54 protein-coding genes and 2 tRNA genes (2 of these 56 running past the window's edge) are annotated in these 57,671 nt (G+C 44.0%); 29 read left to right on the top strand and 27 right to left on the bottom strand.

From position 1 onward, the window contains the following. A protein-coding gene (locus tag BM090_RS08450; RefSeq protein WP_091510798.1) for a type I restriction endonuclease subunit R crosses the window boundary here: on the bottom strand, window positions 1-241 show its 5' end (the start). Its footprint begins 2,741 nt before the window's first position; only the first 241 of its 2,982 coding nucleotides appear in the window; it begins with the start codon at window positions 239-241; its stop codon lies off the left edge, out of view. Window positions 242-853: 612 nt separating this feature from the next. On the opposite strand from BM090_RS08450, the gene BM090_RS08440 reads away from it, so the two are divergent. From BM090_RS08440 to BM090_RS08425, 4 genes are all read left to right on the top strand, one after another. After that, complete coding sequence (locus BM090_RS08440; RefSeq protein WP_091510790.1) at window positions 854-3,196, top strand: type I restriction-modification system subunit M; 2,343 nt, start codon at window positions 854-856, stop codon at window positions 3,194-3,196. A 12-nt stretch (window positions 3,197-3,208) separates the two neighbouring features. Beyond that, window positions 3,209-4,504 carry a restriction endonuclease subunit S gene (locus BM090_RS08435; protein ID WP_091510787.1) on the top strand — a complete coding sequence of 432 codons (1,296 nt, stop codon included), beginning with the start codon at window positions 3,209-3,211 and terminating at the stop codon, window positions 4,502-4,504. A gap of 117 nt (window positions 4,505-4,621) precedes the next feature. Next, window positions 4,622-4,942, top strand: coding sequence for a hypothetical protein (locus BM090_RS18345; protein ID WP_177199883.1), 321 nt, complete (start codon window positions 4,622-4,624; stop codon window positions 4,940-4,942). A 284-nt stretch (window positions 4,943-5,226) separates the two neighbouring features. Then, the gene (locus tag BM090_RS08425) at window positions 5,227-5,619 is read left to right on the top strand and encodes an endonuclease domain-containing protein (protein ID WP_091510784.1); all 393 of its coding nucleotides are present in this window, start codon (window positions 5,227-5,229) and stop codon (window positions 5,617-5,619) included. A 122-nt stretch (window positions 5,620-5,741) separates the two neighbouring features. On the opposite strand, the gene BM090_RS08420 is transcribed toward BM090_RS08425, so the two are convergent. The 4 genes from BM090_RS08420 to BM090_RS08405 form a co-directional block, all read right to left on the bottom strand. Then, the gene (locus BM090_RS08420) at window positions 5,742-6,383 is read right to left on the bottom strand and encodes a leucine-rich repeat domain-containing protein (protein WP_091510780.1); all 642 of its coding nucleotides are present in this window, start codon (window positions 6,381-6,383) and stop codon (window positions 5,742-5,744) included. Window positions 6,384-6,539: 156 nt separating this feature from the next. Then, window positions 6,540-7,325 carry a DUF1573 domain-containing protein gene (locus tag BM090_RS18340; RefSeq protein WP_177199882.1) on the bottom strand — a complete coding sequence of 262 codons (786 nt, stop codon included), beginning with the start codon at window positions 7,323-7,325 and terminating at the stop codon, window positions 6,540-6,542. A 75-nt stretch (window positions 7,326-7,400) separates the two neighbouring features. Next, window positions 7,401-8,147 (bottom strand): L,D-transpeptidase family protein, encoded by a 747-nt coding sequence (locus tag BM090_RS08410; protein WP_091510777.1) that lies wholly within the window; start codon window positions 8,145-8,147, stop codon window positions 7,401-7,403. 194 nt (window positions 8,148-8,341) lie between these two features. Then, the gene (locus tag BM090_RS08405) at window positions 8,342-9,322 is read right to left on the bottom strand and encodes a bifunctional heptose 7-phosphate kinase/heptose 1-phosphate adenyltransferase (protein ID WP_091510774.1); all 981 of its coding nucleotides are present in this window, start codon (window positions 9,320-9,322) and stop codon (window positions 8,342-8,344) included. Window positions 9,323-9,595: 273 nt separating this feature from the next. Between BM090_RS08405 and BM090_RS08400 the strand changes: the two genes are divergently transcribed. Then, window positions 9,596-11,452, top strand: a complete 1,857-nt coding sequence (locus BM090_RS08400) for a choice-of-anchor L domain-containing protein (RefSeq protein WP_091510770.1) — start codon at window positions 9,596-9,598, stop codon at window positions 11,450-11,452. Between the two features lie 565 nt (window positions 11,453-12,017). Beyond that, window positions 12,018-17,456, top strand: a complete 5,439-nt coding sequence (locus BM090_RS08395; RefSeq protein WP_091510765.1) for a beta-propeller fold lactonase family protein — start codon at window positions 12,018-12,020, stop codon at window positions 17,454-17,456. Here the strand turns inward: BM090_RS08395 and BM090_RS08390 are convergent. The 4 genes from BM090_RS08390 to BM090_RS08375 all read right to left on the bottom strand — a co-directional run bounded on the left by BM090_RS08390 (window position 17,453) and on the right by BM090_RS08375 (window position 19,981). Further along, window positions 17,453-17,827, bottom strand: a complete 375-nt coding sequence (locus BM090_RS08390) for a DMT family protein (RefSeq protein ID WP_091511293.1) — start codon at window positions 17,825-17,827, stop codon at window positions 17,453-17,455. The two genes, BM090_RS08395 and BM090_RS08390, sit on opposite strands and share 4 nt — an antisense overlap. A 64-nt stretch (window positions 17,828-17,891) precedes the next feature. Next, window positions 17,892-18,665, bottom strand: a complete 774-nt coding sequence (locus tag BM090_RS08385) for an enoyl-CoA hydratase-related protein (protein WP_091510761.1) — start codon at window positions 18,663-18,665, stop codon at window positions 17,892-17,894. Between the two features lie 102 nt (window positions 18,666-18,767). Beyond that, window positions 18,768-19,232 (bottom strand): Holliday junction resolvase RuvX, encoded by a 465-nt coding sequence (gene ruvX / locus BM090_RS08380; protein ID WP_091510756.1) that lies wholly within the window; start codon window positions 19,230-19,232, stop codon window positions 18,768-18,770. A gap of 5 nt (window positions 19,233-19,237) precedes the next feature. Further along, window positions 19,238-19,981, bottom strand: a complete 744-nt coding sequence (locus BM090_RS08375; RefSeq protein ID WP_091510753.1) for a hypothetical protein — start codon at window positions 19,979-19,981, stop codon at window positions 19,238-19,240. 162 nt (window positions 19,982-20,143) lie between these two features. Here BM090_RS08375 and BM090_RS08370 point away from each other — a divergent pair, with 162 nt between their 5' ends. Next, a complete protein-coding gene (locus tag BM090_RS08370) occupies window positions 20,144-20,668 on the top strand; it encodes a DinB family protein (RefSeq protein ID WP_091510749.1) in 525 nt (174 codons plus the stop codon). On the opposite strand, the gene BM090_RS08365 is transcribed toward BM090_RS08370, so the two are convergent. Then, the gene (locus tag BM090_RS08365; RefSeq protein ID WP_177199881.1) at window positions 20,663-20,917 is read right to left on the bottom strand and encodes a DUF2752 domain-containing protein; all 255 of its coding nucleotides are present in this window, start codon (window positions 20,915-20,917) and stop codon (window positions 20,663-20,665) included. The two genes, BM090_RS08370 and BM090_RS08365, sit on opposite strands and share 6 nt — an antisense overlap. Window positions 20,918-20,928: 11 nt before the next feature. Here BM090_RS08365 and BM090_RS18335 point away from each other — a divergent pair, with 11 nt between their 5' ends. The 7 genes from BM090_RS18335 (at window position 20,929) to BM090_RS08335 (ending at window position 26,306) form a co-directional block, all read left to right on the top strand. Further along, complete coding sequence (locus BM090_RS18335; RefSeq protein WP_177199880.1) at window positions 20,929-21,147, top strand: hypothetical protein; 219 nt, start codon at window positions 20,929-20,931, stop codon at window positions 21,145-21,147. Window positions 21,148-21,222: 75 nt separating this feature from the next. Then, window positions 21,223-21,672 carry a hypothetical protein gene (locus BM090_RS08360; protein WP_091510743.1) on the top strand — a complete coding sequence of 150 codons (450 nt, stop codon included), beginning with the start codon at window positions 21,223-21,225 and terminating at the stop codon, window positions 21,670-21,672. Between the two features lie 75 nt (window positions 21,673-21,747). Further along, window positions 21,748-22,380, top strand: coding sequence for a hypothetical protein (locus tag BM090_RS08355; protein ID WP_091510741.1), 633 nt, complete (start codon window positions 21,748-21,750; stop codon window positions 22,378-22,380). Window positions 22,381-22,467: 87 nt separating this feature from the next. Beyond that, the gene (locus BM090_RS08350; RefSeq protein WP_091510738.1) at window positions 22,468-24,129 is read left to right on the top strand and encodes a S41 family peptidase; all 1,662 of its coding nucleotides are present in this window, start codon (window positions 22,468-22,470) and stop codon (window positions 24,127-24,129) included. Between the two features lie 196 nt (window positions 24,130-24,325). Next, a complete protein-coding gene (locus tag BM090_RS08345; protein WP_091510735.1) occupies window positions 24,326-25,192 on the top strand; it encodes a PhnD/SsuA/transferrin family substrate-binding protein in 867 nt (288 codons plus the stop codon). Then, window positions 25,192-25,743 carry a CvpA family protein gene (locus BM090_RS08340; protein WP_091510732.1) on the top strand — a complete coding sequence of 184 codons (552 nt, stop codon included), beginning with the start codon at window positions 25,192-25,194 and terminating at the stop codon, window positions 25,741-25,743. The genes BM090_RS08345 and BM090_RS08340 overlap by 1 nt, the downstream gene beginning before the upstream one ends. Before the next feature lie 65 nt (window positions 25,744-25,808). Beyond that, complete coding sequence (locus tag BM090_RS08335) at window positions 25,809-26,306, top strand: nuclear transport factor 2 family protein (protein ID WP_091510729.1); 498 nt, start codon at window positions 25,809-25,811, stop codon at window positions 26,304-26,306. A gap of 14 nt (window positions 26,307-26,320) precedes the next feature. Here BM090_RS08335 and BM090_RS08330 read toward each other — a convergent pair whose 3' ends face one another. The 4 genes from BM090_RS08330 to BM090_RS08315 form a co-directional block, all read right to left on the bottom strand. Then, a complete protein-coding gene (locus tag BM090_RS08330; protein WP_143083921.1) occupies window positions 26,321-26,716 on the bottom strand; it encodes a hypothetical protein in 396 nt (131 codons plus the stop codon). 71 nt (window positions 26,717-26,787) lie between these two features. Beyond that, window positions 26,788-27,351 (bottom strand): Crp/Fnr family transcriptional regulator, encoded by a 564-nt coding sequence (locus BM090_RS08325; RefSeq protein WP_177199879.1) that lies wholly within the window; start codon window positions 27,349-27,351, stop codon window positions 26,788-26,790. A 51-nt stretch (window positions 27,352-27,402) separates the two neighbouring features. After that, window positions 27,403-27,981 carry an anthranilate synthase component II gene (locus BM090_RS08320; protein WP_091510718.1) on the bottom strand — a complete coding sequence of 193 codons (579 nt, stop codon included), beginning with the start codon at window positions 27,979-27,981 and terminating at the stop codon, window positions 27,403-27,405. Between the two features lie 149 nt (window positions 27,982-28,130). Continuing rightward, window positions 28,131-28,874 carry an energy transducer TonB gene (locus BM090_RS08315; RefSeq protein WP_091510714.1) on the bottom strand — a complete coding sequence of 248 codons (744 nt, stop codon included), beginning with the start codon at window positions 28,872-28,874 and terminating at the stop codon, window positions 28,131-28,133. 280 nt (window positions 28,875-29,154) lie between these two features. On the opposite strand from BM090_RS08315, the gene BM090_RS08310 reads away from it, so the two are divergent. Next, entirely contained in the window at window positions 29,155-30,078 is a 924-nt protein-coding gene (locus tag BM090_RS08310) for an aspartate carbamoyltransferase catalytic subunit (protein ID WP_091510710.1), read from the top strand. Window positions 30,079-30,124: 46 nt separating this feature from the next. Here the strand turns inward: BM090_RS08310 and BM090_RS08305 are convergent, their stop codons facing one another. The 3 genes from BM090_RS08305 to BM090_RS08295 all read right to left on the bottom strand — a co-directional run bounded on the left by BM090_RS08305 (window position 30,125) and on the right by BM090_RS08295 (window position 31,529). Beyond that, window positions 30,125-30,520, bottom strand: a complete 396-nt coding sequence (locus tag BM090_RS08305; RefSeq protein WP_091510673.1) for a hypothetical protein — start codon at window positions 30,518-30,520, stop codon at window positions 30,125-30,127. Between the two features lie 163 nt (window positions 30,521-30,683). Next, window positions 30,684-31,079: a hypothetical protein gene (locus tag BM090_RS08300; protein ID WP_091510664.1), complete on the bottom strand. Its 396-nt coding sequence runs from the start codon at window positions 31,077-31,079 to the stop codon at window positions 30,684-30,686. 51 nt (window positions 31,080-31,130) lie between these two features. Then, on the bottom strand, window positions 31,131-31,529 hold the full coding sequence (locus BM090_RS08295) for a hypothetical protein (RefSeq protein WP_091510662.1): 399 nt from the start codon (window positions 31,527-31,529) through the stop codon (window positions 31,131-31,133). Window positions 31,530-31,682: 153 nt separating this feature from the next. On the opposite strand from BM090_RS08295, the gene aroC reads away from it, so the two are divergent. Continuing rightward, window positions 31,683-32,765, top strand: coding sequence for a chorismate synthase (gene aroC, locus BM090_RS08290; protein ID WP_091511289.1), 1,083 nt, complete (start codon window positions 31,683-31,685; stop codon window positions 32,763-32,765). A 45-nt stretch (window positions 32,766-32,810) separates the two neighbouring features. Here aroC and BM090_RS08285 read toward each other — a convergent pair whose 3' ends face one another. Continuing rightward, window positions 32,811-35,384: a calcium-translocating P-type ATPase, PMCA-type gene (locus tag BM090_RS08285; RefSeq protein ID WP_091510659.1), complete on the bottom strand. Its 2,574-nt coding sequence runs from the start codon at window positions 35,382-35,384 to the stop codon at window positions 32,811-32,813. A 267-nt stretch (window positions 35,385-35,651) separates the two neighbouring features. Here BM090_RS08285 and BM090_RS08280 point away from each other — a divergent pair, with 267 nt between their 5' ends. Continuing rightward, on the top strand, window positions 35,652-37,286 hold the full coding sequence (locus tag BM090_RS08280; protein ID WP_091510656.1) for an acyl-CoA synthetase: 1,635 nt from the start codon (window positions 35,652-35,654) through the stop codon (window positions 37,284-37,286). A 91-nt stretch (window positions 37,287-37,377) separates the two neighbouring features. Here BM090_RS08280 and BM090_RS08275 read toward each other — a convergent pair whose 3' ends face one another. The 4 genes from BM090_RS08275 to BM090_RS08260 all read right to left on the bottom strand — a co-directional run bounded on the left by BM090_RS08275 (window position 37,378) and on the right by BM090_RS08260 (window position 40,798). Then, complete coding sequence (locus BM090_RS08275) at window positions 37,378-37,725, bottom strand: T9SS type A sorting domain-containing protein (protein ID WP_091510652.1); 348 nt, start codon at window positions 37,723-37,725, stop codon at window positions 37,378-37,380. A gap of 350 nt (window positions 37,726-38,075) precedes the next feature. Beyond that, window positions 38,076-38,741: a DUF6624 domain-containing protein gene (locus BM090_RS08270; protein WP_143083920.1), complete on the bottom strand. Its 666-nt coding sequence runs from the start codon at window positions 38,739-38,741 to the stop codon at window positions 38,076-38,078. Window positions 38,742-38,810: 69 nt separating this feature from the next. Then, window positions 38,811-39,620 carry an AraC family transcriptional regulator gene (locus tag BM090_RS08265; RefSeq protein ID WP_091510643.1) on the bottom strand — a complete coding sequence of 270 codons (810 nt, stop codon included), beginning with the start codon at window positions 39,618-39,620 and terminating at the stop codon, window positions 38,811-38,813. 74 nt (window positions 39,621-39,694) lie between these two features. Beyond that, window positions 39,695-40,798: an FAD-dependent oxidoreductase gene (locus BM090_RS08260; RefSeq protein ID WP_091510642.1), complete on the bottom strand. Its 1,104-nt coding sequence runs from the start codon at window positions 40,796-40,798 to the stop codon at window positions 39,695-39,697. Window positions 40,799-40,894: 96 nt separating this feature from the next. On the opposite strand from BM090_RS08260, the gene BM090_RS08255 reads away from it, so the two are divergent. Both BM090_RS08255 and BM090_RS08250 read left to right on the top strand, forming a co-directional pair. After that, window positions 40,895-41,848, top strand: coding sequence for a helix-turn-helix transcriptional regulator (locus BM090_RS08255; RefSeq protein WP_091510638.1), 954 nt, complete (start codon window positions 40,895-40,897; stop codon window positions 41,846-41,848). A gap of 105 nt (window positions 41,849-41,953) precedes the next feature. Then, the gene (locus BM090_RS08250) at window positions 41,954-43,009 is read left to right on the top strand and encodes a cadherin repeat domain-containing protein (protein WP_091510635.1); all 1,056 of its coding nucleotides are present in this window, start codon (window positions 41,954-41,956) and stop codon (window positions 43,007-43,009) included. A gap of 85 nt (window positions 43,010-43,094) precedes the next feature. Here BM090_RS08250 and BM090_RS08245 read toward each other — a convergent pair whose 3' ends face one another. From BM090_RS08245 to BM090_RS08230, 4 genes are all read right to left on the bottom strand, one after another. Continuing rightward, entirely contained in the window at window positions 43,095-44,258 is a 1,164-nt protein-coding gene (locus BM090_RS08245; RefSeq protein ID WP_245756702.1) for an MFS transporter, read from the bottom strand. 273 nt (window positions 44,259-44,531) lie between these two features. Then, a complete protein-coding gene (locus tag BM090_RS08240; protein ID WP_091511284.1) occupies window positions 44,532-45,113 on the bottom strand; it encodes a 7-carboxy-7-deazaguanine synthase QueE in 582 nt (193 codons plus the stop codon). Window positions 45,114-45,278: 165 nt separating this feature from the next. Continuing rightward, window positions 45,279-45,833 carry a DUF1599 domain-containing protein gene (locus BM090_RS08235; RefSeq protein ID WP_091510632.1) on the bottom strand — a complete coding sequence of 185 codons (555 nt, stop codon included), beginning with the start codon at window positions 45,831-45,833 and terminating at the stop codon, window positions 45,279-45,281. Between the two features lie 24 nt (window positions 45,834-45,857). Further along, complete coding sequence (locus tag BM090_RS08230; RefSeq protein ID WP_091510629.1) at window positions 45,858-46,721, bottom strand: cyanophycinase; 864 nt, start codon at window positions 46,719-46,721, stop codon at window positions 45,858-45,860. 491 nt (window positions 46,722-47,212) lie between these two features. On the opposite strand from BM090_RS08230, the gene BM090_RS08225 reads away from it, so the two are divergent. The 10 genes from BM090_RS08225 (at window position 47,213) to BM090_RS08180 (ending at window position 55,421) form a co-directional block, all read left to right on the top strand. Next, window positions 47,213-47,632: a hypothetical protein gene (locus tag BM090_RS08225; protein ID WP_091510627.1), complete on the top strand. Its 420-nt coding sequence runs from the start codon at window positions 47,213-47,215 to the stop codon at window positions 47,630-47,632. 13 nt (window positions 47,633-47,645) lie between these two features. Continuing rightward, on the top strand, window positions 47,646-48,035 hold the full coding sequence (locus BM090_RS08220; protein WP_091510624.1) for a thioesterase family protein: 390 nt from the start codon (window positions 47,646-47,648) through the stop codon (window positions 48,033-48,035). A gap of 415 nt (window positions 48,036-48,450) precedes the next feature. Continuing rightward, complete coding sequence (locus tag BM090_RS08215; protein ID WP_245756701.1) at window positions 48,451-49,827, top strand: porin; 1,377 nt, start codon at window positions 48,451-48,453, stop codon at window positions 49,825-49,827. Window positions 49,828-49,865: 38 nt separating this feature from the next. Then, a complete protein-coding gene (locus tag BM090_RS08210) occupies window positions 49,866-51,404 on the top strand; it encodes an MFS transporter (protein ID WP_091510620.1) in 1,539 nt (512 codons plus the stop codon). Window positions 51,405-51,422: 18 nt separating this feature from the next. Further along, window positions 51,423-51,644 (top strand): DUF6814 family protein, encoded by a 222-nt coding sequence (locus BM090_RS08205; RefSeq protein ID WP_091510617.1) that lies wholly within the window; start codon window positions 51,423-51,425, stop codon window positions 51,642-51,644. Between the two features lie 155 nt (window positions 51,645-51,799). Further along, the gene (locus tag BM090_RS08200; protein WP_091510613.1) at window positions 51,800-52,648 is read left to right on the top strand and encodes an alpha/beta hydrolase family protein; all 849 of its coding nucleotides are present in this window, start codon (window positions 51,800-51,802) and stop codon (window positions 52,646-52,648) included. An 8-nt stretch (window positions 52,649-52,656) separates the two neighbouring features. Further along, window positions 52,657-53,046 carry an SMU1112c/YaeR family gloxylase I-like metalloprotein gene (gloA2, locus tag BM090_RS08195; protein ID WP_091510609.1) on the top strand — a complete coding sequence of 130 codons (390 nt, stop codon included), beginning with the start codon at window positions 52,657-52,659 and terminating at the stop codon, window positions 53,044-53,046. An 88-nt stretch (window positions 53,047-53,134) separates the two neighbouring features. After that, window positions 53,135-55,045: a propionyl-CoA synthetase gene (locus BM090_RS08190; RefSeq protein ID WP_091510606.1), complete on the top strand. Its 1,911-nt coding sequence runs from the start codon at window positions 53,135-53,137 to the stop codon at window positions 55,043-55,045. A gap of 216 nt (window positions 55,046-55,261) precedes the next feature. Then, window positions 55,262-55,333: transfer RNA gene (locus tag BM090_RS08185), tRNA-Arg, on the top strand. 13 nt (window positions 55,334-55,346) lie between these two features. Further along, window positions 55,347-55,421 (top strand) — tRNA-Arg (locus tag BM090_RS08180). 47 nt (window positions 55,422-55,468) lie between these two features. On the opposite strand, the gene BM090_RS08175 is transcribed toward BM090_RS08180, so the two are convergent. Further along, window positions 55,469-57,671: the 3' portion of an ATP-binding protein gene (locus tag BM090_RS08175; RefSeq protein ID WP_091510602.1), read on the bottom strand. The gene runs 8 nt beyond the window's last position; the window shows 2,203 of its 2,211 coding nt (coding positions 9-2,211); its start codon lies beyond the right edge, outside the window — the gene reads right to left on this strand; it ends in the stop codon at window positions 55,469-55,471.

The following is a 57,671-nucleotide window of genomic DNA, read 5'->3' as shown; positions in this document are numbered from 1 at the left end:
GCCAATCTGGGGCGCGTTGCACTTTGGCCAGTTCTTTGGCTTGGGTTGTTTGCAAAAAATTCCAGAAGTGCGCCGTATCCAAGGCATATTTTTTGTCGAAATGGGCAGGCGAGCCGCTTGCAAATCCGTTGCCTATTTCGGTGGTAAGTGTTTGGCCTGTCTTGCGTTCTTCTGCCGAACTGCCTGTTAAAACTTTTTCGATGAGCGATTCAAGAGCTTGTTCTTTGTAGGTTGATAGCATAAATAAAATTAGTTATGTTACGAAATTAGTAAAAAGTTTGCAAAACCGCGCAAAACCCCACCTAAATCCTGCGGGTTCAAACGCCCCACCTAAATCCTCCCCAAAGGGAGGACTTCATCAATTTCCCCTCCCCACTGGGGAGGTCGGGTGGGGTTTGGAGGTTGGGAGGACTTCATCAATTTCCCCTCCCCACTGGGGAGGTCGGGTGGGGTTTGGAGGTTGGGAGGACTTCATCAATTTCCCCTCCCCCTTGGGGAGGTCGGGTGGGGTTTGGAGGTCGGGAGGACTTCATCAATTTCCCCTCCCCACTGGAGAGGTCGGGTGGGGTTTGGAGGTCGGGAGGACTTCATCAATTTCCCCTCCCCACTGGGGAGGTCGGGAGGGGTCTTGGAGGTTGGGAGGACTTCATCAATTTCCCCTCCCCCTTGGGGAGGTCGGGTGGGGTTTAATAACACAAGGTTGGGAGGACTTCAATTTCCCCTCCCCCTTGGGGAGGTCGGGTGGGGTCTTGGAGGTCGGGTGGGGTTTGGGTGGGGTTCTCTGGTGGATTTTAACGAGAATTGTCATAGCTTTGTAGCCTTTTTCATTTTGGACTCCGTAAACGTTTGACCAATGACACAACAGACTCATAATAAACTCATTAGCTTCATTTGGAGCATTGCCGACGACTGCCTCCGCGACGTGTATGTACGCGGAAAATACCGCGACGTAATTCTGCCTTTCGTGGTGCTGCGCCGCATAGATGCCTTGCTGGAAAGCAGCAAAGAGGCCGTATTGGAAGAAATTAAATTCCAAAAAGAGCAAATCAAAGTGGCTGACCTTGATGCCGATGGACTCAAAAAAGCCGCGGGTTTTGTCTTTTACAACACCTCCACTTGGACAATGGAGAAACTCAAAGGCACGGCCACCAATTCCCAACAAAAATTAGTCGCCAACTTCGAGGAATACCTCAATGGCTTTTCGGGCAATGTGCAGGAAATCATCGAAAAGTTTAACCTAAGAGCCCAAATCCGACACATGGCCGCCAAAGATGTGTTGTTGGACGTGCTCGAAAAGTTCACTTCCCCGCACATCAACCTCACGCCACACGAAAAAAACGACCCCGAAGGCCGCGCCTTGCTACCTTTGTCCAACTTGGGCATGGGCTATGTCTTTGAGGAACTTATCCGAAAATTTAACGAAGAAAACAACGAAGAAGCAGGAGAGCATTTTACCCCAAGAGAAGTAATTGAACTCATGACGCACATGGTTTTTGAGCCGCTACAAGGACAGTTGCCGCCCATTATTACCATTTACGACCCCGCTTGCGGCTCGGGCGGCATGCTCACCGAAAGCGAAAATTTCTTGACAGAACCCGAAAATAAATTTGGTTATCAAGGCGATGTGTATTTGTACGGAAAAGAAATTAACGACGAAACCTACGCCATTTGCAAATCCGACATGATGATTAAGGGCAAAGACCCCGAAAATATTCGCGTCGGCTCTACGCTTTCCACCAACGAGTTTTCGGGCTATAAGTTTGATTTTATGCTCTCCAATCCGCCTTACGGTAAGTCGTGGGCAAGCGAACAGAAATACATCAAAGACGGGAAAGACGTGATTGACACCCGCTTTATGGTCAGGCTGGCCGACTATTGGGGCAACATGGAAACCGTAGAAGCCGCCCCCCGCAGTTCGGATGGCCAACTGCTGTTTCTGATGGAAATGGCCGACAAAATGAAGGCTGCCGAGCACAACACTTTTGGTGCGCGCGTGGCTTCCGTGCACAACGGCAGTTCCTTGTTTACGGGCGATGCGGGCAGCGGCGAAAGCAATATCCGTCGCTATCTCATCGAAAATGATTGGCTCGACGCTATCGTACAGATGCCCAACAACTTGTTTTACAACACGGGCATTACTACCTACATTTGGTTGCTCAACAACCACAAACCCGAACACCGAAAAGGAAAAGTCCAGCTCATCGATGCCAACCAACTTTTCCGAAAATTGCGCAAAAACTTAGGCAACAAAAACGCCGAATTTGCCCCCGAACACATTGCCCAAATCGTGAAGGCTTACATGAGCTTTCAGGACAAACCCGCCACAGACGCGCCGCTCAACGCCAAAGTGTTCGACAACAAAGACTTTGGCTATTACAAAGTAAACATCGAACGCCCCAAACGACTACGCGCACAGTTTTCCCAAGAAGCCCTCGACACCTTGCGTTTCGATAAGGCCATGTACTTGCCCATGCAGGCGTTGTTCCAACGCTACGGGCAGGCCGTTTACCAAAATTTGGCTCCACACGCCGCCGACATTCAGAAATTGGCCGAGCAACAAGGCTGGGATTTGAACAAAAAACAAATTATCAAACTCCTTGAGCCTGCCACTTGGCAAAAACCAAAAGCCATTTACGAGGCCGCTTGTACGCTTTGGCGACACATTGGCAGTGAGCCACTTGCCGACCAAAACGCCCTGAGCGAACGCATTGACCAACTCAACAAAAAACATCAGTTGGGACTGGGCGGCACGGACAAAAAAGCCATTTTGCAGGCTATTTCTACTTACGATGCCGCCGCCGAAAAAGTAATCCGTAAAACCGAAAAACTCACAGGCGAAAAGCTACAACAACTCTTGGACCGACTCGGTTGCAAGGCCGAACAGCTTCCCGAATTTGGCTATTTCCCGACGGGGCTGCCACACGAGTACGTTTGTTATGAGACGGAAAGCGACCTGCGCGACGCCGAACAAATTCCGCTCTCCGAGTCCATTTACGACTACTTCTGCCGCGAGGTGAAACCACACGTGCCAGAGGCTTGGATCAACTTGGAAAGTGTCAAAATCGGGTACGAAATTTCTTTTAACAAATATTTCTATACCCATACGCCCTTGCCTGCCGCCCAAACGCTCAAAGAAAAATTGCTGGAGCTGGAACAACAAGCCGACGGTTTGCTACACGACATCCTGAACGCCTAAACCCCAACCCCTATGCAACCTTACGAAAAATATAAAAATAGCGGCATCGACTGGCTCGGCCAAATCCCCGAACATTGGGAAGTAAAGAAATTGAAGTATGTGATTTTAGGAAAATTAAAATATGGCGCAAATGAAAGTGGTTGGGAATATGATTCTAACTTACCTCGATATATTAGAATTTCTGATTTTGGATTAGAAGGGAAATTAAGTGAAGATAAAAAACTATCGCTACCATTTGAAATAGCAAATAATTATTTGTTGTCAGATGGTGATATTTTATTTGCGAGAAGTGGGGCAACAGTAGGTAAGTCTTATCAATTTAAAATCTCTTTAAGTACTGAAAAAAATTATTGTTTCGCAGGTTATCTTATAAAAGCACAGCCTGATACAAGTAAAATACTAAGTGATTTTTTGTATGCCTATACTCAATCGGGGGTTTTTGCATCTTGGAAAGATTTTATTTTCAATAAAGCTACAATTGAAAATATTGGGGCGGATAAATATTCTGAATTATTTATCCCTCTTCCACCCTTATCGGAGCAGGCGGCGATAGCGGCGTATTTGGACGATAAATGCGGGAAGATAGACCGCGCGATTGGGCTAAAAACCGAGCAAATCGAGCAGCTCAAAACCTTGCGGCAAGTGCGTATCCAGCAGGCGGTTACGCGCGGTCTGGACGCAGACGCGCCGCTCAAAGAGTCGGGCATCGACTGGATTGGCCAAATCCCCGAACACTGGGAAGTAAAAAGGCTGAAGTATGTGCTTGATGAAATCAACATTAGAACAACAACAGGAAGTGAGGAGTTGCTTTCTTTAAGTAAATATTTAGGAATAATTCCTAAATCTTCGTTAGAAGAAAGAGCGGGTGGGGCAGAGTCTCTTATTGGATATAAAAAAGTTTATTATAATAATATTGTAATAAATAAAATGCAAGCCGTAAATGGATTGATTGGTGTAGCTAAAATTGAGGGTATCACTAGTCCTGATTATTCTATATATAAATGCAAAATAGATAATGTTGATTATATAGGTAAACTATTATTGCTTCCGTTTTATTTAGAGCAATATAAAAAAGTTGTAACAGGAGTAATGGAAGGTTTTATAAGATTATATACAGATGATTTGTATCGTATAGAAGCGATACTTCCACCCTTATCGGAGCAGGAGGCGATCGTATCGTATTTGTCATCGGAGACCGAGCGCATAGACCGCGCCATCGCCCTCCAAAATGAGCAAATCGAGTATTTAAAATCCTACAAACAATCGCTTATCAATGAGGCCGTAACAGGCAAGTTCCGCACAAAGTGAAGTCCTCCGCAAAGTGAATTCCTCCGCAAAGTGAAGTCCTCCCCTTGGGGAGGATTTAGGAGGGGTCTTTTTTCAACGTAGGATTTAGGAGGGGTCTTTTGAAACCCCTCCCATGGTTTGTGTCTTCACAAACCACATATCCCACCTGCAATTCCTGTTATTGCTTTGTGGACTTCTGTTATTGCTTTGTGGACTTCTGTTATTGCTTTGTGGACTTCTGTTATTGCTTTGTGGACTTCTGTTATTGCTTTGTGGACTTCTGTTATTGCTTTGTGGACTTCTGTTATTGCTTTGTGGACTTCTGTTATTGCTTTGTGGACTTCTGTTATTGCTTTGTGGACTTCTGTTATTGCTTCGTGGACTTCTGTTATTGCTTCGTGGACTTCTGTTGTCTCACCTACAATTTCTGTTCAAGTCCTCCCCTTGGGGAGGATTTAGGCGGGGTCTTTTTTCAACGTAGGATTTAGGAGGGGTCTTTTGAACCCGTGTTTTAGAACCCCACCCAGCCTCCCCAAAGTAAAGTCCTCCGCAAAGTGAAGTCCTCCGCAAAGTGAAGTCCTCCCCTTGGGGAGGATTTAGGAGGGGTCTTTTTTCAACGTAGGATTTAGGAGGGGTTTTGGGGATCACATGATTTAGGAGGGGTCTTTTGAACCATAGGATTTAGGCTGGATTTTCTTGCAAATCCTAACAACAAATCATAACTTACCACAAACCAAATAGTTATGACACCACCAGACGAACCACTTTACAACTGGCAAAGCACCACGCCCGAACAATGGCGACACCTCAAAGATTTTGCCTACAGCAACCGCAAAAACCCTACATTGGCCGAAAAGACCTTGTGGGAACATTTGCGCAACCAACAGTTAGGCGTAAAGTTTCGCCGCCAACATGCCATAGATGCTTTTATCGCAGATTTTGTATGCTTGCCGCACAAACTGGTTATTGAGGTGGACGGTGGCGTCCATGACCAACAAAAAGAATATGACCAAATGCGTACTGAGCTACTCAATCAGTGCGGCTTTAGAGTGATACGCTTCACCAACGACCAAGTTTTGCAGGAAATAGACAGTGTTTTGAAAGAAATTCGGGCGGCATTGGATACCCACCCCTAACCCCGATCGCGCGAAAGAACCCCACCCAGCCTCCCCAGTGAGGAGGAGCATTTAAAGTCCTCCGCAAAGTGAAGTCCTCCCCTTGGGGAGGATTTAGGCGGGGTCTTTTGAACCAAAATCTTTTATTTTTTATAAATAATTTTGGCTTTGCTGTTGGCTTTTGCCTTCGCTTGATTGCCCTGAATCATCTTCTCGAAGTTGGCAGGAATAGAACTAGGTTTGCCGCTGTACGGGTTGCCTTTGTCTAAGAAACTGCGAAATTCGGTATTTTTACCAACCATTTCCGACAAGGCACTCGGAAACGCTGTGAACTGATTTTGAGTAATATCCAAGCTGAAAAGGTGCGTCATTGCGCCCCAACCTGTTGGCAAACTGCTCAATTTGTTGTTGCCGAGTGTGAGCAAACGCAAATCTGTAAGGCTGGTAAGGCTGGCGGGCAACTCTCGCAGTTGGTTGTTGCGCAGGTTCAGTACCGAGAGTTTTTGTAGCTTGGAAATCTCCGACGGAATGCTTTGCAGTTGGTTGTTATCCAAAATCAGTACCTTTAGGTCGGTGAGCTCGAACAATTCGGGCGGCAAAGACGTAAGATTCTGATTACGCAAATCCAAAGACCTAACCGCTACATTGTTTTTTTGCGCTGCCGTTGCTTCTTGCACTGACTTATACATACGTTTGTTGGTTGGCTTCACGGCTTGCGCCCAACCACCAGTAGAAGCGAGCATTAGGCCGCAGACTACCAAAACCGAATACAATATTTTTTTCATATCTTTTTTAGTAAAAATCAAAATAAATAAATGAGCTAACGCCCTGAGCCACAAGATACAGCAAACCTCGCAAAGCCCCAAAAATTTCTTGAAACAAAACTAAAAAGCGTAAGCTACTTTTATGCAACTTACGCTCAAAACCTTGTTTTTAAGTTTTTATTTGAAAGGAACAGCCATGCGATTTTCGCGCATAAGTCCTTGAGAAGCAAACGAATCTGTAAGGCTTGCTTTTAGTGTTACTTTGGTGCTTGGCGAGTTCAGGTCGTTGGAATAGATATAAACCGTTTCGCTTACGTCGCCTTTATTGCGTGGGGCAGTGTATTTGAGTTCGATGGTTGCCGACTCGCCTACTTTTACGGATTTGTCCGAAACCGTGTAAGTCACGCAGTTGCAAGCACTTTGTACATTGTTGATTTCCAGCGTAGAAGCTCCCGTATTTTTTACGGTTACGTGCGATACGGCCACTTGTCCACCTTCGAGTTTGCCCAAAGCAAACGTATTTTTGGTCAATTCGAGTTTTGGAGAAGTTTTGAGTTGTTCCGCCGTGTAGGTTGGGCGAGCGTCTTTGCCCGCTACCATGCCTTTGATGGAAAGCATAGACGGTGTGCCAATGTTGCTGTTTACCGTAATGGTTTTGTTGAAAGTACCAGGGCGGCCAGAGCTGTTGTAAGAGGCTTTGATACTGCCTTTTTTGCCAGGCATGATGGGTTCTTTCGTCCAAGACGGCGTAGTACAACCGCAAGAAGCGTTTACGCTTGAAAGGATAAGCGGCTGATTGCCAGTGTTTGTAAATTCAAATTCGTAAACGGCTTGTGTACCCTCTACGATTTCGCCGAAGTCGTGGCTTTCGGTCTTGAATTTGATAGCGGGCTGAGCTACGGCCATTTGTACGCTCAAAACGGCTACTGCTAAAGTTATTTTAGAAAAAAGTTTGCGCATCATCTTTAAATAAGTTTAAAACGAATGAGTTTAACAAAAAATCCAGCGAATATACGTGTTTTTAAGATTTGGTCAAGATTAGAAATAATACTTTCCGTTGCTGGCCACGCGTGGCCGAAGCTCTTGGCGCGTTTGCAGGAACAAATCATGACCCGTTTTGAGGTTTTTCCAAAAGGCCAACAATTCGGGTTGGTCGGCGTACTCTTCTGCAAACCGCTGCATATTGTTTTGGTTCATTCGGAACGGAAAAATATACATCGGAATCAGTTTTTGGCCGTTCTGACAGGCCTGAATCGCGTATAAATAAATTTCTTTGATTTTCTCGTCGGTCATGGGCAGGCAGCCTATCGTCACACATTGTCCGTGTACGAAAATGTCGCCGCCGAGCCGCTTGGCTTTGCTGCGAATGCGGTCGGCCTGATTGGGGTAATTTACGCCCAACGACAAATAATACGTGCTGGCAGGGTTGTAACGGTCTATGTAATAAAATCCTTCGGGTACTTGGCCGTCGCCTTCCTCGCTTTTTGGACCTAACTCACCCGACTGCTCGCATACACGATAATTTGCGATTTTGGTGTAAGTCTGGTCGGTTTTATTTTTGGCGTAAAGCTCCAAAATTTGCTCGTTTTTGTAGGCTACCAGCAAGATTTGCAGCGCATTTTCTTGTATTTGGTTGGTGCCCAAAACGCCCGAAATAAAATCTCCTTTTTCTTGGAAAGCCTGCCGTACACGCGGATATTTTTTTTGTTCGGAAAGAAAATCTTTGCGAGCCGTAGCCGACGAAAACACCACCAGAAATACAAGAAAAAAGAGATTGCGGGACATAGTGTTTTAGTTTATGATAAACGTTTGGGTGTGATGCAAAACCAAGATTTCAGGCCTACGGCCTTCGTGTCATGTTCACTATTTTTTACTACAAAGATAGCAAGCCTAAAGGCTTTCGGTTTTACCTCAAAAATCCGTTAGGATTGAAATCTTTGTAGTGTAGAATTATGAGGCAACTCTACACCACAAATCGTCTAAATCTCCAACTTTTCGGCTTCTTCTTTGAGGCGTGCTTTGTTGATGGGAACAACGCCCACGTGCTCGCACACGAGGCCACCGCCCAAATTGGCCAGCTCTACCACTTGGCGCGGCGGCAGCCTTAGGGCCATACACAACGCCGCGATGCTTACCACCGTATCGCCTGCGCCCGACACGTCCGAGATTTGGCGCAAATGTGCGGGTACGTGGTGTTTTTGGGCGTTCATGTCCAAGTACATACCGCGTTCGGAGAGCGTGAGTAATGCAGCTTCCACACCCAAACGCGCCTTGAGTTGCTCGACAGACTGCGCGATTTGCGCATCGTCGTTGATATCTACTTCTATTTTGAGGCCTTCGCGTAGCTCTTTCAGGTTGGGTTTGAATAGACTCGCGCCCGTGTAGTGCATAAAATTGCGTTTTTTGGGATCGACTACCGTCGGGATTTGGAGCTCTTGGGCGAGTTTGATGGTTTGTTGGATTACGTTTTCGCACAAAACGCCCTTGTCGTAGTCCTCGAAAATCACGACTTGGCAAGTAGGCAAAAGCGCGGCTATTTTCTGAAGTAATGCTTCTTGTTCGGCTGCTTTAATTACCGAATCGTCCTCAGAGTCAATGCGTAACAAATGGTGCGAACCCGAAATAACACGATGTTTTACGGTCGTGATGCGGTTGGCACTTTGCAAAATACCTTCGGTGGCAAGGCCGTTATCGGAAAGTATATCTAACATTTTTGTCCCGTCGGCATCGTCGCCGACCACCGCACAAAGCACTGGCGTTGCGCCCAAAGCCTGCACGTTGAGAGCCACGTTGGCCGCACCACCCAAGCGATATTCGCGGCGTTGCACGTTGAGCACAGGTACTGGAGCTTCTGGCGAAATACGTTCTACTTTGCCCCACAAATACGAATCTATCATAATGTCGCCGATAATCAGCGCACGTAGGTTGTTAAAGTCCTCAAATACGGTATTCACGTTCATTGCAATAAAAAAATCAAATTGAAGTGCTATTTACCAAGAATAATGTAAAAATCGAATCATTATTGGTCGCTATGATTTGTTTTTCTTGATTTTGTTCCGTGTATCTCTGATTATGAATGGATTGTTCTTATTTTTAAATAATTTTCTGTATTTTAATGGTAAAAACATTACATTTATACTTGATTTCCCCTTTTAATTTATTAGATTTGTTAAAGTAAATACTACTCTAATTGTATTGATAAAAAATATTTAAACTAAAACTGATTGTATTTTATGAAAAAAACATTATTTGCCTTAGGCACAATCTTGCTTTGTGGGGCATCTGTCTCTGCTCAAAGTGTCTCTGTAAAACCCGTGAACAGCACAACTTATCCTCTGATTGACTCTATTATTAATAAACTGGCTGGTTCGGGTGTCGTGATTAGCAATGTAAAAACCAATTTAGGTAGTGGTTCTACTTCCGTTACTTCTAATGCTTTAGGTTCTTTTAAAGCCAATGATGGCATTGTAGGGAAGTCTGGAGCAAGTATCAAGAATGGCGTGTTACTTACTACGGGCTTGGTATCTGGAGCTTCAGGTACATCAACCGTAAATTCATCCACCAGCAATGGATTAAGCAGCAATGGCAATAATAATGGTTTGAATGGCAATACATTATTGACTGGGATTTTACCTACCTCCACCACCTTAAATGATGTTTGTGTTGTGCAGTTTGACTTTATTCCTGTTTCAGACTCCATATCTTTTAATTATGTATTTGCTTCAGAGGAATATAATGCCTTTGTAGGAACTGATTTTAATGATGTATTTGGATTGTTTATCAAAGGGCCTGGTATCGTAACACAAGCAGGTTTGCCAGCCAACACCCGCAATATTGCAGTGCTGCCAAGTACGTCCACTAATTCTAATATAGTTTCTATCAATAACGTAAATGCAGGGAATGGAATGAATGCGTCAGCGTCTAATTCTTCTTATTACATCAACAATGATAATACAGAAGGAACTTATATTTCTTCGCCTGTAGATAATTCGCGTAGCAATAACTTGCGCTATGATGGCCTTACGAAAAAACTTACAGCCAAAGCGGCGGTATTTCCTTGCCAAACTTATACACTTACTTTCGCGATTGCAGATGTACAAGATGGTATCTTTGACTCAGGTGTTTTTATTGAAAATGGCAGTTTGAGTAGTTTTGGAAATATTATTGTGCCTATGATGCCAACCATTAGTAAACAAACGATTAATTGTAATCAAACGGTATTGAGTGTGGCTGCTGCTGATACGGCGTATTCTAATTTTGTATGGAGCAATGGCCAAACGGGTACAAGTATTACGGTCTCTGGTGCAGGAACATATAGCGTAGTAAGAAACTACCAACGTTGTCCCAATATACCAGCTATTGTTTTGCCGCCTGCATCGGTACAAGTAGGTATTCCATCTACACCACCAGCACCCGCTATTTCTCAGGATGCACTTCCTTGCTATGTTGGTTTATTTGTGATTCCAGACAGTACCCAAGCCGACTATATGTGGTATTATAACGGAAACATCGTACCTAATGTACATACTAACTGGTTGGATTCTGCCGAAGCAGGAACTTATACGGTACAATACATTAGTACAAGCGGTTGTACTTCGGAAGTTTCTGCTCCATTGGCTGTGCAAGTAGGAAACCCCAATGCAACGCTTACCGTTACGGGCACTACGTTGTCTGTACCTGCCGCCGCCAATACTACCTACCAATGGTACAAAGATGGAGAACTGATACAAGGAGCTACGCAAGCCTCTTATACGGCTCTCACGACGGGCGTTTATTCGGTACAAATCACGTCTTTGGGTTGTATGATTTCTACACAAGGCACACTCATCGAGATGGTGGGCGGCATCAAAGGCAAAGACATTGGCCATTTGGTAAAAGTGTATCCGAGTCCTGCTACCGACGGAAAAGTAAATGTGGAGGTTGATAATTTACACGATGCCCAACTAACCATTACCAATGAGTTAGGCCAAAGCATCAAACAAATGATTATCAATCAACAACATACAACATTTGCACTCAAGCAAGGCGTTTATTTCCTCAAAATCCAAAGCCGTGAGGGCGTTAGCATTCAAAAATTGGTAGTAGAATAATTTTTCTGAAAAAATAAAATTCATCAAAAGTACAGCTTCCGTCACAAGGGGCTGTACTTTTTGCGTTTATAAGGCTTTGTCAATGCTAAATCAGGGTTTTGGGGTAAATAATAATGCAAACGCATTATTGGCCGCCAACCGAATATTTCCCTATTTCCGCCTGTTAAAACAAACGTTGCCGCTTAGGCGTGTAAGTTCGCCCAATATTTGAGGCTAATATTTAGCCTAATAGTGTAATTTAAATGTTATTCTAAATTGCGAATGGCTTTAAATTAGAGTAATAAAAGGCATTGTACAACAAAAATGAATAGCTATTTAATTAGTAATAAAATATGTATTTGTATATGTGATTCTGTACTATTTTGTTAAATATTAAATTTTGCATTTGTATTAGGCTAACTACTTTTGTACATGGTATATTTCTATTATAAAATATACATCTTTGTAAAATAGAAATAGTTTATTGTATTGATAATCAGTATTAAACAAACCAATTTATACTCTACAAAACATTATTATCTTTAATTACACATTAAAAACTAACTACTGTAACTCCTTGATTATTATGAAACACATCAACCAAACAAAACAGACTACACGTGTGATTTGGTTTGCGCTTATGGGGTTGTTGTTGCAGATTACCAGCAGCTTGGCTCAACCATTGGGCATTTATGGCTTTGGTGGCAACACTAACGTTACCGATACGTGGCCAGTGAACGTGCAACCACTTAACGCGACATTTAGTCCATTTAGCAGAGGGCCAGGCATTCTCAAACCAGCTTCTGCAGGTACTAATGGTGCTTTCACGGCCAGCCGCTGGACGCTTGCGGCTACGCGCAACGACAGTGACTATTATCAGTTTTCGGTAAAACCGATTGTCGGCAAAAAAGTCCAGTTGGATAGTTTGATTCTGGACGAAGCTCGTTCGGCTTCGGGTATTACCAAATGGGCGGTTTATACCAGCCGCGATAATTACACGACAGCCGTGAAAGAATTTACTGTTCCCGATGTAACTACGTTCCGCAACAGCCAAAAAACGGTTTTTGTGGGGTCGTTGTTCAATGGCATTACCGACAGCGTAGGCATAAGGCTTTACGGCTATGGCGCGGAAGCCACTGGCGGAACTTGGCGCGTGGACAGCGTGCGTGTGTACGCTTCGGTAACTGATGCCAGCCAAACCACCACACCAAGCCTTACCGTAAATCCTACTTCTTTGACTTTCAATAACGTAGCGGTAGGCTCTTCGGCCATCAAAGGCGTGCTAATTGTTGGCCAAAATCTGTCGGGCAGTATTGGGGTTTCGGTCAGTGGCAGCGGCGTACAAATGTCTTTGGACAGTGCAAATTTTACGCCAGCAGGCACGATGAGTATTGTTCCTTCCAGTAGCGGCACGCGGGTTTATGTCAGGGTTTCGCCCACGGCAGCAGGCAGTTTTAGTGGAACACTTACGGCTGCGGCGGCGGGTGTGAGTCCTGCGGTGGTCAGTATTTCAGGTACGGCTATTTCGGGCGGAGCAGCTAATTTGTACCGCGAAATAGGTTCGTTGCGTGGCGTAAATGCAAGCGGCGTAGCCGACTCGTTAGGCAAAACCGTGATTGTGATGGGCACAGTACATAGCATTAATTTCCGCCCTGCTGGTCTGGAATTTGCAATTGCAGATTATACAGGTGGTATTAATATTTTTAAAAGTACAGCACTTAGCCCTATTTATACAGTAACCGAAGGCGATTCGTTGCGTGTGCGCGGCACGGTGGCTCAGTTCAGAGGCCTTGCGCAAATTACTCCTGATTCTATCAAAATATTGGCAACCAATCGCCCATTAAAAACACCGCAAGTGGTTACGGCTCTCAACGAAAGTACAGAAGGGCGTTTGGTCAAGCTCGATAATTTATATTTGACCAGCAACTCGCCTTGGGGCGGAACGGGCAGCTATACGGCCAAAGCCCTCAATGGCGGTACTGATACTATTTATATTCGTATAGATTCTGATGCTTTAATTACGGTGGCTCGCCCAACAGATGCGTTTAGTGTTATGGGTATTGGTTATCAATTTGCCCCAACAACTGCTGCGCCGTTTGTGGGTGGTTATCAGATTTATCCGCGCCGCAACAGCGACATTGCTCCAATGCCAGTAGGTTCTACGGTGTATGCGTATGTGGCCAATATCGGGAGCAGTACATTATCTGTAATCAATACGGCTACTAATATGGTGGTGGCTACTATTCCCGTTGGCTCTGCGCCTGGGGCAGTGGCCGTGAGTCCAGACGGAACGCGCATTTATACAGCCAATCAATCTACTACCAATATTTCGGTGGTGGATGCGGCAACGCGTACGGTTATTGCTTCAATTCCTGTAAGTTCTACGCCTTCGATGTTGGTGGTAAGTCCTGATGGTAGCCGCCTGTATGTGAGCCGTTTAGGTTTTTCTGGAATATCAGTAATTAACACAAGCACCAATACCGTAATTGCCAACATTGGACTTACGTCAGATGCTTTTAGCGTGGCGGTTTCTTCGGACGGAACAAAATTGTATGTTACTACTTCTGCGGGTGTATCGGTGATTAATACCACTACTCAAAGCGTCGTAACGAGCCTAACGGTAGGAGCAGGACCTTACGGCGTGGCTTTTAATCCAAGCAGTACGAGAGCTTACGTAGCGAATTATGGCGGAAATACCGTGTCTGTAATTAATGCCAGCACTAATACTGTGATAGGCAATATTACGGTAGGTTCGTCGCCTAACTCGGTGGCTGTAAGCCCCGACGGTAATAAATTATATGTTTCCAATACGGGTAGCGGTTCGGTTTCGGTGATTGATATTAATACCAATACCGTTTTGGCCACAGTAACGGGTGTGGGCATATCGCCTTTTGGTATTTCGGTTACGCCAGACGGCAGCTTGGTGTATGCTTCGGACGCTACCAATAATGCCGTGTATGTGATTAGCACCAGTACCAATACCATTATAAAAACTGTACCTGTTGGTACAAGTCCGTATTCTAACGGCAACATGATGCCGCTGTATTATACAATCGCTTGCCCTACGGTTTCGTTTTCGCCTGCCAGCCTTAGCAGTGCTACTGAAGGCGTAGCATACAGCCAAACCGTTACCCAAACAGGCCTTACTGCGCCTACGTTTAGTGTGTCGGCGGGGGCATTGCCTGCGGGTCTTACGTTGAGCAGCGCGGGTGTGCTTTCGGGTACGCCTACGGTAGTCGGAACGTACAATTTTACTGTAAAAGCTACCGCAGGCAATTGCTCAGGTACGCAATCGTATAGCCTTACGGTAAGTGCCAATCCGAACGCAGTTTATGCGTATGTTCCAAACGGATTTGCTAATACGGTTTCGGTGATTAATACCAGTACGAACGCGGTTACAGCGACTATTTCGGTCGGTTCTACGCCGCTTGGCGTTGCTGTCAATCCAGCAGGTACAAGGGCTTATATTAGCAACCAAAATTCCAATTCGCTTTCGGTGATAAATACCAGTACCAATACTGTGATGGCGACGGTTACGGTCGGCAGCACGCCACAAAATGTGGTGGTATCACCAGACGGCAATAAAGTATATGTGGTTAATTACTCAAGTGGTACTATTTCGGTGATAAATGCAACTACCAATACAGTAACGGCTACTATTTCCGTAACAGCCAATCCGAATGGTATTGCGGTGAGTGCGGACGGTAGCAAAGTATATGTATCTCACATTTTTAACGATATTATTTCGGTGATAAATACGGCAACCAACACTGTCGCGGCTACGTTTGCGTCGAGTGGAACACGTCCTTACGGTATGGCCGTGAACCCGACAGGTACGAGACTTTATGTTGCGAACGTGTTCAGTAATACGGTTTCTGTATTTAATACTTCTAACAATAGCCTCATTACTAATATTTCGGTGGGTGTTAATCCGCAATTTGTGGCCGTGTCCAGAGACGGAAATTCAGTTTATGTAACCAATTCAACCGACAATACGCTTTCTGTAATTAATGCCAATACTAATACCGTTGTTAGTACAGTGAGCACGGGCGTACTTCCGCAAGGTGTTTCTATTACCCCGAACGGAGCTAAAGTGTTAGTGGCTTGTGCCGACATGAATACCAGTGCAGTGCAAGTGCTAAGCACGGCCACCAATACCACGATTACCAACGTGGCGGTAGGTACTGCGCCTTATGCGTTCGGCAACATGATGCCTTTGTATTATAATCCTGCTTGCGCTTTAGCCACGCCAACGGCAAGCGGCAACACGTCCTTCTGTGCGGGCGGCTCTACGGTTCTTTCAGTTCAAAATCCAGTAGCCAATACTTCGTATTTGTGGAGTAATGGCACGACAGGCAACAGCATTACGGTAACCAATGCAGGTAGCTACACAGTACAAGCCATTTCAGGCGGCTGTACTTCGGCAGTATCGTCTGCGGTTGTGGTTTCGGTTACACCATTGCCAACCATGCCAACGGCAAGCGGCAACACGTCCTTCTGTGCGGGTGGTTCTACGGTTCTTTCGGTTCAAAACCCAGTGGCGAATACTTCTTATTTGTGGAACAATGGCGTTACAGGCAATAGCGTTACGGTAACCAATGCTGGCAGCTACACAGTACAAGCCATTTCAGGCGGCTGTACTTCGGCGGTTTCTGCGGCGGTAGTAGTTTCGGTTACGCCATTGCCAACCATGCCAACGGCGAGCGGCAACACGTCCTTCTGTGCGGGTGGTTCTACGGTTCTTTCTGTTCAAAACCCAGTGGCCAATACTTCGTATTTGTGGAATAATGGCGTTACGGGCAACACCATTACAGTAACGGCAGCAGGCAGCTATACGGTACAAGCCATCTCAAATGGCTGTACTTCGGCAGTATCGGCGGCGGTGGTAGTTTCTGTTACGCCTGTGCCAACCATGCCAACGGCGAGCGGCAACACGTCTTTCTGTGCGGGTGGTTCTACGGTTCTTTCTGTTCAAAACCCAGTGGCGAATACTTCGTATTTGTGGAACAATGGCACGACAAGTAACAGTATTACGGTAACCAATGCAGGCAGCTACACAGTACAAGCCATTTCAGGCGGCTGTACTTCGGCAATATCGGCGGCTGTTGTGGTTTCGGTTACACCATTGCCAACCATGCCAACGGCGAGCGGCAACACGTCCTTCTGTGCGGGCGGCTCTACGGTTCTTTCGGTTCAAAATCCTGTGGCGAATACTTCGTATTTGTGGAACAATGGTGTTACGGGCAACAGCATTACAGTAACGGCAGCAGGCAGCTATACGGTACAAGCCATTTCAGGCGGCTGTACTTCGGCAGTATCAGTGGCGGTTGTGGTGTCGGTTACACCTATGCCTGCCAAGCCAATCTTTAGCATAGAAGGTAGCCCTTGCGACCCAGTTTTGTTTATTATGCCGACAGGCTACGACAGCTTTATTTGGTGGTTTAATGGCAATATCGTTCCGAACGAAAACATGAATTATTTGGACTCGTTGGAAGATGGTACTTATATGCTGCAAGGCGTGGCGGCGGGTTGTACGTCGGTGGTTTCTGACCCCGTGCAAGTCATTGCGCCGCACCCAGATACAACGGTTACCGTTGTCGGCACTACGCTTTCTGTGCCTGCTGCGCCAAATACTTTTTATCAATGGTACAAAGATGGTGACCTGATTCCGAACGCAACGCAATCCAGCTATACGGCCACGGTGACGGGTGTTTACTCGGTATATGTTTCGGCGGCAGGTTGTACGCGTCCCTCGTCGGGTGTGTTGGTGGAAGTGATTGGCGTGGCTTCGCGCATCAATCATTTGGTGAAAGTTTACCCGAACCCAGCCACACAAGGCACGTTTACACTGGATTTGGAAAATCTGCACGAAGTGAAATTGACGATTGTAGATGAGTTGGGACGTGTGGTATCGGCTACCGATATTAACCAAAACCACAGCAGCCACCACATCGCGCAAGGCGTTTATTTCCTTAAAATCCAAAGCCGCGAAGGGGTAAGTGTTCAGAAATTAATAGCTGATTAGTTTTTCTTGAAAATGAAAAACACGGCCAGCACAATGAACCCGAACCCAACCAGATAATTCCAAGCCAATTTATCGCTTTTGAACACGTACACGGCAAAAAACATGAACACAATCAGCGAAATGGCTTCCTGAATGATTTTGAGTTGGAACAGCGAAAATGGCCCGCCATTGTCCTTAAAACCCAACCTATTGGCGGGCACTTGGAAAATATATTCAAAAAATGCCAATCCCCAACTCATCAAGATGACGCCTGCCAGCCCCAAGCCTTGTAGCCACGTTATTTTTTTGAGTTCCAAATGGCCGTACCAAGCCAACGTCATAAACACATTAGAAAGTAGCAATAGGGCTACCGTCAAAAATCCTTTTGTCATAGTTTCTTTTAAGTAAGTCAAAAAAAATGGGGCAAATTGTTTGCGCAACTTGCCCCTTAATAGCCTAACGGCCAGTAAATTGCGGTTTCCGCTTTTCGATAAATGCCGCCATTCCTTCTTTTTGGTCGTCGGAGGCGAAAAGCATATAAAAATTTTTGCGTTCAAAATGTAGGCCGTCGTTCAGGTGATTTTCGTAGGTCTGATTGACGGCTTCTTTGGCCAATCGCACGGCCAGCGGCGACATTTCGGCCACTTTGGCGGCCAAACTCAAGGCTTCGGACAAGCATAATTCCACAGGAACAACGCGCGTAACCAAACCCAAACGGTCGGCTTCGGCTGCCGAAATAAAACGACCAGTAAGTACCAATTCCATGGCTTTGGCCTTGCCGATGGCGCGTGTGAGGCGTTGCGTACCGCCTGCGCCAGGGATTACGCCAATTTTGATTTCGGGTTGCCCGAATTGCGCCGTTTCGGAGGCTACAATCATATCGCAAGTCATGGCCAGTTCGCAGCCGCCACCCAGCGCAAAGCCCGACACGGCAGCAATCAACGGTTTTTTGCAACGACGAATGGCTTCCCATGTCGCGAATTGGTCGGCCAACAACATATCAATTGTATTTTTCCCCGCCATTTGCTTAATGTCTGCGCCTGCGGCAAAGGCTTTTTCATTGCCAGTAATGACAATGGCACGAACTTCTGGGTTTGCGTCAAGGGCTTGGATTGCGTCTCTTAACTCGCTCATTAATTGCAAATTAAGGGCGTTTAACTCTTTCGGTCGGTTCAGGCTCACGAGCGCAACGGCTGGTTTGGCCTGTGGGTTTACGGTAATAAATTCCATTGATGTATCAGGTGTATTATACGGGGTAAATTTCTTGCAAACTAATCTAATTTTTCGGAAAAACGTGATGCCCTGATACGGAAAATATTAAAAACCCTTCGGTTACAGCGTGTTAGTTTCGGTGTTTTCGTCTTGCTGCTGATATTTGGCAAAAAGGCTGCGTTGTTGCATGAACGATTGCAGGATAATCACGGCACTGACCATGTCCACGGTGGCTTTGTTGGCGCGGGCTTTTTTTCCCAAACCGCCATCAAGCATGGCTTGCGAGGCGATGACCGAAGTAAAACGTTCGTCGGTCGTAAAAACAGGAATATCGGGGAACGTGCGTTGCAAAATGCGCACAAATCCGCGCACGTGTGAAGTGTTATTGGTGGCGGTGTTGTCCAAACGAACGGGCATCCCGACCACAAAAGATTCTGTTGGGTTTTGGGCGCAATATTTTTTCAGGTACTCAATTACGTCTTTGGCGTGCACCGTGTCCAGCGGCCCTGCGATGATTTGCAGAGGGTCAGTAACGGCCAGCCCGACGCGTTTTGTGCCGTAATCTACGGCTATAATTCTTTTCATATCAATTAGTTAAGTTTGATTTTGGTTTGCATCAAACTTTTTATTTCTTGCTCCAATTGCAAGGCTTTGGGGAATAAAATGCGGTTTTCGATGCTGGCGTGAATCTGCAAACTTTTCTCAAAACCAATGAGTTCGGAATATACAACGCGTTGGTGCAGGTCGGCGGTTGGCGGCAAATAATAGTCGTCGGTCATGGCGCGAATGCCTGCCATTTCGTCGTCGTAGCCTTCATGTTCCATGCTGAATTTTTGGATAGAGTTTTTCTCCATCGTAAAATACAATTGCGTGGGTTTGAGGTTGCGCTTGGCTTCCGAAAGTTTGAGAATATAGCTAAACAAATGGTCTTCTTCCTCGTAAATGTGCCTGATGAAGTCTTCCGTAAAAATCGGGAAAACGCTTTGCAAGTCGAGCGCAATTTGTGGGTCAGAAAACGAATTGGGGCGTATGTGCTTGATAATGTGCGCCATGTAAGGCAACTTTTCTTTAATAAAAATATGGTGCGCGTGGCGCAAATACCCAATCACCAGTTCTACGGGATAGTCTATCAACGAAAGTTGGCTTAGCGGCAACTCGCCCGCCGTCTCCAACCGATTTTTGACGATGTCGGCACTTACGGCGTGTTCGTTACAGACTTGTTCCAGCGTTTTGTCGGTGTGTTCGTAGAAATGAATCCCGAAAAAATGCAGAACTGAAGCCACTATATAATTATCGCGTACTAATTGGGCAATGGTCTTACGTGCTTTTTCCATATCAACAAAATAGCGTTTACCTACACAAGTTTTACAAAAATACGAAAACTCCCGAAAGCTATACAAGTATATTTCTACACAAATAAAAATCTCGCTTATTCTTGCGCTGTTTTTCTTAGCTTGCTGGCCATTGAAGTTTTGTATTAATTTTATCTGAAAAAAATGAAACAACCGATTGCACGCCCCAATTACGCCGATACGCCTACTTATTATCATAAGTATTTGGATTTGAGTCAGAACGAAACAGACTTGATTTTGGCGTTAGAAAAAAATTGGCAAGAGATAGAAACATTGCTCAAAAGCATTCCTGCCGAAAAAGAAAATTACCGTTACGCACCCGAAAAATGGACAGTAAAACAACTCATTGGCCATATTGCGGACTGTGAACGTATGTTTGCGTATCGGATTTGGCGTTTTTCGCGCTTCGATGCAACAGAGCTTCAGCCCTTCGACGAAAACCATTATGCCGCCCACGACCGCACCGACGCACGCACGTTGGCCGAAATGATAGAAGAATTTGGGTATTTGCGTAAGTCAAGTATTGCGTTGCTCTCGTACCTGACCGACGAAATGTTGGATTTCAAAGGCTCAGTTCGCGGCAATTCCGTAACGCCTCGCGGCATTGCGTGGTTTATGCTGGGGCATGGCATACACCATATTAACGTACTGAAAGAGCGGTATTTATAAAGCTAAATTTCTCCACAACATAAATATTACGGTCAATATTCCAACGCCCCAACTGGTGTACGGATGTGTTGCCCAACGGCGTAGGCGTGTCGCGATGTTTGTATTTTGCCAAGAGACAGGCAGTAGCGGCATGCCTATTAGTCCCGCCCAGTATGGCGCAGTAATCCAAAGCCATTGGTTTTGGGCGAAAGAAGCCGAAATATGTCCGTGCAAAAGTTCGTGCGTGGCGCGTTGTGTACCACAAAGCATACATTTCCAGTGTGTTAGCTGGTATAGTGGACACTTTGGAAACCAACTTTTTGTGGCTGGGTCAAAAAGCCAATACAGAGCCGCCGCAGCCCCAAATAATGCAAGGAACAATAGATGCTTTTTGGATAAAAACATATTGGCTTTTGTGTAATTATTTTTGGAAGAATAAAATGTCTGACTTGCGCGGACGTTATCATGGCAATATCTGTGTTTTTAAGATGATTTTATAAACAAGATAGTGATGTTTGTGTAAATTGCCGCACCACATTATTACACCTTAAATTTTTAATCCCACATCAAAGAAATTGAAAACGAAGTATTTGTTTTTTCTGCTATTGATTAATATTTGCCTGCACGCGCACCAAGTGCAAGCACAACGAACGGAACTGCCTTACGCACGCACCACAGCGACAAGCGCACGCCCAACCGTTCATCCCGAAAAATTAAGACGTATGTATCAGGTGTTTGTGTATAAGCCGCGCAAAGTGCTCTACGGCAACAAATGCGCTTCTGATTACACCCAAGCAAGAGGTTTTGAATACGTTCCCGTGATTTCTGACCCCACCAAACACCGCAATCCGTTAGGCGTATTTTTTCATAATTTGTGGGCAAAAACCGCGATTACATTTCGTTGTGGGCTGTTTTGGTCGGTGCGGACGCGCCGCCATATTCAGCAGTGCCGCAAAAGTTCGGGCGATTTTGTGGGGCAAATTCCTGCGGCCACCGACTCGTTACTTTTTGCCCAAAATCCGTAATATTGCTTAGTTTTGCTGCCAAAGTAAAACAATTTTATATACATCCAATTTCTTTTTATTATACCAAATTATACCATGAAAACAGCATCTTTAGACCCTCGCATCAATCGTTTGCAAGTGCCTGACTATGAAAGCGAACCCGCCGCCAAACAGCCACTTGACCAATTCCCAACGTTTGAGGTTTTTGAGCAAGTAAAAGAAGACAAGCCTTACCAACACGTTGGCATCGTGCACGCGCCCAATGCGGATATGGCTTTTTTGTTTGGAAAAGAACAATACACACGCAGAGGCAATACTTGTACGGGAATATTTGTGATTTGTACGCAATCGGTTTGGGTTTCGGCCTACACCGACGGCAATGTAAATGTGCTGGATACGTTGGGGCAGGGCTACCAACAAAACGCTCAAAGCACTGTGTATGAGGTTTTTTATTTGAAAAAAAGAGGTAAACAACACTTACACATTGGTAGCGTGAAAGCCGACACGTATTCGCAGGCGGCAGCAGAAGCGGCGCGTTTGTATCCAGAATCGGTTTGTTTTAATGTGTGGGTCGTGCGTCGCGACAATATCATGTTTTCGCAACCCGAAGACCGCGACATTTGGAACACTCTTTCGGAAAAAAAATATAGAGAAGCTGTGGCGTATCGGGCTTTGGAGCGAATAAATGAGTTTAAAGCACGTCAAATGAGTAATGTTACAAACAAATAAGAAATATTCTTTGTATTATTTGTAATTTTATTTGAAATTTACGCCTTGTTACAAGATTAAATATCTTAAATTCAAATAGTCGGAAACATGGCAACGAATCAGAAGCGTAGGTGGGTAAAACAGTTGGGATTATTGGCAGTGTCTGCATTAGCGGGCGGCTTGGTGAGTGCAGCCATGTTTGGAGGGCGTAATACCGCCGACAATATTGCCTCCAACTCCATCAAATTCAGGGAAGTGTTGGGCTATATTCAACGCGATTACGTGGATGTAGTCAATACGGATACGCTTACAGATCATGCCATTGTTTCACTGCTCGACGATTTGGACCCGCATTCGATGTACGTGCCCGTTTCGGACATGGAAGAAAGTAAAATTCAACTCGAAAACAATTTTGAAGGCATTGGCGTAGAATTTGACATTGTGCGCGATTCGATTTGTGTGGTAATGCCCTTGGCGGGAGGTCCTTCCGAACAAGCAGGCATAGAGGCTGGCGATAGAATTATTGAAATTAATAAAGAAAACGTGGCAGGCGTTGGCATTAACACGAATGGTGTTCGCCAACGCCTACGCGGCATAAAAGGCACGGTGGTAGGCATCAAGATATGGCGACCTTCGCGCAATAAAATGCTATCATTCAAGTTGGTACGTGATAAAATTCCCAGCAATTCCGTTGAAGTTTCGTATATGATAGATGCCCAAACGGGTTATATCAAAGTGAGCCGTTTTACACTTAGCACCGACCAAGAAGTACACGACGCACTCGTAAAACTCAAAACCAGTGGCATGAAACAACTCATGTTGGATTTGCGCGACAACGCAGGTGGCTACATGGGGGCGGCTATCAAGATGGCTGATGAGTTTTTGTCGGGTACGAAATTGATTGTTTATACCAAAGGCAAAAATCCACAAAACGATATGCGCTACGAAGGCGGTGTGCGTGGCGAATTTGAACACGGTTCGCTGATTGTGTTGGTGAATGAGGGTTCGGCTTCGGCTTCCGAAATCGTGTCGGGGGCGTTGCAAGACCAAGACCGCGCCTTAGTGGTGGGTCGCCGCACTTTCGGGAAAGGGCTTGTACAAGCTCCCATCGACTTGCAAGATGGTTCGGAGTTGCGCCTGACCATTGCCCGCTACTATATTCCGAGTGGTCGTTGTATCCAAAAACCTTACGAGAAAGGCAGCAAAGAAGCCTACTTTATGGACATGGATAACCGCTATCGTTCGGGCGAAATGTTTTTTGCAGATAGCGTAAAAGTAGCTGATACCCTGAAGTTTAAAACGGCTTCTGGCCGTTTGGTGTATGGCGGTGGTGGCATTGTTCCCGACTGTTTTATTCCGAACGACACGACTGTTTACACGGATTATTTGGTACAGCTTTATAACCAAAATATCATTAGAGAATACGCGCTTTCTTATTCTTTGAAAAATAAAAAAGAACTGAATACTAGTACATTGTCGCAGTTTCAGCAAAATTTCAAAGTAACAGATGCCATGATTGAAGACATCAATAAGGCCGCAACCAAAGCTAATATTACGATAGATGCCAAAGATTTTAAACGTTCGGAAGCATTTTTACGCAACCAAGTGAAAGCGTGGATAGCTCGCAATATCTGGAAAGAAGAAGGATTTTATGCGGTTTATAATCAATCTGATGACGAGTTTTTGGCCGCTACCAAGTTGTTTGAAAAGGCACAGAATTTAGGTCATACCAGCAACAAGAAAGCACACGGAGCGCATCAGTTAAGATAAAATTTTTGCAGAAAAATAATTTTAAAAACTTGTAACAGGGGTTTCTATTCAAACGGAAATCCCTGTTTTGTTTTGGGTCAAAATAACATTTTATACTACGCCATTTTTGTTTGGAGAATTGCCTATACTTTTGCATCTTGATTTTTTTGCAATAACATTGCTCGGAAATATATTTTTATCAAATAGAGAAAAACTTATGAAACATATATTGCGTGTGGGAGGTGTGCCCGAACATTTCAATTTGCCTTGGCACTGGGCCGCCGAACAACAACTTTGGGATAAATTAGTGGTTTCAGTACAATGGACAGATTATTCCAGCGGAACGGGTGCAATGATGGCCGCTTTGCGCGACAAACAATTGGACATGGCTTTGGTGTTGACGGAAGGCGCGGTAGCCGACATCGCCAAAGGAAATGATGCACGTATCGTGCAGACCTACGTGAATACGCCTTTGCAATGGGGAATTCACGTGGCGGCGCACAGCGACATTACCGAACAAACGAATTTGACAGGAAAACGCTATGCCATTTCCCGCAAAGGGTCGGGTTCGCACCTGATGGCTTTGGTCAATGCCGACCAAAACGGCTACACGATTGCCGAAGTAGATTGGGTGCAAGTGGGCAATATTGGCGGGGCAGAAAAAGCCCTCACCGAAGGCCAAGCGGATGTTTTTATGTGGGAAAAAGCCATGACACAGCCACTTGTAAGCAAAGGCGTTTTTCGTAGGGTAGGGGTTTGCCCAACGCCTTGGCCGTGCTTTGTGGTGGTGGTGCGTACCGAAATTATTGCACAATACGCCGCCGAAATTAAAACCATATTACAAAGCGTTGGGCAGTTGGCAGCAGAATTAAAAAAACATTCGCAGGCGGTGGAAATCGTGGCGCAGCGTTATGAATTGCCATTGGCTCAAACGCAGGAATGGCATGAGGCCACAGACTGGAACTACAATGCGCAGCCCATCACACAAGCAGAAGTAGAGCCAGTGGCACAAACACTTTTTAGGCTTGGAATAATTGAACAAATGCCTGAAATACAAAATATTATACATAAGTTGGAGGCCTAATGAAGTCGGCAGCATTTATACAGCCGCTCGATATTTTGCTGATTGGCTTGATGAGTTGGGGTGCGTACAAAGGTTATCGGCGCGGTATGGTGGTGGAGTTGGTAAACTCCATGGCCTTGGTCGGGGCGGTGGCTGGCGGTTTGGCTTTGCTGGATTGGGCGTTGGCACTGCTCAAACCCTACATCAAAGGTTACAGCATGATATTGCCGTTTGTGGTTTTTGGTCTTATTTTTTTTCTGATGAGCTTGGGTATAAGGCAGTTAGGGTATTGGGTGCGCCGAAGCATTCGTTACACAGTATTTGGCAGCGTGGACGATGTGGCGGGTGCGGTGCTGGGAATGCTCAAAGTCATGTTTATGATTAGTACATTGCTTTGGGTGGCCTCGTTGGCGGGCATTGTGCCGCCGCCGTATTATACCAAAAACACCTTTGTGTATCCGATTGTGGCAAGTTTGGGGCCAAAAAGCATCCGAATCATGACGGTTTTCTTCCCGTTTATGAAACAGTTGGCCGCTTCGCTCAAAAAAATATTAGCCCGAAAAACGCATTGATTTTTTTGATAACATTCTTAACCATCGACTTGACGATTTTATAAATCTTAAAATAAAGAATTGGTATGAAAAAAACACTTTTTTTGGTTTTTGCCTTGATGGTCAGTTATGCAAGTTGGGCGCAACCTGCACCAGATAAGGCCTTGCGGAAGACCATACTCACTCAAGATAGTTTGTTATTTAATGTAGGATTCAATACCTGCAATATCGAGCAATTTGACCGTTTGTTGGCCGATGATTTTGAGTTTTATCACGACAAAGACAGTATTTCGGATAGAGCAACATTTTTGTTTAATATAAAAAATGGCTTGTGTGCATCCCCAAAAACCTATCAGTCGCGGCGCGAGCTAATGCCCAAGAGTACCGAAATTTATCCGTTATACAAAAAACAAAAATTGTATGGGGCTATTCAGGTGGGCGTACACAAATTTTATGAAAATATAAATGGCCAAAAAGAACGTTATGCCAGTGTAGCCAAATTTACGCACGTTTGGCTATTGCAAAATGGCGAATGGAAATTAAGTAGGTCTTTGAGTTACGACCATATTCCAAGCGGAAAATAAGGCGTATAATACAATTAAATCCCTAAGTAAATTAGTATGCTGATTCCTAATAATAATATCCATTGAGGAAGTTTTAGGTATGCGTTTGGTATTTTATCAGAAATGATAATACTAATCAAAAATGCAATTCCATAACCTCCAAAATAGAGCGATAAAATTTTTAAAATACTGGTTTTATCGGCGAAAAAATTAGTAAAATTAACAAGCGTAAATGCAATACTGGCCAATAAAAAATCGATAGAAACAAGGTGAAATGCACCTCGTGCCATAATCCAAATTTGTTGCTGGTGTGCATAATTAGCCGTGTTTTTGTGTGGTTTTGCCTTGCGTAAATCGCTATCGCCTGCAAAAGTATGTACTAAAAAAGTAATGATTACAAGGCCATTAGCAATAATTTCGATAGTATTCATAGCATATATTTTTTTGATTGGCGCAAAAGTATATGCCCAGCATTGAAGCATTTTTAACAAATGCTAAAAAATTAAGATTTTGACCGAATACGGCTTAGTGTAACTTGTGTTATACCTAAATACGAGGCAATATGACCCAAAGAAACCCGATTTAATAGAGTGGGGTGTTGTTCTAATAATTTTTCGTAACGTTGCTTGGCGGACTCAAAGTGCATGGCATCGATGCGAGCTTGCAGGCGCAGTACCGTATCGATGGCCAATAGGCGGCCTGCCTTCTCTAAATCGTGATATTGAGTATATAGTTTGTCAAGTTCTTGGCTGTCAATAGAAACAAGTTTGCAATCTTCCAAAATTTCTACAATATGTGGGCTGGGCTTGTGGGCAAAAAATCCAACTATCGAACTAATAAAAGTATGCTCTGTTCCGAACCAGTCTGTTATTTCTTTACCGTCTTTGTAATAAAATATTCTTGCCAAGCCTTTGTCAATAAAATACAGACGGTTACAAACATCTCCTTCGCGAATTAGAATATGATTTTTAGGAAAATACTGCACCTTGAGCTTGGTGCGTACAGCTTCCAAACTTTGTGTGGAAATAGGGGTTACTTGCTTTAAAAAGTGGATAAAATTTTCCATATCACAAAAAAACGCCATTGACTATGTTGGCCAATGGCGTAAATCTTTTATTTAATTTGCAGACAACCAGTTATTTATTATTTGCTTGCCGTGTTCGGTCAAGATAGATTCGGGGTGAAATTGTACGCCGCGTACGTCGTAATGTTTGTGTGCTAAGGCCATGACGCGCCCGTCGGGGTCGGTGGCCGTAATGCGCAACTGGGCGTGCGGGAAATTTTCGGGCGAAACCGTCCAAGAATGATAACGACAAACTTTGAGGCTGTCGGGCAATGTTTTGAACAGTTTTTCGTCGGGTTTTACGCTGATTTGGTGCGCTACGCCATGATACACGTCACTCATGTTTTCCAGCGTGCCGCCGAACGCCTCGCCAATGGCCTGATGACCCAAGCAAACGCCCAAAATACTTTTGTAAGGAGCATATTGCTCAATGATTTGGGGCATAATGCCCGCTTCGGCAGGAATGCCAGGGCCAGGCGAAAGCAAAATTTTGTCGTAAGCGGCCACATCGGGCAGCGTAATTTTATCGTTTCGGACTACGTGCACTTCGTGGCCAGCTTCGCGCAGAAGATACACAAGATTGTAAACAAAAGAGTCGTAGTTGTCTATAACTAAGATTGATTTTTCAGGCATTATGAAAAATAGATTTAAAAGGCATTAAAACAATAAATAATAAAAAAATTAGGCTTTGTTGCTAATATAGTTTTTCTAAATGTATTGTTTTTTGATTAAAAATAAAAAAGACACGCAATTTAATTAGCGTGCCTTTTCGTCCGAAATGATTAGTTTTTGAATGCAAATCGAAATGGAAGCGTATATCTTACGCTTAAAGGTTCTCCTTCTAATAGACCTGGTTGCCATTTGGGCATCATTTTGGTTACTCGAAGTGCTTCTTCGTCAAGCTCTTTAACAACACCTTTTACTACTTCGATGTCGGCAATAGAACCATCTTTTTCTACAACAAATCCAACATAAACAATCCCTTCTACATTGTATTTTTGGGCTTCTTTGGGATAGCGGACATTTATTTGCAAAAACTTCATGAGTGCTTCCAATCCTCCATCAAAGCTGGGGTTTACGATATAGGCTATATAAGGGATTTCTTCGCCATTTTGGTTAAAGCATTTGCCTTGTACGGATTGGCCATTTTTAAAAATATCCTCTCTACGTTTCGTGCCATTTTCCCAAAAGGTATTGACGGTTCCGTCTAATTTTCCTGAGTTGTAATTTTCTTCAGATTTAAGTTTTCCATTACTGTACCATTTTTTATGAACGCCAGAAGGTGTCTGCATTTTATGTCCGTCATCTGTAAAATTAACGTCATAATGATATTCTGATGTATGCTGCCCTGCCGCGGTGTAATAATTGACAGTTTCCTTAGTAGGCTCATTGTGAGTGATTTTGTAGTAAGTGCAATAATCCCAAGATTTAACTTCTTTGTCATCGTCGTCATAGTAAGTAGTGTCAGTTTGGGCGTAGCTGCTGAAAAACAGGCAAGCAAGAGCAATGTTTAATAAATATTTCATGGAAGTAGATAAGTATTATGTTTCGGCAAAGATTGTATAATTTTAGTAAGAATATGTTAAGTTATTGTAAACAATGCAAAGCAGTTGAACGATTTAAGGCTCAAAGGTTTGATACATTCTGCTCAAAAAATCCCCGCAATCACTACTTTTTTTGTTTTCTATGCGCTACCTTTGGCGGCCAAAGTCATAGGTTTAGACTTTGGCGGTTGCCCCGCAACATTGCCTCCATAGTTGTACACGATTTATCGTTTTTTCGAGCTAATTTTATATTTCTCTTCCAATGAAACAACTTAGCGTCAGGCATTTGCTTGGTATCAAGGATTTAACCGAAACCGACATCAGTCTTATTTTGGAGACTGCTGGCCATTTCAAAGAGGTCATTAACCGACCTATCAAAAAAGTACCTTCACTGCGCGATATTACTATTGCCAACATTTTTTTTGAAAACTCAACGCGTACGCGTCTTTCTTTTGAGTTGGCGCAAAAGCGTCTTTCGGCTGATACACTGAACTTTACGGCAGCTTCTAGTTCTGTCAAAAAAGGCGAAACGCTACTGGACACAGTCAATAACATTTTGGCTATGAAAGTAGATATGATTGTGATGCGACACGCCAGCGCGGGCGCACCACATTTTCTGTCCAAACACATTGATGCGCAGATTGTAAATGCAGGCGACGGCACGCACGAACACCCCACACAAGCACTTTTGGACGCGTTCACTATCCAACAAAAGTTGGGCGATTTGGCGGGCAAACGCATAGCCATTATCGGCGATATTTTGCACTCGCGCGTGGCACTTTCCAATATTTTTTGCTTGAAAAAAATGGGGGCGGAAGTCATGGTTTGCGGTCCTGCGACGCTTATTCCGCGCCATATCAGCGAGTTGGGCGTAATCGTGGAGCATTCCGTACAAAAGGCGTTGGCTTGGTGCGATGTGGCCAACGTATTGCGTATTCAGCTCGAACGCCAACAGATTCAGTATTTCCCTTCGTTGCGCGAATACAACTTATATTTTGGCATCAACAAAGCCATGTTGGAGCGGCTGCCCAAGCCCATTACGATTATGCACCCAGGTCCCATCAACAGAGGCGTGGAACTGGACAGCAGCGTAGCCGACTCGTCGCACTCCGTGATTTTGGAGCAAGTCGAAAACGGCGTGGCCGTGCGTATGGCCGTTATGTATTTGCTGGCTAACCGAAATTAGCATAAAAAAAGAGGCGTTAGATATTACTCTAACGCCTCTTTTTTTATTATTCTATCAGCCAAGCAATGGCTCTGTCTTCTCTGTCAAAATCCTTGAAAACAAGTGGCAAGTTTGATTCTTGCAATGTTTTGTAAATGTTTTTGGCCGAAACTTGATTGAAATAATCGCCATCCAGCATACGCGCCTGTTTGAGGGTCTGATGTCGTTTGGCCAGCAACTCTTTTAATGTCGTAATGTAGTTGTTGGCAAACCACTGTTGGTTTTCGTTGGAAATGATTCGGCCATCTTTTACGCTAATAAAAACACGATGACAAGCAGGGTGTTTTTCAAATAATTCAAGGGCTTGTAGCCAGCCGTTTTTGTACAAATCATGTGGTAAAAAGCCATCCATTTCTATACGAATAAAATGGCGGTCGTCGTAGCTAACTTTAAATTGACTCATTTTTTTGATGAAGATTGATAATTGTTGAACCTTAGTGTTTGTTTAGATACGGAATGAAGTATGTGGTAGCAACCGATATTATTGTAATAAAATTCCGTCTTTAATCATTTTTTAATAGAATAAACAAATAAACTTTGGTTGGTTCAATTATTTCTGCATTGTGTTACAGTTGATCGAGCCACTCGATAGCGTTTTCTTCTGCATCAAAGTCTTTCAGGGTAACATTGGGCAGGCGGTCTTGTATTTGTTTGTACAGATTTTGGGTAGAAATCTTATTGAACAAATCGCCATGAATGACACGTGCATATTTGAGTGTTCGGCCATGCATGACGGTTTGTATTTTGGGTAAAAAATCATCTACAAAAACATGCTGATTCTCGGTAGGTATAATTTTTCCGTCGATGACCACAATGAGTAAACGATGGCAAGCAGGGTGTTTTTCAAAGAGTTGCACCACTTGTGCCCAACCTTCGGCGTACATCTCATGCGACAAAAAACCGACGGTTTCGGCTCGAATAAAAAAATGCTCTTGGTCGTAACTGACTTTAAACTGGCTCATAGCGTAGGGTTGAAAGATAAAAGATTTAGTATTTAAACTATTGGTAATCAGTTAGTATTTAGACAGCCATGCCAAAGCTTCTTCTTGAGTTTTGAAGTCCATCAGATGCGCGTTGGAGTGCTGTTGTTGCACTTTTTTATAGACGTTTTGCGTTGATATTTTACTGAAATAATCGCTGTCATTAACAACGCGAGCTTGATACAAATTGCGTCCGCTCATGAGCCTCTCCATTTTCGGGATAAATTTCTCCAAAAACCATTGTTGATTTTCAGCAGAAATAATTTTGCCGTCCGAGACATTCATAAAAATCTTTTGGCAATGGTGCACTTCTAATAATTTCAATACTTTGAGCCAACCTTCTTGGTAAAGATCATGCCCCAAAAAACCAAACGTGTCGGCGCATACCGTGCGCGTCTGTTCATCATAACGAACCTCAAAAGTAGGATTCATATGCAAAATGTAGTTAAATGTACTAAAAATAAACTTCTAAGCAGATAAATTATCCGTTTTTTGGTATTGCATAGAACGGATTATTACAAAAGTATAAAAGTTTGTGAAATTAAGTAGTAATGCTTTTATTTGAAAAAACGAAAAGTAGTAGAAATGGGTAATTCTTACGGTAAAATATTTAAAATCAGTACTTTTGGCGAATCGCATGGCGCGGCTATTGGCGTGGTAATAGATGGTTGTCCTGCGGGCTTGGAAATAGACCTTAACTTTATTCAGTCCGAACTCGACCGCCGCAAACCTGGCCAATCGCGCATCACCACCCAACGCCGCGAAGCCGACGAAGTTGAGATTTTGTCGGGTATTTTTGAAGGAAAAAGCACTGGTACGCCCATCGCCTTGCTGATTCGCAACGCCGACGCACGCAGCAAAGATTACGGACACATCGCCGACGTGTTCCGCCCTTCGCACGCCGACTATACTTATACCGCCAAATACGGCCACCGCGACTACAGAGGCGGCGGGCGCAGTTCGGCGCGTGAAACTGCCGCACGTGTGGCCGCAGGCGCAGTGGCAAAACTTTTGCTCAAAGCCGTTGGCAATATTCAAATTAATGCGTATGTGTCGCAAGTCGGTGATTTGCAGCTAACTACGCCATATCAGCAATTAGATTTTTCGCAAATAGAATCCAATATTGTTCGTTGTCCTGACCCGCAAATGGCCGAAGCCATGATACAACTCATCGACTCGGTGCGCCTCGATCGCGACACTATCGGCGGCGTGGTTTCGTGTGTGATTAGCGGTACGCCTGTGGGTTTGGGCGAACCTGTTTTTGACCGACTTCATGCCGAACTGGGCAAAGCCATGCTTTCTATCAATGCCGTGAAAGGTTTTGAGTACGGCAGTGGTTTTGAGGGGGCAAAATGGCGCGGTTCGCAGCACAACGACGGTTTTTATACCGACAAGGCGGGCGCAGTGCGCACCCAAACCAATTTTTCGGGCGGCATACAAGGCGGCATTTCCAACGGCGAAGACATTTATTTCAAAGTGGCCTTTAAGCCTGTGGCAACGCTCATGCAAGACCAAACCTCTATCAATGCCGACGGCCAAGCTGTAACCGTAAGCGGCAAAGGTCGGCACGACCCGTGTGTATTGCCGCGTGCCGTGCCGATTGTGGAAGCGATGGCCGCACTCGTGTTAGCCGATTTTTACTTGCGCCGCCGCGCCGATAAACTGTAATTGTCTGTTTTTATGGTAGATACGCACAGCTGTGCGTATCTACGTTCATTGTTTCTGTGGTTTAATAAATTTGGTAAATTCTACGGCATGAAATATAACCGCCGCCGCTGCAAAGCAAATCAACAATTCGTTGAGCGTCAGGGCAGAGGTTTTGAACACGTCGTTAAGAAACGGAATGTAAATGATGGTCAACTGTAAAACCACCGTCAGCAGTACGGAGGCAAGCAGCGGAATATTACCAAAAATGCCTTGTTTGTACAAAAATGTATGTTCGCTGCGCACGGCCAACGCACATCCCAACTGGCTCAAAGACAGCACCGTAAAAACCATTGTTTGCCAATGGCTGCCCGCCACCTGAATACTCCAAGCCTGTGTACCAAGTGTTACGCCTGCCATAAAAAGCCCAACCCAAAGAATATGATAGCCCAGTCCTTGCGCAAAAAGTCCTTCGTTGGCGGGGCGTGGGGCGCGGTGCATTACGTTGGTTTCGGCGTGTTCGCTGGCTAAGGCAAGACCTGGGAGTCCGTCTGTAACCAAATTTATCCAAAGAATATGAATCGGTAGCAATGGCATAGGCAAACCGATGAGCGGCGCGAGAAAAATTGTCCAGATTTCGGCACTGTTGCAGGTCATCACGTACTTTACGAACTTGCGAATATTGTCGTAAATGCGGCGTCCTTCGCGCACGGCTTTCACGATGGTAGCAAAATTATCATCCAACAAAATCACGTGGGCGGCCTCTTTGCTCACGTCCGTGCCATTGATGCCCATGGCTACGCCGATGTTGGCGGCTTTCAGAGAAGGCGCATCGTTTACGCCGTCGCCCGTCATGGCTACAAAATGGCCTTTTCCTTGCAACGTTTTGACTATCTGCAATTTTTGTTCGGGCGAAACACGCGCATAAACGCTTATTTGCGTTACTTTTTTATCAAATTCACTAGCCGAAAGCTGGGCTAATTGCTGGCCTGTAAGCAACAAATCATTTTCTTCAAAAATACCAATTTGCGAAGCAATCGCGGCGGCAGTGGCGGGGTGGTCGCCTGTAATCATCACGGTTTTGATGCCCGCACGTTTACATTCAGCAATTGCTTGTTTCACTTCCTCGCGCGGCGGGTCTATAATGCCCACGATTCCCGCCAAAACAAATTCATTTTCAATGGATTGTATGCTTGTCTGTTCGGGTAAATCTTTGATTTTTTTATAACTAAAAGCCAATACGCGAAGCCCTTGTTTTGCCCATTGGTCAGCGGCTTGTAGTAGGTTTTGGGCTTGCGTGGTATCGCTTAACGTGCTTGCTATGGCTTCGGCTGCACCTTTGCAAAGTACAATATATCCGTGCTCGGTGCGGTGTATGGTGCTCATGCGTTTGCGGTCAGAGTCAAAGGGCAGTTCGGCGATGCGTTCGTATTGCGTGTGCAAATGCTGGTATTGCTCAAAACCCAGTGTATGAATGGCATTTTCCACGATGGCCACTTCCGTAGAATCGCCATTCAGGTTTTTGGGCGCATTAACGGCTACATCGTGGCTCAGGCTCATGGCCAGCAGTAGGGGAGAAGTTGCAAGGTTATTGTCTTGATTATCAAAAGATAAAGACTCTACAACGGTCATTTTGTTTTGGGTAAGCGTGCCCGTTTTGTCGGTGCAAATGTACGAGACCGAGCCGAGCGTTTCGACGGCTGGCAACTTGCGCACTAAAGCGTTTTTGCGTGCCATGCGGTTTGCGCCTTGCGCCAAAGCTATCGTCATCAGCGCGGGCAAGGCTTCGGGAATGGCGGCCACGGCAAGGCTAATAGAAATCATAAAAGTTCGGAGCAGGTCTTCGCCGCGCAACCAACCCGCCATAAAAATAATAGCGCAAATGGCTAAAATAATGTAAGTGAGGTTTTTACTAAAAACACTCATCCGTTTTTTGAGCGGCGTTTCGGCCTCGTCTTGGTCTAAGAGTCGGGCGATGTGGCCGAGTTCGGTTTGCATACCCGTAGCCACCACCACGCCAAGCGCACGGCCATTGGTGACGAGTGTGCCTTTGTAGGCCATGTTGAGGCGGTCGCCGAGCGGCAAATCGTTGGCCGTGAGCGTTTGGGCATTTTTATCAACTGGCAAAGACTCGCCAGTGAGTGCCGACTCGTCTATGCGCAGGCTGTGGGCTTCGACGAGGCGCAAGTCGGCGGCTACGGCGTTGCCTGCTTCGAGCTGCACAATGTCGCCGCGTACCAAATCTTGCGAATCAATGTTTTGTATTTTTCCATCGCGGATTACTTTGGCAGTGGTGATACTCAGTTGTTTGAGTGCGTCAATGGCTTTTTCGGCACGATATTCTTGCACAAAACCAATAACCGAATTGAGCAAGACGATTATCAGAATAATAATAGTGTCGGTGATTTCGCCCATTAGCCCCGAAACGATGGCCGCGACCATGAGAATAATAATCATAAAATCGCCGAATTGCCCCAAAAACATCAACCAAGCGGGTTTATGTGCTTTGCCTTTTAGCTGATTCTTTCCATAGTGCAAAAGTCGGTGCTGGGCTTGTGCTTCGGAAATGCCTTGCGGGGAGCTTTGGACTTGCTCCAAAATTTTTTCGGGAGCTAAATTGTAATAAAACGGTTTGCTACTCATAAGTTTGTATAGGGTTGAAAGATAAAAATAAGTTGATGTAAATAATTAGTAGCCAAACGAATAATGCACAATTTCTGTAATATTTTTTTAGGAAAAACTAATATTTGTCATGTGTGGTGTAATTGTAGTTTTTTGATAGGTATTTTGGGTTTTGCCATAAAAAATATCTGACAATTGTACTGTATTTTGTGTTTTTATCTGCAAATTGTATAGATTGCATTAAAATTAATATATCCCCCTAAAACACAACACCTAAAAATTTATTCTATGAAAACAGCCAAAAAATCCACCATGTACGACCACGATTTGGACATGAACGCGGCCAATTACACACCGCTTTCGCCACTTTCGTACATCAAGCGTACGGCCATGGTTTACCCAAATTATCCAGCAGTAATTTACGGAAATATTCGTCGCACGTGGGGCGAAACCTACAAACGTTGTCTTAAACTGGCTTCGGCTCTGACTAAAATTGGCATTGGGCATGGCGATACGGTTTCGATTATGGCTCCGAACGTACCCGCGATTTTTGAAGCGCATTTTGGCGTGCCAATGACTGGCGCGGTGCTTAATACGCTCAATATCAGACTTGATGCACCGACGCTTGCGTTCATGCTCGAACACGCCGAGGCCAAAGTTTTGATTACAGACAAAGAATTTTCGCACGTCATTAAGGCGGCTTTGGCGGGTTTGGAACATCACCCTATTGTTATTGACATCGACGACGAGGATGCAGAAGGCCAATTGTTGGGCAAAATCACGTATGAGCAGTTTTTGGAAACAGGCGACGAAGATTTCGAGTGGCATTTGCCAGCCAGCGAATGGGACGCGATTACGCTCAACTATACTTCGGGCACTACGGGCAACCCAAAAGGCGTGGTGTATCATCACAGAGGCGCGTATCTGAATGCCTCCAATAATGCTATGACGTGGGGAATGCCGAGCCAATCGGTTTATTTGTGGACGCTGCCCATGTTTCACTGCAACGGTTGGTGTTTTCCTTGGACGATGGCCGCTATTTGTGGCGTGAGTGTGTTTTCTCGCAAAGTAAGTGCTGCTGCTATTTTGGGAGCTATCCGCGACCATGGTGTTACGCATTTCTGCGGTGCGCCGATTGTGTTGGGTATGATTATTAATGCCAAACCCGAAGAACGAATCACGTTGCCGCATCCCGTGCATGCCATGACGGCGGGTGCGCCGCCGCCTGCGTCGGTAATTGAAGCCATCGAAAAACTCAATTTTAAAGTAACGCACGTGTACGGCCTAACGGAAACGTACGGCCCTGCGGTGGTGTGTGCTTGGAAGGAAGAATGGGACGAGTTGCCAATCGAGCAACGCGCCGAACTCAAAGCACGTCAAGGGGTTAAGTATTTGTTCTTGGAAGATTTGATGGTGGCCGACCCCGATACTTTAGAGCCTGTGGCCGCCGATGGCAAGACGATGGGCGAAGTATTTTTCAGGGGAAATATCGTGATGAAAGGCTACGCCAAAAATGCCTTGGCTACGGAAGAGTCCTTTGAAGGCGGTTGGTTCCATAGCGGCGATTTGGCGGTAGTGTATCCAGATGGTTACATTCAAATCAAAGACCGCTCTAAAGACATTATTATTTCGGGTGGGGAAAATATCTCGACGATTGAAGTGGAAGGCGTATTGTTCCGCCATGAGGCCGTAGAGGAAGCCGCCGTAGTGGCGCGTCCTGACGAAAAATGGGGCGAAACGGTTTGCGCTTTCGTGAAGCTGCGCGAAGGCCACACGGCCACCGAAGCCGAAATTATTGCTTTCTGCAAAGGGGCGTTGGCGGGTTTCAAAGTGCCGCGCACGGTGGTGTTTCAGGAGTTGCCCAAAACTGCCACAGGCAAAATTCAGAAATATGTGTTGCGCAAAGTAGCGGAAGCGTTATAGTGATACCGAAATAATCCAAAAAAGAGCGGGGATTTCCAAATCTTGGAAATCCCCGCTCTTTTTTAGTTTTGTCAAGTAAAATCTTATGCCATTATCTTGTCTTTACGATTTTACGAGTATCCAATACCTTGTTGTCGGCGTAGAGGCTGCACAAATACACGCCTGCTTGCACGTGCGAAAGGTCAATGGTGTGGTGCATCTCGTTGGGTTCGAGTGCGATTTTGACTACTTCTTTGCCGATAAGGTCATATACTTTCAGTTCAGTTGGCATTTTTCCCGCTACCGCCGTGATGTTGATGCGTGTAGATTCTGTGCAAGGATTTGGGAAAATGCTGCTAATAGTGGTTTTGTCGGCACCTGTCAGGGCTTTAGCGGCGTGGGCTTTTGGTAAGCCTAAGGCCATCGACAACATAAATACAATTACGAAAAGATTTTTCATAGCTATGCGATTTAATAAATTTTTGAAAACAATATCTTTTAGTGTGGTTTGGAAATATTACTATCAAATTTCAGGCCGAAAATTACGATAATCAATTTTAACTAAAAAGTTAAAAAATGTTAATGGGCCATTTTGCGCGATGAAACGACTTTTTTTCTGGTTAAAGCAATAATAAACTTGTTGGCCTGACGTTATGACGTACTTTTGACAACAAGGTTTATTCCATGTTGTCAAAGATATTGAATTAAGGAAGATTTTTTGTTATTCTGTTGTTAAAATGCACTTAAAATAACAGTATTGGTTTTACGATTTGGTCAGATTATTTACATTGTAATGTAAAGATTGCAATGTTATGGATACAAGTCAGGCGTTAAAATACCTTTCTTTTCATAGTGCGACTTATTCATTTCATAGTGAAGTATCGTCATTTGGTTTAAATACTCTCTTATAGGCAACAATCCGTAATCGGCTCGGCGTTTGTGGAGATGGAGTATATCTGAAATTCCAAATTTGGGGATGGCACGCCCCGTTGTTTGTACAAGATAATCCACTTGTGTACCAAACAACTGTTTTTGCCCCGCATTAACTTTTACCCTATCGTACAGAAATGCGTAATTTTCGGCGTTTGCATTGCCTTTTTTCACTTCTTTGCGCATGGATTTTAAAACTTGTCGCTGAAAGGCTGGAAACTTGTCGCAGTGTTGTACCATTAACCAAAAGCATTTAGCCCCATCTTGCCCCACTTCGTTGTAACCCAAAAATCCGTACTGACGAACATAAGAGGCTAGTTGTTTTTGATGTGCCGCATATACGCTGTCTTTGTAGCGTGTCCATTGCTCCTCTGTATAATTTTTGTATGGTTCGGGCAACAATAACGGGTGACTTGCTGCAATTTGGTCTATTTGCGCCATTCGTTCCAGCTCTTGCCGCAATACGGTTTGTGTTGGTTCCGCTATTTTTCTTCCATTTATGCAACTGGTTGCCAATACAAATACAATTCCTATGAATACTCTCATGTGTGCCAACATTTATTTTGAACAAAAGTAGCCGACGCCATGCGAGGAAAATTGTACAAATGTAAACGCTCAGGCCAAAAGCCAAATATTGCCTTTATCCGTATTCACATTCCTGAAAAAATCTTTGGGTAATATGCCTGTCAGTGCCTTAAAATCTCGGATGAAATGAGATTGGTCGTAGAAATAAAATCCGTGCGATAAATCCGTTAGGTTATGGGCATGACCATAGTTGGCAATAGCCGCCCGAAATCGCAAAATCTTCCTAAATTCGGCGGGCGATTTACCCAGATATTTTCTGAAAAGACGGTTGAGATGCTGTCTGGAACACTGATATTTTTGCGCGATTTCTTCGATTTTCGTATCGCCATCCATGTTAGCAATTAATTGCTGCACTTGTTCCAAATCTGGTCTTGGTTGCCATTTACTAAGCCAATATTGCTCTAATAAATTGATTTGAGTTGGGCGGTCTTGGGTGTCAAAAATCAATTGCATCGTTTGGCCAAAATCAGCAAAAGGGTTAAAGTTGTCAATATTTTCTCGCCCCAACAATCGAACAGAATCAGCCATGAAGTGATTGATTGCTAGCGGTTTGAAGTAAATTGTAATTTCATCTACAGGCTCTTGATATACAATTTCGAGCGGTTGTATATAACGCGTAACAATGCTTGTGTGCAACTGCCCGTCAGCCTCAAAACGAACGAGATACCGATGATGTTGGCGTTGAATGTCTGCATTTCGATTCACCGACAAAATACAATAGTTGTTCGGAAACGTAAAGTATCGCAACGATTTTTGAGGCTGATTTCGAGTAATAAAATAATAGCCTTCTATGTAATGTCGTAAGTCTATATGTTGGGGTGTATAGAAATTGAGCTGCATTTGAAAAATATGAAAGATACAGTCCTTTAACGTTTTCCTCAAAATTACAGATATTGCCTTAGGGAAGCTATGATTTATTGTATAATTTGAATAAAAGAAAAATCAGGCTGCCGTATCTGTATTTCGTTGTGGGCTGAGGCCTCTTGCGCTTGGCTTGCGTACACAAACATTTGTTGTTCGTAGTGAGCGATGGCCGTTTCTATGGTTTCAAACTGGCCATTGCTCAGATTTTCGGTCAAAAGCACTGCATCCATCAGCCCAGTATTCACGCCCTGACCCGCAAAAGGTGGCATCAGATGCGCCGCATCGCCGATAAGCGTCAGAGGAATAGGTCTGTTATTTTTCCAAGCCTGCGCAAGTGGTAACTTTCTGGTCGGTAAAGCCCAAAACGCAGAGGTTGCCCCAAATAGCTCTTGAAATATTGACCCCCAATGCCCTAACTTTTGAGCCAAAAATGCCGAAATATTTTCGGGGTTTTCCCAATGAGCAGGACTTTGGGTTGCCGCAAACATGATACTATAAGTTAGTATGCCATTGTTTTGGGGATTGGCCACCAACGAATAACCATTGTGCGTCGTCATTAGAATTTGGCCAGCGCATTTTTGGTAAAATGTGGGGCAGCGCATTGCAGGCAACACAACCTCTCCTTGTATAATTTGCGTTCCTGTGGCCTCTACCTGCGTGTCGGTGATGTACTTTCGGATGCCAGACATTCCGCCATTTGCTCCAATCACCAAATCGGCGGTTGCGGTGCTTTGGTCGGCAAATTGCAGCAACCATTGGCCGCCGTGCGCCTCTAAGGCCGTCAGGTGCTTATCCCAAATCACAGTGCCTGCGTTGAGGCTTTGCAGTAACAGGGTTCTGAGTTGGTTACGATTGATTTCGGGATTGTCAAATGCTGGATTTTTCTGGGCTAATACATTGCCCTGTTCGTCGGTGATGATGCGCCCCATAGGTTTGGCCAACGCAAAATATTGCGCTAACAGTCCAGCTTGCTGCATGGCGTGTTGGCCTGTGGCGGGGTGCAAGTCGAGTGTTCCGCCCCAAATTCGTGCAGTGTCATTACGGTCTCGTTCGTGGACGCTAACCGCTACACCTTTTTGTTGTAATAGTCTGGCCATCGTGAGCCCCACAGGCCCCGCGCCAATAATGGCAACTTTTTTGTTGTCTAATAACATACGATTGGGATTGTTTTATATTTCTATGCCACAAAATTATTACGCCATTTAAAGATAAAATAACTATATTAGCCTATAAAATAGCTACAAAAGACATTGAAAGAAAAAACAATATCTACGCCGAATATTTTATTGGCATTGGGGCAATGGTTGGGCGCGGAAGTGCACAGAGGGCGTTTGGAAATTCCCGAAAAGTTTGGAAATGGCTATTGTGCGGGTTTTGTACTCAATGAAAACATCCGACTTTTTATTTTTAATTATCATCTGCACCAAGACGTTACCTTAAAAAATGTGGAAGATGGTTTTTCGGCGCATCGGCTGTTATTTAAATTTCAACACATTTTCCCGCACGCCGATTTGCCGCCCAACGCACAACCTTCCGTTCTGATTGCGACCAGTACGTTACAAGCCGACGCGATGATTCCTGTCCATAGCCACACGGCCACCATCAACATCGAAATAGATGCCGCGTATCTGTGCCAACAATTAAGTACTTGGGAGCAGTCGCCCATATTGGCGAGTTTGTTGCGCAACACGCAGCCGCTTTTGTTCGAACAAATGATTTCGCCAACTCTTCAGAAGGTTGTAGCGGAAATATTAAACGAGTCGGTAGATGAAAGTTTAGCACTATTTTTTTTGAAAATAAAAGCCGAAGAGTTGGTTTGTCGGCTGCTCATGGAGTTGCAGAAGCGTGCCGAGCGGCAAGTTTTTGCCCTCAACGTCCACGACGTAGCCAATATTTATAAGGTTAAAAATCAGATACTTGATAATTTGAATACGCCGCCGCTCATCAAAGATTTGGCCGTGTTGGCAAATATGAGTCCGACCAAACTCAAATTACTGTTTAAGCAAATTTTTGGTAATAGTATTTTCTGTTATTATCAGGAATTGAGGATGAAGGAGGCGGCGCGGCTATTAGCCGAACAAAACTTATCGGTTTCGGAAGTGGGTTATCGCTTGGGTTTCACGAATTTGAGCCATTTTAGCCGCGTGTTTGAAGAACATATTGGCACAAAACCAAAAAAATACACCATGACCAACAGAATATAATATCAAGGAAAATTAGATACGTGATATAGTTGTAAAGTAATACGGCAGTATGTAGCTTTACAGCTTAATTTAATAATACATTCAGTTTATTTAAAACAATTAAGCATGAGAAAAAATATTTTACTGCTATTGATGGCCATTTTTTGCTGCGTGACAGTGATGGCGCAAGTTCCGCAAGGAATTAGTTATCAGGCAATTGCTTTTGGGACAAGTGGTGCTCCTGTCGCTAATGGCAACGTTGGCGTTAGGATTTCTATTATTGATAATTCCATTACAGGTACAGCCGTTTATGCCGAAACGCACACCAAAACAACCAATGCACAAGGTTTGTTTAACCTCAATATTGGGCAAGGAACACCTGTAACGGGCACTTTTGCGACTATTAACTGGGTTACCAACAATAAATTTTTGAAAGTAGAAATAGACCCAAGCGGCGGAACGAATTACACGTTGGTGGGGACGAATCAACTCATGAGCGTTCCGTATGCCATGGCCGCCAAAAGTTTGGTAGCGACTGCGGGTGAGGGCGTTACGTTAGTGGCTCCCAACGGAACACCTTATCAACTAACCGTTGATAATAACGGACAACTTTCTTTGCCAACCTCAAATACGAGTAGCGGCGGCACCCCAACAGAGTTGTATTTGTATGGAACATTTAATAACTGGGACGCTACCAATGCACTGCAATTAGCAGGTTCGGGTAGTGGTAATAGTTTTACTGGATACAAATATTTTGCGGCTGGTACGCAAATTAAGTTTTTGGCTGCGCCTAATTCGAGTGTAGTGTATGGTGGAAACAGCAATAGCACCTCTGGTACTTTAGTTCAAAATGGCTCTGCTATTAAAATAACATCCAGTGGTTTTTATCGCATTTATATGAACTATAATGGAAGCCAGTATCAATATGATATTGCGTCTATTGGAGCAAATTTGACTTACAATAGCTATATTCAGATGCAATATAATGTAGCAGGTAATTATTTTTATATCACATCAAATGCCCCTCAATTTCGATTTGTTATAGATAATACGTACTATGGCGACAATTTGGCTGATGGTACAGCCGAGGTAGATGGGGCAGCTATTGTCTCTAATGGTACTTATACCTACAAATTTTATTTGAATGTAGATGGCTCGGCTACCTACACCAAAACACCATAATTTCAGGCAATTGAGGTGTATCCCAAACAAAAAAGTGCGCGTGATTTATCTCCGAATCATGCGCACTTTTTTGTTTTTGTTAATCTTATAAATTAGGCTTTACGTCGCGATATTTGAACAAATAACGGGCACTAATCAGCAAGCCGCCTAACGTCATGGCCACGCCCACCAACGACGGATAATTGTAGGGCAAACCATACAACAACGGAATCCCGCCCAGATACGCACCTGCCGAGTTGGCAATATTGAAGGCTGCTTGCATAAAAGCGGCGGCCATCATTTCGGCATTGGGCGCGGCTTTCATCATCATCATGTTGATAGGCGAACCTACCGACATGGACAAAGCCCCGCACACAAACGTAAGCACCAACGAAACCGTAGGGTTCGACGAAAAGAAAAACACACCGACTAAGGCCGCCATCATGCAGAAAAGCAGTAGGGTAGTGGTTTGGGCTGCGCCTAACTTGTCGGTGAGGTAGCCGCCCAGCAAATTGCCGACCACCATTCCCGCACCCGCCAATATCATGACATACGCCATGGTAGTTTCCTCAAAACCAGATACATGTGTCATTAGTGGCGTAATGTAGCTCAACCACGTAAACAAGCCACCGAAGCCAATGGCCGTGATAAGCAACACGTACCAACTTTCGCGGCTTCGGATAAAATGCAGTTCCTCTTTGTAATGTTTGTTGCTACTGCCTTCCACCACAGGCAACCAGCGATACAAGGCCAGCAACGTAGCCAAGCCAATAAAGGTAACAACCACAAAATACCAACGCCAGCTATACACGTGCCCGATGTACGTAACCAAAGGCACCATTGCCAAATTAGCGACCGTCAGCCCCGAAAACATCAGGGCGATGTACATGGCTTCTTTGCCTTTGCTGGCTAATCGGGAAGCAACCACCGTCCCGACTCCAAAAAATGCACCATGTGGCAAGCCCGACATAAAACGAATCAGGAGCATAAGGCCGTAATTTGGTGCAATGGCCGAAAGTCCGTTGAAAATCGTAAACAGCACCATCAGGCCAATTAATACTTTTTTGGGCGGAAATTTGACCGAATAGCCAATAAGCAACGGTGCACCAATCACCACGCCCAGCGCGTAAGCCGAAATAAAATGCCCAGCTTCTGGAATACTGATTTGTAGCGTTTTGGCGATGTCGGGCAGTAATCCCATAATCGCAAATTCCGTTGTGCCAATGCCCAAACCGCCAATTGCCAACGGCAAAATTCTTTTGTCAATCATTATTTGTTTCTGAGTTTATTGTGTGTTTTTAAATAAAAAAACACCTTCTTAAAAAGCCAAGAAGGTTATAGTGTTGTTTGGGTTGTGGAATGTTTTTGCTGGTTAAACAAAAAAGTTAGAAACCACCAAAAGTATATAAGTTATTTTTGGGGTAGAAAGTTCTTCAATGTTATGAGATTTTGTAACGATATTATCACTACAATTTTTGCCTAAAAACAAAAAGCACAACACGCTGTGGATTTGGTGTTGTGCTTTTGTATTCCTTCCGAAATATTAGGGAACGTTAATGTATTTGTGCATTTGCAAAGACATTCGCCATTGCGGATGCTGCTTGATATAGGAAATCATCAGCGGCAACATGAGTTCGGTTCTGTCCCATTCGGGTTGCAAAAGCAGCGTACAATCTTTGCCAACTTGCTGCGAATAAGATTCTGCCCACTCAAAATCAAACTTGTTGTAGATGACTACTTTCAGTTCGTCGGCGGCTTGGCACACTTCAGCCAAAGGCTTTTTGAATTTTTTGGGAGAAAGGCAAACCCAATCCCAATGCCCTGTAAGCGGATACGCGCCCGACGTTTCCAGATGCGTGCGGAAACCTTGCAAATGTAGAGCTTCGCAAAGCGCGTCCAGATTGTGCATAAGCGGCTCGCCGCCCGTAATGACGGCCACGCGACTTGGGTATTTGCTGGCTTGTTCCACTATCTCTTCGATGCTTTGTTGCGGGTGCGCTTCCGCGTCCCACGACTCTTTCACATCGCACCAATGACAGCCCACATCACAACCGCCTAAGCGGATAAAATAGGCTGCTGTGCCCTGATAGCGGCCTTCGCCTTGTATGGTATAGAACGCCTCCATGACGGGCAGCGTTTGGAAATCTTGGGTTTCGATAGCCTGTTTTGTTTTTAGTTTTGCTGTAAACACGACACCAAATAAAATAAGTATAAATATTCTTCGCTCAATAATTGAGGGGCGCAAAGTACGCTTGCAAATATTTAATCTGCAAACTTTTTGCCCTGAATATTAGGCACTAACGTTTTCGGTTTGGAGGATTAGCGCAAAAACTGCGTAGTTGATAATGTCCTGATAATTGGCGGCCACGCCTTCGGAAACGATTGTGCGACCGTCATTATCTTCGATTTGTTTAATTCTAAATATCTTCATCAAAATAATGTCGGTAATAGAACTTACGCGCATACTGCGCCAAGCCTCGCCATAATCATGATTTTTATTTTCCAACAAAGCCCACGTTTCTGCGATGTGTTTGTCGTACAATTGGCTCACGAACTCGTAAGGCAAATCCAATTCGGCATCGGCGGGTAGTTCCTGCTGAATCAAGGCCATAACCGAATAGTTAATCATTCCGATAAACTCATCGCGCAGATTATCGGCTACTTTTTGCGTGCCTTTTTCCTGCACCGAACGAATGCGGTTGGCTTTGATATAAATTTGGTCGGTAATAGAAGACAAACGCAAAATGCGCCAAGCCGTGCCATAATCTTTGTTTTTCTTCTCGAAAAGGGCGCGACATTCTGCCACTACGGCCTTGTATTGTATTTCTGTTTTGGTGGGATTCATGGGGTAAATATTGTCTAAAAAAATTTAGACTGAAAGTTCTGTCGTCGGAATAAAGGCACGTTCGCGCAACAAATAACTATTGCCTTTGGCCAACACGTGTACAATAAGGTGCTCAATCGAAATCGGGAAACCTTCTGGCAACTCTGCAATATTGGTATGTTTCATTTCGTGGCCGTCAAAAATGAGCACCAAGCCCGAACCGATGGTTTCCAAGTGGTTGCCGTTGGTGATGAGTACGCCAGTGTCTTCGCCCAAGCCCAAGCCAATGCAAGCGGGATTGCTGGCTACCGATTGCGCCAAACGCCCAAAACGACCTCTTGTAATAAAATGTGTATCAATAATTACGTTGCTGATAAAGTCAAAACCTGTTGAAATTTTTACTTCACCCTTGAACAAGGCTTCTGAACTTTCGCCTTCGTAAATCATGGTGCTGGACATGGCCATTGCCCCCGCGCTTGTGCCTGCTATCAAAAAATTTTCGGTTTGATAGCGGCGTTGCATGGTGCACAAAATTTCCGTTCCGCCATAAATGGAACTTAGTCTAAGCTGATTGCCGCCTGTAAACAATACGCCGTCGGCTTTCTGAATACGCTCCAAATATTCGGGATTGGCCGTGTCAAGGCGATTTTTGATGTGCATGACGTTAGCCGTATGGCAACCCAAACGCGCAAAGGCTTCCAAATAGCTTTGGCCGATTTCTTCAGGAATAAGCGAAGCGGTCGTAATCACCTCAATTACGGATTCACGCCCTTTCATTTCTGATAAAATGCGCTGCAAAATGCCAAACTCAAAAAAGTGAATAGAAGAGTCTGCCACGCTGCCTTTTTCGTCTGTGCCAATATCTACGTTGCCGCCGATGGCGATAAGTTTACCTTTGGGTGCTTCCATACTTAACTGTTAATTTTTTGCAAATTTAGCAGAAATCCCCGTGTGTTTTTATACGTTTTGCAAGACATTTCTAACATCTATTCTTTAATGTGAGATTTTAGGGTTCATTGTAGTCGTTTTGTGAATCTATGGTTTTGTTTTTGGATAAGACCAGTAAAATGCATGTTGCGCTACATTTTATTTATTACATAGCCTTCTTTTGGGCTATTGTTACCTTCTGTTGGCTGCAGTATCAAATTTAGGAACACACAACAATGCTAAGTGTTTGGCAAGAGGATTGTAGGTAGTATTGTTCATTAACAGCTTTTTACCTTAAAGTTAAGAAATGTAATGGCTGTTATTGGTGGTAGCAGGGGCTCAAAACCTAAAAAACAAGCTCACAGGCCAACCACAATATTTTTTACAAATACTTACACTATTGCAAAATTTTTAGCTGGAGTGTGTTTTCTGAAACTTTTATTATCATCTCTAAACTATTTTGATTAATACTTATGAAATACGGTATTATTTGCTCGTTTTTTCTCACATTTGGATCGGTGAGCACGAGCTTTGCACAAGCCAACTCTATTACAGTTACAGTACCAGATTCCTCTAACGCGACCGAAGAAAGTAAAATTCAAGTGAGCTTTGGGGTTGAGATGGTCAATAGTGTAGAATTTGTAGAAGTCAAAACGACTAAAAACAAAAAAATTCAACACGTCCGTACTACATTGGACGATTATTTTTTGCCTAACCCAGAAAGTGAAGATGTATTTGTACGCGTAAATATTGGCACACTAAAAGAGTTAGCCAATAAAGATGGCCTTTTGGAAGGCGAATTGTCAGTGTTTGGGCCTGCGGGCAAACTTATTTATAAAGTACCACTCAATACGAATTTGCAGAAATATATTGTAAAGAATCATAAAGGGTAATCAATTCAGCTAAATGGAAATCGTGGGCAAAACACAATCGTACACATTTGTTGTAACGGACGCGGACACGGCCAGTTTTGGCGGTAAACAAGTGCATCCTGTTTGCAGTACGTTTGTGTTGGCTCGCGAGGCCGAATGGGCTGGGCGTTTACTTTTGTTAGAAATAAAAGCCGACGACGAGGAAGGAATCGGCTCTGCTTTGTCCGTGCAACATCATAGCCCTGCGTTGGTGGGGCAAACCGTGAATGTTTTGGCAAAAATTGTAAGTTGGGACGGCAAAATCTTGGTTTGTGATTATACCATGCACGTAGGGCAGAGACTTGTGGCCAAAGGCCAAACCGAACAAAGACTGCTTCCAAAATCAAGAATCCTGCAATTGTTTGATTCGGTCAGAACAATATAAACCATATTTTATTTGGAAAAGAATTTAGCCTTTTAGTGATTTTTATCGCTGAAAGGCTATTTTTTTGCCTTCAAAACACTGTTTTTCTTGGATTTTTTAGATAAATCTGTTGCTTTTCTAAGTGTTATGAAAACATTTTTATAAAAAAACGGCGATTTGCTTAAGTTTTTATTAACAGGAAATATAATTCTGTTTTAAAATTTTAATAAAATATATTATTTGGTAAAACAAACATAAATCGAAACTTTTTTCTGTTTACATGACATTTGTCATGCAAACGTATTCCGTAATATCATAATATTGTATCCAAGTCCAACAAACACCAACTAAGACCCTTTACAACAATTTGATGTATGAGGTTTGTACGTGAAAGTTGACAGCTATTAACTACCCATTATACCTACATAAATTAACTATGATAATTAAAAAATCTACCCTCTTAGCAGGTGTGGCATCGCTATGCCTATCGGTTGCGGCTACCGTACAAGTTCGCGCACAAGGTTCGGATGCTTATGGCTCTGGCTTGAAAATGAACCTCAACGAAGACGGTTCTAAGTATGTTCGTATGATTGCTTGGAATCAAGTTTGGTTCCGCTCTACGGAAATGAACCCAGGTACAGCCATTAACGGTGAAGGAGCTTCTTCGAGTACGGATATTGGAATGCGTCGTTTGCGTACTTTGCTTTACGCACAAGTAACAAAGCGTTACATGATTCTTACGCACTTTGGTATCAACAACCAAACTTTTACTAATGGTGGTGCTGCCAGCTCTACAGGCACGGGTGGTTATGGTGCTGCCAAAAAGCCAGGTTTGTTCTTTCATGATGCTTGGAACGAATACGCAGTAGTGTTGCCAGCTCCAGAGAAAAAATTTAGCTTAACATTAGGTGGTGGTTTGCACTACTATATGGGCTTGTCTCGTGCTACGATGGCTTCTACGCTGAATTTCTTGGGTGCAGATGCTCCGATTTTCAACTGGCCTCTTATCGAAAACTCTGACCAGTTTGCACGTCAAATGGGTCTTTTTGCTAAAGGTAAATATGGTAAATTTGAATACCGCTTTAGCTATAACAAACCATTTGCTACCAACGTAACGCCTACTACAGCTGTTGCCGTAGATAACAATGGTAATACAAAATGGAGCAAAGCGGGTTATGTGGAATACCAATTCTTAGATTCAGAATCAAATCTTTTGCCTTTCAAAGTAGGTACTTATTTGGGTACTAAAAAAGTGTTTAACGTAGGTGCTGGTTTCTATACTGCTCCTGATGGAACACGCAACTTAGATAATGGTGCCGTGAAGAAGCATGATATTAAGTTGTTCTCGGCAGACGTATTCTTGGATATGCCTGTAGGTACTAAAAAAGCAGCGGTTACGGCTTATTCGGTATTCTATAAATATGATTTCGGTCCGAACTACTTGCGCAACTTGGGTATCATGAACGTAGGTTTGGCTGATGCGTCATTTACAGGTACAAAAGCATTAGCTGGTGCGGGTAATGCGCAAGCAACAATCGGAACAGGTTCTATTTGGTTTACACAAGTGGGCTATTTGTTGCCAACGTCTCAAGAAAAACCAAAATTGAGAATCCAACCATTTGGAAGCATGGCTTACAAAAACTTTGAGGCATTGGATAAAGCAAGTACTCAGTTCGACCTTGGTGTAAACTGGTTGATTGATGGCCACCATGCAAAAATCACAACGCAATATTCTACACGTCCTGTTTATACCGCAACAGACAAGTATAGCTCTAAAGGCGAATTCTTGATGCAATTGGCGATGTATCTATAATCTATTTAATGCAAACAAACCCCCCAAATTAATACAGTATGAGTAATAACAAATCTACAGACGGAATCTGGAAAGTAATTTCAGCCTCTTCCCTAGGTACGCTTATCGAATGGTATGATTTTTACATCTTTGGTAGTCTTGCCGTTGTAATTTCTACGAAGTTCTTCCCTTCAGACAATCCTACGGCGGCCTTCTTGAGTACGCTGGCTACTTTTGCCGCAGGCTTCGTGGTGCGTCCTTTTGGTGCCTTGTTCTTTGGTCGCTTGGGCGATATTATTGGCCGTAAATATACCTTCATGGCAACATTGCTTTTGATGGGTGGTGCCACTTTCGTTATTGGTTGCGTGCCAAGTTATGAAACCATTGGCTTCTTAGCTCCTTTCTTAGTGCTTATCCTTCGCTTGTTGCAAGGCTTGGCTCTTGGTGGTGAGTATGGCGGTGCTGCTACTTACGTGGCCGAACACTCGCCAGTAGGTGAACGTGGTTATTGGACATCATGGATTCAAACTACAGCGACGGTTGGTCTTTTCGTTTCGTTGATGGTTATTCTTATCACCAGAACAATGTTAAGCCCAGAGTCTTTCGACGAATGGGGTTGGAGAGTTCCGTTCTGGGTATCTATCCTAATGGTATTCGTTTCTTACCTTATCCGTAAGAATATGCACGAGTCTCCAGAGTTTGCGAAAGCGAAAGCAGAAGGCAAAACTTCTAAAAACCCATTGAAAGAAAGCTTTGGTAACACTTACAACCTTAAATTCGTTTTGTTGGCTCTTTTCGGTGCTGCAATGGGTCAGGGTGTAATCTGGTACACTGGTCAGTTCTACGCAATGAGCTTCCTGAAAACAGTAATGTTCGTGGAAAGCAACCAAGTAGATACACTTTTGGGGGCTGCACTTTTGATTGGTACACCTTTCTTCGTAGTATTTGGTTGGTTGAGCGATAAAATTGGCCGTAAGTCTATCATGATGGCGGGTATGTTGTTAGGTATTCTTTCATACCGTTTCATCTACCAAAGCATGTACGATGTAACGGACGTGAAGAAGAAAACAGAAATCGTTGAGAAAACAACTTTAGTACCTTCTATCAAAGAAAAAGCAGGTAAAGTTGACTCACTTTATACTACCACCAAAGAATTTACGGATGGTACTAAGTTAGTGGAAGTGAAAACGGTTCACCTCAAAGATGGCAAAGCTGCCATTGATGAGAAAACTGGCAAAGCTAAAATCGACACCAAAACCACCAAAACCATTCCAAATGGAGATATTATGACGTTGGTGTTCTTTATTTTCGTGCAAGTGATTTTCGTAACAATGGTGTACGGCCCAATCGCGGCATTCTTGGTTGAGATGTTCCCTGTGAATATTCGTTATACTTCTATGTCGCTTCCGTATCACGTAGGTAACGGTATCTTCGGTGGTTTGCTACCTGCTATCTCTACTTACTTGGTAACGAATGCTAAAAACAATGGAGACCCTACATTTTACCTTGAAGGTTTGTGGTATCCGATAATTATTGCTTCAATTAGCTTTATTATTGGTATGGTTTACATTAACACAAAGAAAAATATTCACGAATAAAATTAGCACACAAATAATATGAAAGCATTAAAGCGTTTTTTAGGTATCGTATGGCTTGCTTTTGCCGCCTTTTCTGGATACTTCTGCATATTTACTTTTGGTTTACCAAAATTAGCTACAGGCAAGCAAGATGACCTCGTTTTCGGGATTATTATTCTTGCAATTCTTACTCCTCTTATTGTTGCAGGTTTGGCCACTTTCGGCTATTTCTCTGTAAAAGGTGAGTACGATGACGTATAATATTCAATTCACTTTTCTTAATCAAAGAAGCCTCCTCAAAAGGGAGGTTTCTTTTTTGTTTTTATGTAAAAAAGATAAAATTTTTGTAGAATAAATTCGCAGACTTGCGTATTTTCGCACAGAGAGAAAATAGTATATATTGTCAATTATATTTTATGGAAAAATTCAGCGTACTGACGGCTGACAATTACCGTATCGCGGCTACTCGTTTTGTGCCCGAAAACCCCAACGGAAATGTAATTGTAATTTGCAGTGCCACAGGCATAAAGCAGCGTTTTTATGCGGGTTTTGCGGCCAAATTTGCTGCGCAAGGCTATACGGTTTACACCTATGACTATCGTGGAATTGGTCTTTCAAAGCCAGACAAAATATCTGGTTTTCAAGCTACTATGCGCGATTGGGCTACCAAAGATTTTCAAGCAATTACTGATTTTGTAACAGATGCGCACCCCAATGCTCGTAAGTTTCATATTGGGCATAGCATTGGTGGCATTTTTATCGGACTTACACCCGCCTACAAACAATATGATGCCTTCGTAACAGTGGCCGCCCAATTTGGTTATTGGAAGAATTTTTATAATAAAAATAAACCCGCTGTGCTTTGGTTTTTTTATGTTTTAGTGCCTGTTTTAAGCAAAATGTTGGGCTATTTTCCTTCCAAAGTAAAGAGTATGGGCGAGTCGTTGCCTGTGGGTGTTGCCAAAGATTGGCGCACGCTTATTGTTAGTAAAAAATCGGCGATGGCATTGGCCGAACAATCCTATAATTTTTACGAAAAAATAGATAAACCTGTGCTGGTAATTAGCTTGGAAGACGACTGGATTGCTCCCGAAAAAGCCGTTGATATTTTCGTACAAAAAATGCTTAAAAATGCGAAAGTAGAACGTAAACATATTTTACTTTCGGAAGCTAAAACAAAAGCAATTGGTCACGTTAATTTTTTTAGAAATAAATTTGAAAAAAACCTCTGGAATATTCCGTTAAATTGGCTGGAAACCGTCTGAAAAATAGAATGCTTGGCATAGAAAAAATACATCATATTGCAATTATTTGCTCGGATTACGAACGCTCCAAACGATTTTATACCGAAATCTTGGGCTTTGAAATTGTGGCCGAAACGTATCGGCAAGAGCGACAGTCATACAAATTGGATTTGTCGTTGGCGGGTCAGTATGTAATAGAACTTTTTTCATTTCCTGCGCCGCCGCCGCGTGTGTCCAGACCCGAAGCGGCAGGCCTTAGGCACTTGGCTTTTCAGGTGGCTGATATTGAGGCTGCTACGGCATTTCTACAAGAAAAAAATGTAATAACAGAGGCTATCAGAACCGATGAGTTTACACGCAAACGTTTTACATTCTTCTCAGACCCCGACGGACTGCCCTTAGAATTATACGAAAAATAGTTGGCTGCTCCTTTAAAAAATATTATTTTTGCTTGGTTGCAATCAGAAAAAGCAATTCTTTATACCCTTACTAAAACTATGTAATTCAATGAAAAATTATCAACAAGAATTTGATGCTTCGGTAAACGACCGCGAAGTATTCTGGAAAGAAAAAGCCGCCAATATTGATTGGTACAAATTTCCAGAAAAAATCGTTAGCAAAGACCCCAAAGACTTTTGGCGTTGGTACGAAGGCGGTAGCCTGAATACGGCGTATTTGTGTTTGGATTATCATGTTGCCAACGGTCGCGCCGAGCAGACAGCCTTGATTTATGATTCACCCGTTACCAAAACGCAAAAGAAATTTACTTACCGTGAGCTACAAACACAAGTAGCCAAATTTGCGGGAGCATTGCGCGATTTGGGTGTAGAAAAAGGCGATACTGTCATCATTTATATGCCAATGGTGCCTGAAGCGATTGTCGGGATGTTGGCTTGTGCGCGTTTGGGTGCGATTCACTCGGTCGTATTTGGAGGTTTTGCGCCGCACGAATTGGCTTTGCGTATTGATGATGCACGCCCGAAAGTGATTTTGTCGGCTTCTTGCGGCATCGAATTTGATAAAGTAATCCCTTATAAACCGTTGCTTGACCGCGCCATTGACGAAGCGTTTTTCAAGCCAAAAGCGGCTGTTATTTTGCAACGCCCCATGCTTGCCGCCGACCTCAAAGAAGGTCACGACTACGACTGGAAAGAGGTAGCTGAAAAAGCACTTCCAGCTGATTGCGTGCCTGTGGAAGCTTGGGATCCATTGTATATTCTTTACACTTCGGGTACTACGGGCAAGCCAAAAGGTATTTTGCGCGACAATGGCGGCCATGCCGTAGCGATGAAATACAGCATGGAGGCCGTTTATAACGTAAAACCAGGTGAAACGTTCTGGGCTGCTTCGGATATTGGTTGGGCTGTAGGGCACTCGTATATCGTTTATGCGCCGCTGATTCATGGCTGTACGACCATTGTTTTTGAAGGAAAACCAGTGCGCACACCTGACCCTGGTACGTTCTGGCGCGTGATTGCCGAGCACAAAGTTTCGGTATTTTTTACTGCTCCGACGGCTATTCGTGCCATCAAAAAAGAAGACAGCGAAGGCGAGTTTATCAAAAAATATGATTTGAGTAATTTCCGTACTTTGTTTTTGGCTGGCGAACGTTGCGACGTGGCTACACTCGAATGGGCAAAGCAACATCTTAATATTCCTGTGATTGACCACTGGTGGCAAACCGAATCTGGTTCGCCGATGTTGGCCAATATGCTTGGTGTAGAGGCACTTCCAGTAAAAGCGGGTTCGCCTGGCAAGCCTGTGAGCGGCTACGATGTGCGCATTATGGACGAAGACGGTACGGAGCTTCCTGCGGGCAAAGAAGGTTTTGTAGTAATCCAGATGCCTTTGGGGCCAGGCGCGTTTCCGTTTTTGTGGCACGATGATGAGCGTTTCAAAGAAAGTTATTTGAACACGTTCAGAGGCTATTACCTCACGGGTGATGGTGGCTATAAAGACGAAGACGGCTATTTCTACATTACGGGTCGTATAGACGACGTAATCAATGTGGCAGGCCATCGCCTTTCTACTGCCGAAATGGAGGAAATCTTGGCGGGACACTTGTCGGTGGCAGAATGCGCCGTTGTGGGTATCGCTGACGGTTTGCGCGGCCAACGCCCTGTGGGTTTGGTGGTTATCAAAGACAATCACCCGATAGAACCAGAAGTGTTGGAGGCCGAACTTGTGGAGAAAGTGCGCGAGCAAATCGGTGCAGTAGCATTTTTCAGAAATGCGATTGTGGTGAAGCGTTTACCAAAAACACGTTCGGGTAAAATTTTACGCAAAATTATTCGTAAAATTGCGGATAGTGAACCGTTTGCCGTGCCATCTACGATTGATGACCCTGCAATTTTGGACGAAATCAAAGAATCTTTTGAACTGCGCCGTATCGGAGTAGCTTTTGAGGTTCAATCATAAAATATTACCATACAAACAAACTTCACCTATGTAAATCAAAAGCCTGTTGCCGATGTGCGACGGGCTTTTTTATGGCGAATGTTGATATGTGAAAAGCGATTTATACGATTTTGGGGCTATACTTCTTGATTATTATTTTAATGTTTTTTTGATAGTATCCTCAAAAAGTTCTTTTAATTACCGAAACAGATACTTAGTTTTGCGGCCTCATTTAGCGGCCTCGTAGTTCAATGGATAGAATAGAAGTTTCCTAAACTTTTGATATGGGTTCGATTCCCGTCGAGGCTACTTTTTCGGTACTGGCCTTATAGTACAATGGATAGTACGTGAGTCTCCGGAACTCAAGATCCAGGTTCGATTCCCGGTAAGGTCACCATAACGCGGCTTTTCTGTATTTGATGCAGAGAAGCCGCGTTTTTTTTATTATATCACAACAGTAGTTGCCAACGGTATAGAGAATGTAAAGACAGTTCCGACAGTAAGGCGTTTTACCTCGATATGGCCGCCGTGTTTTTCTACAAATTCTTTACACAAAATAAGCCCTAAACCCGTGCCAGTTTCTCCTTGCGTGCCAATCGTAGAAATACGCGTCAGGTTAAACAAACGTTCGTATTGCTGGTCGCTAAGGCCTACTCCCGTATCCGCAACGGAGATAAACGCAAAAGACGTACTGGTGCGCAACTCTACTTTGATGTGCCCAGAAGGTGGCGTAAACTTAATGGCATTACTGATAAGGTTACGCAAAACAAAATCAAACATTCCTTTGTCGGCCAAAACTGTACAGTTTCCCATTTCGCCAGCCGTCAGCATGATATTTTTGCGCTGTGCGTTGGCCGTCAGAAGACTAAGCGTCTCGGAAACCTTTTCTGCCAAAGACAAAGGCTCAGGCCTAAAGGCAATCACATTCATTTGCGCTTGCGACCATTGCAACAGGTTATCCAACAGCATGGAGACATTTTTGAGCGACTTTTCGATGTCTGCGGCCAACACCGCCAACTCTTCTTTGGTCAGTTTGTCGTTGAAACGAATAAGCAGACTCAAAAACGAAGAAAGTGTAGCCAATGGGCCGCGCAAATCATGCGAAATAATAGAGAAAAATTTATTCTTGGTATCGTTGGAGCGGCGCAAAGCCACTTCCGACTCTTGCAAATTTTTGTTTAGAGACTGTAATTCTTGATTGGCAGCATTTAGCTCTGTATTTTGTCTGAGTATCAGCTCATTTTGTAGCTCAAGTTTCTGGGTTGCATCTATTTTTAATCGATAAAACATATAAATCAGACCCATCAATACCGAAGCTAATACCACGCCCACAAACAAAGCGCGTTTGGTAGTTTTCTCGTTTTCTAAAGCGATGCGCTGTGTTTCTTGTTCTTTACGCAAAACGCGTATTTTTTCCCTGCTTTCTTCTCGCTCATATTCGATTTGCATTTCGTGAATACGCACCAATTGAGCCTCATTTTGCAGTGAATCGTGAAACTGCTGTGCCAGCTTATAGTATTTTAGAAATTCTTGTGCCTTATCCTGCGCCAAATATACTTCTCCCATCAACTCGTAGGTTTCTTGTTTGTATGCCGCAGAATGGAGTGTTTGGGCCAAATCCAATGCTCTTTGGAAAGAAATAATGGCTTGTTCGTATTCTTTATTTTCCAAATAAACCTTGCCCAATAATTTATAGGTGCGCAACAAACTACTTTTGTCGGACAGAAATTCCTGAAGCGTCAAAGCCTGTCTAAAATACTCATGCGATTCTGGATACTTTTTCTGGCGGGCGTATAGTTGTGCTATATTGGTTAAGGTGATAGCAATCTCTTTTTTATTGCCAATTTTTTTCTTTTTGCTCAACGATTCGAATAAATGCGAAACGGCCTCATCGTAGCGTCCTTGCTCTATGTACACCATTCCCATATTATTGAGGGCAATGGCTACGCCTTTTGCATTATCAGCTGTCTTGCTAAGGTTATACGATTGGATATAATATCTAAGAGCCTCCGCATATTCCTTGTGAAAATAATGAAAGTCGCCAATGGCATTGAGTGATTTGGCTATATCGTTGGGTTGGCCTACTTTCTGGCGAAGACGCAACGCATCCCAGTAATAATGCAATGCTTTTTCCTGATAGCCTTGTTTGTCCAGAATATACCCCAAGGCACTCATGCATTCGGCTTGCTGCGCCAGTGCACCATTATTGCGAAATATTCTTAATGCTGACATCTGATAATCAAAGGCTTGTGGGTATTGATTATTGTAATAACACACTACACCCAGTTTGGCTTTGGCAACAGCTTGCAGAAAAATATCATGTATTTTTTTAGATAGAAACAGGCTTTGGGCAAAGCTCGTTTGTGCTTTGGCGTATTCTCCTTTTTCCAAATAATATTCGCCAATGCTATTATGAGAAGCAATTAGCCCATTAGTGTCGGCTAATTCTTCGGCTAAGAGCAATGCCTTTTGGGCGTACTCCAAAGAGCGCGTTACAGAGTCTGATTTATAGGCCTTAGCCAATTGGTTGAGCGTATATATTTTTGCTGTGTCAGATTGTTCTGGCAAAATCCTCAACAAGCTGTCGGGCGACAAGGCCAAAAGCTCCACTAATGGCCAAAGTACCAAACAACAACTTAAAAGCAGC

This window comes from Flexibacter flexilis DSM 6793 (genome assembly GCF_900112255.1).
In the GTDB taxonomy this organism is placed as follows: domain Bacteria; phylum Bacteroidota; class Bacteroidia; order Cytophagales; family Flexibacteraceae; genus Flexibacter; species Flexibacter flexilis.
The sequence above is the reverse complement of the archived record's forward strand: the minus strand, read 5'-3'. Positions and strand labels throughout refer to the sequence as shown.

What these genes read in the sequence shown, in the direction of transcription:
- BM090_RS08440 (WP_091510790.1), top strand. Translation starts at nt 854, where the DNA reads ATGACACAACAGACTCATAATAAACTCATTAGCTTCATTTGGAGCATT.
- BM090_RS08435 (WP_091510787.1), top strand. Translation starts at nt 3,209, where the DNA reads ATGCAACCTTACGAAAAATATAAAAATAGCGGCATCGACTGGCTCGGC.
- BM090_RS08425 (WP_091510784.1), top strand. Translation starts at nt 5,227, where the DNA reads ATGACACCACCAGACGAACCACTTTACAACTGGCAAAGCACCACGCCC.
- BM090_RS08420 (WP_091510780.1), bottom strand. Translation starts at nt 6,383, where the DNA reads ATGAAAAAAATATTGTATTCGGTTTTGGTAGTCTGCGGCCTAATGCTC.
- BM090_RS18340 (WP_177199882.1), bottom strand. Translation starts at nt 7,325, where the DNA reads ATGATGCGCAAACTTTTTTCTAAAATAACTTTAGCAGTAGCCGTTTTG.
- BM090_RS08410 (WP_091510777.1), bottom strand. Translation starts at nt 8,147, where the DNA reads ATGTCCCGCAATCTCTTTTTTCTTGTATTTCTGGTGGTGTTTTCGTCG.
- BM090_RS08405 (WP_091510774.1), bottom strand. Translation starts at nt 9,322, where the DNA reads ATGAACGTGAATACCGTATTTGAGGACTTTAACAACCTACGTGCGCTG.
- BM090_RS08400 (WP_091510770.1), top strand. Translation starts at nt 9,596, where the DNA reads ATGAAAAAAACATTATTTGCCTTAGGCACAATCTTGCTTTGTGGGGCA.
- BM090_RS08395 (WP_091510765.1), top strand. Translation starts at nt 12,018, where the DNA reads ATGAAACACATCAACCAAACAAAACAGACTACACGTGTGATTTGGTTT.
- BM090_RS08390 (WP_091511293.1), bottom strand. Translation starts at nt 17,827, where the DNA reads ATGACAAAAGGATTTTTGACGGTAGCCCTATTGCTACTTTCTAATGTG.
- BM090_RS08385 (WP_091510761.1), bottom strand. Translation starts at nt 18,665, where the DNA reads ATGGAATTTATTACCGTAAACCCACAGGCCAAACCAGCCGTTGCGCTC.
- ruvX (WP_091510756.1), bottom strand. Translation starts at nt 19,232, where the DNA reads ATGAAAAGAATTATAGCCGTAGATTACGGCACAAAACGCGTCGGGCTG.
- BM090_RS08375 (WP_091510753.1), bottom strand. Translation starts at nt 19,981, where the DNA reads ATGGAAAAAGCACGTAAGACCATTGCCCAATTAGTACGCGATAATTAT.
- BM090_RS08370 (WP_091510749.1), top strand. Translation starts at nt 20,144, where the DNA reads ATGAAACAACCGATTGCACGCCCCAATTACGCCGATACGCCTACTTAT.
- BM090_RS08365 (WP_177199881.1), bottom strand. Translation starts at nt 20,917, where the DNA reads ATGCTTTGTGGTACACAACGCGCCACGCACGAACTTTTGCACGGACAT.
- BM090_RS08355 (WP_091510741.1), top strand. Translation starts at nt 21,748, where the DNA reads ATGAAAACAGCATCTTTAGACCCTCGCATCAATCGTTTGCAAGTGCCT.
- BM090_RS08350 (WP_091510738.1), top strand. Translation starts at nt 22,468, where the DNA reads ATGGCAACGAATCAGAAGCGTAGGTGGGTAAAACAGTTGGGATTATTG.
- BM090_RS08345 (WP_091510735.1), top strand. Translation starts at nt 24,326, where the DNA reads ATGAAACATATATTGCGTGTGGGAGGTGTGCCCGAACATTTCAATTTG.
- BM090_RS08340 (WP_091510732.1), top strand. Translation starts at nt 25,192, where the DNA reads ATGAAGTCGGCAGCATTTATACAGCCGCTCGATATTTTGCTGATTGGC.
- BM090_RS08335 (WP_091510729.1), top strand. Translation starts at nt 25,809, where the DNA reads ATGAAAAAAACACTTTTTTTGGTTTTTGCCTTGATGGTCAGTTATGCA.
- BM090_RS08330 (WP_143083921.1), bottom strand. Translation starts at nt 26,716, where the DNA reads ATGAATACTATCGAAATTATTGCTAATGGCCTTGTAATCATTACTTTT.
- BM090_RS08325 (WP_177199879.1), bottom strand. Translation starts at nt 27,351, where the DNA reads ATGGAAAATTTTATCCACTTTTTAAAGCAAGTAACCCCTATTTCCACA.
- BM090_RS08320 (WP_091510718.1), bottom strand. Translation starts at nt 27,981, where the DNA reads ATGCCTGAAAAATCAATCTTAGTTATAGACAACTACGACTCTTTTGTT.
- BM090_RS08315 (WP_091510714.1), bottom strand. Translation starts at nt 28,874, where the DNA reads ATGAAATATTTATTAAACATTGCTCTTGCTTGCCTGTTTTTCAGCAGC.
- BM090_RS08310 (WP_091510710.1), top strand. Translation starts at nt 29,155, where the DNA reads ATGAAACAACTTAGCGTCAGGCATTTGCTTGGTATCAAGGATTTAACC.
- BM090_RS08305 (WP_091510673.1), bottom strand. Translation starts at nt 30,520, where the DNA reads ATGAGTCAATTTAAAGTTAGCTACGACGACCGCCATTTTATTCGTATA.
- BM090_RS08300 (WP_091510664.1), bottom strand. Translation starts at nt 31,079, where the DNA reads ATGAGCCAGTTTAAAGTCAGTTACGACCAAGAGCATTTTTTTATTCGA.
- BM090_RS08295 (WP_091510662.1), bottom strand. Translation starts at nt 31,529, where the DNA reads ATGAATCCTACTTTTGAGGTTCGTTATGATGAACAGACGCGCACGGTA.
- aroC (WP_091511289.1), top strand. Translation starts at nt 31,683, where the DNA reads ATGGGTAATTCTTACGGTAAAATATTTAAAATCAGTACTTTTGGCGAA.
- BM090_RS08285 (WP_091510659.1), bottom strand. Translation starts at nt 35,384, where the DNA reads ATGAGTAGCAAACCGTTTTATTACAATTTAGCTCCCGAAAAAATTTTG.
- BM090_RS08280 (WP_091510656.1), top strand. Translation starts at nt 35,652, where the DNA reads ATGAAAACAGCCAAAAAATCCACCATGTACGACCACGATTTGGACATG.
- BM090_RS08275 (WP_091510652.1), bottom strand. Translation starts at nt 37,725, where the DNA reads ATGAAAAATCTTTTCGTAATTGTATTTATGTTGTCGATGGCCTTAGGC.
- BM090_RS08270 (WP_143083920.1), bottom strand. Translation starts at nt 38,741, where the DNA reads ATGAGAGTATTCATAGGAATTGTATTTGTATTGGCAACCAGTTGCATA.
- BM090_RS08265 (WP_091510643.1), bottom strand. Translation starts at nt 39,620, where the DNA reads ATGCAGCTCAATTTCTATACACCCCAACATATAGACTTACGACATTAC.
- BM090_RS08260 (WP_091510642.1), bottom strand. Translation starts at nt 40,798, where the DNA reads ATGTTATTAGACAACAAAAAAGTTGCCATTATTGGCGCGGGGCCTGTG.
- BM090_RS08250 (WP_091510635.1), top strand. Translation starts at nt 41,954, where the DNA reads ATGAGAAAAAATATTTTACTGCTATTGATGGCCATTTTTTGCTGCGTG.
- BM090_RS08245 (WP_245756702.1), bottom strand. Translation starts at nt 44,258, where the DNA reads ATGATTGACAAAAGAATTTTGCCGTTGGCAATTGGCGGTTTGGGCATT.
- BM090_RS08240 (WP_091511284.1), bottom strand. Translation starts at nt 45,113, where the DNA reads ATGGAGGCGTTCTATACCATACAAGGCGAAGGCCGCTATCAGGGCACA.
- BM090_RS08235 (WP_091510632.1), bottom strand. Translation starts at nt 45,833, where the DNA reads ATGAATCCCACCAAAACAGAAATACAATACAAGGCCGTAGTGGCAGAA.
- BM090_RS08230 (WP_091510629.1), bottom strand. Translation starts at nt 46,721, where the DNA reads ATGGAAGCACCCAAAGGTAAACTTATCGCCATCGGCGGCAACGTAGAT.
- BM090_RS08225 (WP_091510627.1), top strand. Translation starts at nt 47,213, where the DNA reads ATGAAATACGGTATTATTTGCTCGTTTTTTCTCACATTTGGATCGGTG.
- BM090_RS08220 (WP_091510624.1), top strand. Translation starts at nt 47,646, where the DNA reads ATGGAAATCGTGGGCAAAACACAATCGTACACATTTGTTGTAACGGAC.
- BM090_RS08215 (WP_245756701.1), top strand. Translation starts at nt 48,451, where the DNA reads ATGATAATTAAAAAATCTACCCTCTTAGCAGGTGTGGCATCGCTATGC.
- BM090_RS08210 (WP_091510620.1), top strand. Translation starts at nt 49,866, where the DNA reads ATGAGTAATAACAAATCTACAGACGGAATCTGGAAAGTAATTTCAGCC.
- BM090_RS08205 (WP_091510617.1), top strand. Translation starts at nt 51,423, where the DNA reads ATGAAAGCATTAAAGCGTTTTTTAGGTATCGTATGGCTTGCTTTTGCC.
- BM090_RS08200 (WP_091510613.1), top strand. Translation starts at nt 51,800, where the DNA reads ATGGAAAAATTCAGCGTACTGACGGCTGACAATTACCGTATCGCGGCT.
- gloA2 (WP_091510609.1), top strand. Translation starts at nt 52,657, where the DNA reads ATGCTTGGCATAGAAAAAATACATCATATTGCAATTATTTGCTCGGAT.
- BM090_RS08190 (WP_091510606.1), top strand. Translation starts at nt 53,135, where the DNA reads ATGAAAAATTATCAACAAGAATTTGATGCTTCGGTAAACGACCGCGAA.